The 57,671-nt window shown below is 45.8% G+C and carries 49 protein-coding genes, 1 tRNA gene and 2 other annotated features (1 of these 52 running past the window's edge); of the genes, 5 read left to right on the top strand and 45 right to left on the bottom strand.

All coding sequences use genetic code 11. The features are described from left to right. From CVD19_RS18455 to CVD19_RS18365, 19 genes are all read right to left on the bottom strand, one after another. Positions 1–912 carry the 5' portion of an MFS transporter gene (locus tag CVD19_RS18455; RefSeq protein WP_257985191.1) on the bottom strand. 81 nt of this gene lie to the left of the window's left edge, so the window shows 912 of its 993 coding nt (coding positions 1–912); the start codon lies at positions 910–912; its stop codon lies off the left edge, out of view. Between the two features lie 1,131 nt (positions 913–2,043). Then, the gene (minD, locus tag CVD19_RS18450) at positions 2,044–2,847 is read right to left on the bottom strand and encodes a septum site-determining protein MinD (RefSeq protein ID WP_101584281.1); all 804 of its coding nucleotides are present in this window, start codon (positions 2,845–2,847) and stop codon (positions 2,044–2,046) included. A 1-nt stretch (position 2,848) separates the two neighbouring features. Next, positions 2,849–3,529: a septum site-determining protein MinC gene (minC, locus tag CVD19_RS18445; protein ID WP_101584280.1), complete on the bottom strand. Its 681-nt coding sequence runs from the start codon at positions 3,527–3,529 to the stop codon at positions 2,849–2,851. 86 nt (positions 3,530–3,615) lie between these two features. Continuing rightward, a complete protein-coding gene (gene mreD / locus CVD19_RS18440) occupies positions 3,616–4,134 on the bottom strand; it encodes a rod shape-determining protein MreD (RefSeq protein WP_101584279.1) in 519 nt (172 codons plus the stop codon). After that, positions 4,131–5,012, bottom strand: coding sequence for a rod shape-determining protein MreC (mreC, locus tag CVD19_RS18435; RefSeq protein WP_101584278.1), 882 nt, complete (start codon positions 5,010–5,012; stop codon positions 4,131–4,133). Before mreC ends, mreD begins: the two co-directional genes overlap by 4 nt. A gap of 142 nt (positions 5,013–5,154) precedes the next feature. After that, positions 5,155–6,177 (bottom strand): rod shape-determining protein, encoded by a 1,023-nt coding sequence (locus CVD19_RS18430; protein WP_101584275.1) that lies wholly within the window; start codon positions 6,175–6,177, stop codon positions 5,155–5,157. Between the two features lie 161 nt (positions 6,178–6,338). Then, positions 6,339–7,028 (bottom strand): RadC family protein, encoded by a 690-nt coding sequence (gene radC / locus CVD19_RS18425; RefSeq protein ID WP_101584273.1) that lies wholly within the window; start codon positions 7,026–7,028, stop codon positions 6,339–6,341. Positions 7,029–7,093: 65 nt separating this feature from the next. Next, positions 7,094–7,666, bottom strand: coding sequence for a Maf family protein (locus CVD19_RS18420; RefSeq protein WP_101584271.1), 573 nt, complete (start codon positions 7,664–7,666; stop codon positions 7,094–7,096). Between the two features lie 199 nt (positions 7,667–7,865). Further along, on the bottom strand, positions 7,866–8,894 hold the full coding sequence (locus CVD19_RS18415) for an SPOR domain-containing protein (RefSeq protein ID WP_101584270.1): 1,029 nt from the start codon (positions 8,892–8,894) through the stop codon (positions 7,866–7,868). 118 nt (positions 8,895–9,012) lie between these two features. After that, positions 9,013–9,834 carry a hypothetical protein gene (locus tag CVD19_RS18410; protein WP_101584269.1) on the bottom strand — a complete coding sequence of 274 codons (822 nt, stop codon included), beginning with the start codon at positions 9,832–9,834 and terminating at the stop codon, positions 9,013–9,015. Then, positions 9,831–10,451: a PilN domain-containing protein gene (locus CVD19_RS18405; RefSeq protein WP_101584265.1), complete on the bottom strand. Its 621-nt coding sequence runs from the start codon at positions 10,449–10,451 to the stop codon at positions 9,831–9,833. The genes CVD19_RS18410 and CVD19_RS18405 overlap by 4 nt, the downstream gene beginning before the upstream one ends. A gap of 2 nt (positions 10,452–10,453) precedes the next feature. Next, complete coding sequence (gene pilM / locus CVD19_RS18400) at positions 10,454–11,440, bottom strand: type IV pilus biogenesis protein PilM (protein WP_101584258.1); 987 nt, start codon at positions 11,438–11,440, stop codon at positions 10,454–10,456. An 18-nt stretch (positions 11,441–11,458) separates the two neighbouring features. Beyond that, complete coding sequence (locus CVD19_RS18395; RefSeq protein ID WP_101584256.1) at positions 11,459–12,214, bottom strand: prepilin peptidase; 756 nt, start codon at positions 12,212–12,214, stop codon at positions 11,459–11,461. Between the two features lie 13 nt (positions 12,215–12,227). Beyond that, a complete protein-coding gene (locus tag CVD19_RS18390) occupies positions 12,228–12,695 on the bottom strand; it encodes a type IV pilin protein (protein WP_101584255.1) in 468 nt (155 codons plus the stop codon). Positions 12,696–12,820: 125 nt separating this feature from the next. Continuing rightward, entirely contained in the window at positions 12,821–14,026 is a 1,206-nt protein-coding gene (locus tag CVD19_RS18385) for a type II secretion system F family protein (RefSeq protein ID WP_101584249.1), read from the bottom strand. Then, entirely contained in the window at positions 14,026–15,066 is a 1,041-nt protein-coding gene (locus tag CVD19_RS18380) for a type IV pilus twitching motility protein PilT (RefSeq protein WP_101584247.1), read from the bottom strand. Before CVD19_RS18380 ends, CVD19_RS18385 begins: the two co-directional genes overlap by 1 nt. A gap of 13 nt (positions 15,067–15,079) precedes the next feature. Continuing rightward, on the bottom strand, positions 15,080–16,744 hold the full coding sequence (locus CVD19_RS18375; protein WP_101584245.1) for a GspE/PulE family protein: 1,665 nt from the start codon (positions 16,742–16,744) through the stop codon (positions 15,080–15,082). 24 nt (positions 16,745–16,768) lie between these two features. Next, positions 16,769–18,133: a G5 domain-containing protein gene (locus tag CVD19_RS18370; protein ID WP_101584244.1), complete on the bottom strand. Its 1,365-nt coding sequence runs from the start codon at positions 18,131–18,133 to the stop codon at positions 16,769–16,771. 39 nt (positions 18,134–18,172) lie between these two features. Next, positions 18,173–18,958 (bottom strand): hypothetical protein, encoded by a 786-nt coding sequence (locus CVD19_RS18365; protein ID WP_101584243.1) that lies wholly within the window; start codon positions 18,956–18,958, stop codon positions 18,173–18,175. A 192-nt stretch (positions 18,959–19,150) separates the two neighbouring features. Here CVD19_RS18365 and CVD19_RS18360 point away from each other — a divergent pair, with 192 nt between their 5' ends. From CVD19_RS18360 to CVD19_RS18350, 3 genes are read left to right on the top strand one after another with little or no spacing between them, the layout of a single operon-like run. Further along, positions 19,151–19,579 carry a prepilin-type N-terminal cleavage/methylation domain-containing protein gene (locus CVD19_RS18360; protein WP_180953697.1) on the top strand — a complete coding sequence of 143 codons (429 nt, stop codon included), beginning with the start codon at positions 19,151–19,153 and terminating at the stop codon, positions 19,577–19,579. Continuing rightward, complete coding sequence (locus tag CVD19_RS18355) at positions 19,563–20,045, top strand: PulJ/GspJ family protein (protein ID WP_101584240.1); 483 nt, start codon at positions 19,563–19,565, stop codon at positions 20,043–20,045. Before CVD19_RS18360 ends, CVD19_RS18355 begins: the two co-directional genes overlap by 17 nt. A gap of 9 nt (positions 20,046–20,054) precedes the next feature. Next, a complete protein-coding gene (locus tag CVD19_RS18350; protein ID WP_101584237.1) occupies positions 20,055–21,572 on the top strand; it encodes a hypothetical protein in 1,518 nt (505 codons plus the stop codon). Positions 21,573–21,624: 52 nt separating this feature from the next. Here the strand turns inward: CVD19_RS18350 and CVD19_RS18345 are convergent, their stop codons facing one another. From CVD19_RS18345 to CVD19_RS18335, 3 genes are all read right to left on the bottom strand, one after another. Beyond that, positions 21,625–23,340 (bottom strand): sensor domain-containing diguanylate cyclase, encoded by a 1,716-nt coding sequence (locus tag CVD19_RS18345; RefSeq protein WP_308314884.1) that lies wholly within the window; start codon positions 23,338–23,340, stop codon positions 21,625–21,627. A gap of 117 nt (positions 23,341–23,457) precedes the next feature. Further along, a complete protein-coding gene (locus CVD19_RS18340) occupies positions 23,458–24,774 on the bottom strand; it encodes a bifunctional folylpolyglutamate synthase/dihydrofolate synthase (RefSeq protein WP_101584235.1) in 1,317 nt (438 codons plus the stop codon). Positions 24,775–24,838: 64 nt separating this feature from the next. Next, positions 24,839–27,481 (bottom strand): valine--tRNA ligase, encoded by a 2,643-nt coding sequence (locus CVD19_RS18335; RefSeq protein WP_101584516.1) that lies wholly within the window; start codon positions 27,479–27,481, stop codon positions 24,839–24,841. 40 nt (positions 27,482–27,521) lie between these two features. Continuing rightward, positions 27,522–27,763 (bottom strand) — a binding site (T-box leader). 189 nt (positions 27,764–27,952) lie between these two features. On the opposite strand from CVD19_RS18335, the gene CVD19_RS18330 reads away from it, so the two are divergent. Next, positions 27,953–28,144: a hypothetical protein gene (locus CVD19_RS18330; protein WP_101584232.1), complete on the top strand. Its 192-nt coding sequence runs from the start codon at positions 27,953–27,955 to the stop codon at positions 28,142–28,144. 13 nt (positions 28,145–28,157) lie between these two features. Here the strand turns inward: CVD19_RS18330 and ysxE are convergent, their stop codons facing one another. From ysxE to hemA, 8 genes are all read right to left on the bottom strand, one after another. Beyond that, positions 28,158–29,195: a spore coat protein YsxE gene (gene ysxE / locus CVD19_RS18325; protein ID WP_101584230.1), complete on the bottom strand. Its 1,038-nt coding sequence runs from the start codon at positions 29,193–29,195 to the stop codon at positions 28,158–28,160. A 104-nt stretch (positions 29,196–29,299) separates the two neighbouring features. Further along, positions 29,300–30,784 (bottom strand): stage VI sporulation protein D, encoded by a 1,485-nt coding sequence (gene spoVID / locus CVD19_RS18320; RefSeq protein ID WP_101584228.1) that lies wholly within the window; start codon positions 30,782–30,784, stop codon positions 29,300–29,302. 416 nt (positions 30,785–31,200) lie between these two features. Beyond that, positions 31,201–32,499, bottom strand: coding sequence for a glutamate-1-semialdehyde 2,1-aminomutase (hemL, locus tag CVD19_RS18315; protein WP_101584225.1), 1,299 nt, complete (start codon positions 32,497–32,499; stop codon positions 31,201–31,203). 24 nt (positions 32,500–32,523) lie between these two features. Then, complete coding sequence (gene hemB, locus CVD19_RS18310) at positions 32,524–33,504, bottom strand: porphobilinogen synthase (protein WP_101584223.1); 981 nt, start codon at positions 33,502–33,504, stop codon at positions 32,524–32,526. A gap of 2 nt (positions 33,505–33,506) precedes the next feature. After that, entirely contained in the window at positions 33,507–34,286 is a 780-nt protein-coding gene (locus tag CVD19_RS18305) for a uroporphyrinogen-III synthase (RefSeq protein ID WP_101584221.1), read from the bottom strand. Beyond that, on the bottom strand, positions 34,283–35,218 hold the full coding sequence (hemC, locus tag CVD19_RS18300; RefSeq protein WP_101584218.1) for a hydroxymethylbilane synthase: 936 nt from the start codon (positions 35,216–35,218) through the stop codon (positions 34,283–34,285). Before hemC ends, CVD19_RS18305 begins: the two co-directional genes overlap by 4 nt. Positions 35,219–35,233: 15 nt before the next feature. Further along, positions 35,234–36,067: a cytochrome C assembly family protein gene (locus CVD19_RS18295; protein WP_101584215.1), complete on the bottom strand. Its 834-nt coding sequence runs from the start codon at positions 36,065–36,067 to the stop codon at positions 35,234–35,236. A 14-nt stretch (positions 36,068–36,081) separates the two neighbouring features. Beyond that, entirely contained in the window at positions 36,082–37,431 is a 1,350-nt protein-coding gene (hemA, locus tag CVD19_RS18290; RefSeq protein WP_101584212.1) for a glutamyl-tRNA reductase, read from the bottom strand. A 324-nt stretch (positions 37,432–37,755) separates the two neighbouring features. Here hemA and CVD19_RS18285 point away from each other — a divergent pair, with 324 nt between their 5' ends. Beyond that, complete coding sequence (locus CVD19_RS18285) at positions 37,756–38,241, top strand: LiaI-LiaF-like domain-containing protein (RefSeq protein ID WP_101584210.1); 486 nt, start codon at positions 37,756–37,758, stop codon at positions 38,239–38,241. 65 nt (positions 38,242–38,306) lie between these two features. On the opposite strand, the gene yihA is transcribed toward CVD19_RS18285, so the two are convergent. The 15 genes from yihA to CVD19_RS18210 all read right to left on the bottom strand — a co-directional run bounded on the left by yihA (position 38,307) and on the right by CVD19_RS18210 (position 57,562). Next, positions 38,307–38,891, bottom strand: a complete 585-nt coding sequence (gene yihA / locus CVD19_RS18280; RefSeq protein ID WP_101584208.1) for a ribosome biogenesis GTP-binding protein YihA/YsxC — start codon at positions 38,889–38,891, stop codon at positions 38,307–38,309. Continuing rightward, positions 38,888–41,215 carry an endopeptidase La gene (gene lon, locus CVD19_RS18275; protein WP_101584206.1) on the bottom strand — a complete coding sequence of 776 codons (2,328 nt, stop codon included), beginning with the start codon at positions 41,213–41,215 and terminating at the stop codon, positions 38,888–38,890. Before lon ends, yihA begins: the two co-directional genes overlap by 4 nt. Before the next feature lie 281 nt (positions 41,216–41,496). Beyond that, on the bottom strand, positions 41,497–43,164 hold the full coding sequence (gene lonB / locus CVD19_RS18270; protein ID WP_101584204.1) for an ATP-dependent protease LonB: 1,668 nt from the start codon (positions 43,162–43,164) through the stop codon (positions 41,497–41,499). A 172-nt stretch (positions 43,165–43,336) separates the two neighbouring features. Then, entirely contained in the window at positions 43,337–44,599 is a 1,263-nt protein-coding gene (gene clpX, locus CVD19_RS18265) for an ATP-dependent protease ATP-binding subunit ClpX (protein WP_101584203.1), read from the bottom strand. 367 nt (positions 44,600–44,966) lie between these two features. Continuing rightward, complete coding sequence (gene tig / locus CVD19_RS18260; protein ID WP_101584201.1) at positions 44,967–46,253, bottom strand: trigger factor; 1,287 nt, start codon at positions 46,251–46,253, stop codon at positions 44,967–44,969. 155 nt (positions 46,254–46,408) lie between these two features. Next, on the bottom strand, positions 46,409–47,431 hold the full coding sequence (locus tag CVD19_RS18255; RefSeq protein WP_101584200.1) for a tetratricopeptide repeat protein: 1,023 nt from the start codon (positions 47,429–47,431) through the stop codon (positions 46,409–46,411). Positions 47,432–47,702: 271 nt separating this feature from the next. Continuing rightward, complete coding sequence (gene leuD, locus CVD19_RS18250; protein ID WP_101584197.1) at positions 47,703–48,287, bottom strand: 3-isopropylmalate dehydratase small subunit; 585 nt, start codon at positions 48,285–48,287, stop codon at positions 47,703–47,705. Between the two features lie 14 nt (positions 48,288–48,301). After that, complete coding sequence (gene leuC, locus CVD19_RS18245) at positions 48,302–49,711, bottom strand: 3-isopropylmalate dehydratase large subunit (protein ID WP_101584195.1); 1,410 nt, start codon at positions 49,709–49,711, stop codon at positions 48,302–48,304. Between the two features lie 137 nt (positions 49,712–49,848). Beyond that, a complete protein-coding gene (gene leuB, locus CVD19_RS18240) occupies positions 49,849–50,961 on the bottom strand; it encodes a 3-isopropylmalate dehydrogenase (protein ID WP_101584193.1) in 1,113 nt (370 codons plus the stop codon). Positions 50,962–50,991: 30 nt separating this feature from the next. Next, the gene (locus tag CVD19_RS18235; RefSeq protein ID WP_101584190.1) at positions 50,992–52,530 is read right to left on the bottom strand and encodes a 2-isopropylmalate synthase; all 1,539 of its coding nucleotides are present in this window, start codon (positions 52,528–52,530) and stop codon (positions 50,992–50,994) included. Beyond that, entirely contained in the window at positions 52,517–53,539 is a 1,023-nt protein-coding gene (ilvC, locus tag CVD19_RS18230; protein WP_101584189.1) for a ketol-acid reductoisomerase, read from the bottom strand. The genes CVD19_RS18235 and ilvC overlap by 14 nt, the downstream gene beginning before the upstream one ends. A 30-nt stretch (positions 53,540–53,569) precedes the next feature. Continuing rightward, positions 53,570–54,088 (bottom strand): acetolactate synthase small subunit, encoded by a 519-nt coding sequence (gene ilvN / locus CVD19_RS18225; protein ID WP_101584186.1) that lies wholly within the window; start codon positions 54,086–54,088, stop codon positions 53,570–53,572. Beyond that, positions 54,085–55,800, bottom strand: coding sequence for an acetolactate synthase large subunit (ilvB, locus tag CVD19_RS18220; protein WP_101584184.1), 1,716 nt, complete (start codon positions 55,798–55,800; stop codon positions 54,085–54,087). Before ilvB ends, ilvN begins: the two co-directional genes overlap by 4 nt. A 73-nt stretch (positions 55,801–55,873) precedes the next feature. Then, positions 55,874–56,131: a binding site (T-box leader), on the bottom strand. A 51-nt stretch (positions 56,132–56,182) separates the two neighbouring features. Beyond that, positions 56,183–57,088 carry a branched-chain-amino-acid transaminase gene (gene ilvE / locus CVD19_RS18215; RefSeq protein ID WP_101584182.1) on the bottom strand — a complete coding sequence of 302 codons (906 nt, stop codon included), beginning with the start codon at positions 57,086–57,088 and terminating at the stop codon, positions 56,183–56,185. A gap of 397 nt (positions 57,089–57,485) precedes the next feature. Then, positions 57,486–57,562: transfer RNA gene (locus CVD19_RS18210), tRNA-Arg, on the bottom strand. Positions 57,563–57,671: the final 109 nt, after the last annotated feature.

Genomic DNA, 57,671 nt, shown 5'->3' with positions numbered 1-57,671 from the left:
AATTGTTGCCCGCATCGAAGAATCAATTCGATGATGCAAATATCCGGTTGCCAGAGGCTCAATCATGCCAGAAAATAAAAATATCAGGAGAATGGCCGCCAAACCGGTAAGGTCCCGCATGAAAAATAAATATAGGAATCCTGCAGCAAAAACAGCCGTGGCACCTGACAGCAATGCCCTGTGACTGAACCGTTTTTTCAAAGTGTGTGCAAGTATATTCCCCGGAAGTTTGAGCAACATAACTGCTGCTGAAAATAATCCGAAATTTACGACGGGAATATGCAGTCTGTTTAAATACAGCTGCCAAAACTCATCGATGAAGTTCAAAGCCGCACCTGTAACCATGCCGGAGAGCACCACGAGGGATACACCTGGGTTTTTCCGAAAAAAGTGCAGTGAAGCATTTACATACTCTTTGATTGCTATCGACTTATCGGCTGGATTGCCTCCAACCGGGGTTTCAAGCAGTGTTAACGAAATGCACAACGAAACAAACATGCCGGAAAAGGATATCCAGTAATTCAGCTCAAAACCAAACCTGCCGGCTAAAAGACTCCCACAGATCCCGGCAATTATGGCTGATGTGAAATCAAACGCATTCAGGCTGCCAAGATATTTTTCAAAGTCCTGCTCTTTGCCCTGAAGCAACAAGGAATCATAAAGCAGTGCATTTTCCGCCCCGCTGCATGCAGAACGTCCAATTCCCGCCAGGAAGACAGCACCCGCAAAGTGCCAGAACTCCGTTGCAAACAGTAAAATAAGGAACTCGCAGCAACCCAGCAAAGCCTTTAACACCATCATTTTCTTCCGGCCCCATTTATCGGCGATTATGCCTGTCGGAACCTCAAGCAAAACAATGGTCACCGCATAAATGATTTCTGTGTACACAACCATCTGGATCTGGATGGTCATGCCCCCGCTGCTCCCAAAACAGCCTTTCAACATATGCGGGAATCAGGTTGTGAAAAAACCGGTTGGCATATAGTTTCCAAACGTTTTCCCTGTACACCATGATCTGGCTCCTCTCAGTTTTGATTGAACTTTCGCCAATCAAAATATGGAGGTGCCCGTGGATGGCAGGGTGTTAAGGATTAACAAGGAGGCCTGGCGTATGTCATGTAGAACATCCCCTCTATTTTTAGTTAACCAAATCATAATATAGTGGAAAAAGTTGGTCGATGCGTAATTTTGACGCCATGATTAGTGGTCAGATAGCACAAAGAGCTGTGCCTCTGTTGTGGTTTAAATCTATTCCCATGATGAAGGACTGGTTTCGTCTTTAGCAGGAGTTTTTTCTTTTATAGCCGTTATGAAGGACTGATTTCGGCTCTCACCTGAGGATTCTGTCTTTCACAGGCGTTTTGAAGGACTGATTTTGCCTCTCACAGGGGGGATTGTCCTTCATTACCGTTATGAAGGACTGATTTGGCTCTCATTGGAGAGTATTGTCTTTCATCGCCGTTTTGAAGGACTGATTTTGGCTCTCACTGGAGGATTCTGTCTTTCATAGCTAATATAAAGTATTCTTTATGGGATCGTCATCTATAAGGTTATAGCTATGTCTAGGATTTATTAGCCCATCACCTAGAACCCGGCTAGGTGACCGAACTAGCTCGCCTCAACCTGTTTGTATCACCTAGAACCCATCTAGGTGACCGAACTAGCTCGCCTCAACTTGTTTACGTCACCTAGAACCCATCTAGGTGACCGAACTAGCTCGCCTCAACCTGTTTACGTCACCTAGAACCCGGCTAGATGACCAAAAGAGCTAGCCTCAACCTGTTTGCGTCACCTAAAACCAATCTAGGTGACCGAGCCAGCTTGCCGATACCTGTTTGCGTCACCTAGAATTTGGCTAGATGACCGTATCAGCATTCCTCCTCAAAATAGCGTTACTTAGGAACGGACCCTGATGGTTTGTCAACGAATTGACCTAATCATGGGTTAATAAAAATTCCAGTAACCGGTACTGTGGAATGACGAAAATTTTATACTTTCTATCTTATAAAAATACCCCGGCTGCCGCCAGGGTTCATTCAAAAATTACCGTACACCAAAGAATTTCTTCAGTTTTGAAAATACACCTTTGTTATCAGATTCTAAAGGCTGGAGGGGCACCGACTCGCCAAGGATTCTCCGGGCGATGTTCCGGTAGGCGATGGATGCTCTGCTGTTTGGATTCAGGGCAATCGGTTCGCCATGGTTGGATGCCTTGATGACTTCATCGTCGTCTGCGACTATGCCGATCAGGTCAATCGAGAGATGGGTGGTGATTTCGTCCACGTCCAGCATATCCCCGCTTTTCATCATATGGTTGCGGATCCGGTTTATGATCAGTTTGGGTGCTTCAACATTTTCCTCTTTCTCGAGCAGCCCGATGATCCGGTCAGCATCCCGTACGGCAGAAACCTCGGGGGTTGTCACCACTATTGCCTTATCCGCACCTGCCACGGCATTTTTATAGCCTTGTTCAATTCCAGCCGGACAATCGATTACGATGTAATCATAATCCTGCTTCAATTCAGTGATGAGCTTTTTCATTTGCTCCGGTTTGACAGCGGTTTTATCGCTTGTCTGGGCTGCCGGCAGCAAGTAAAGAAGGTCGTCGAAACGTTTATCCTTTACAAGGGCCTGGTGGATTTTACAACGGCCTTCTACCACGTCGACCAAGTCATAGATGATGCGATTCTCCAGCCCCATTACAACATCTAAATTACGCAGGCCAATATCCGTATCAACCAGGCATACCCTTTTGCCTTGAAGGGCAAGCGCTGTGCCGACATTGGCCGAAGTTGTCGTTTTCCCAACTCCGCCTTTTCCGGATGTGATTACTATCGCCTCTCCCATTTTAGCGTCCTCCTTCCAATCTCGTTAAATCAGGTCTTTGTTGTATCAAAACTTGTAATCTATCAACTACAATTTGCTGGTTTTTAGATATGTATGCACATTCCATCGAACGGCTGTCATCTGATGAATATTGGTCTGGTGCCCGGTTAATGCAATCACTGATCCTCAGCTGGGTAGGTTTCATGACAGATGCTGCAATAACGGCATTTTCGTTGCCATGGCTGCCGGCGTGGGCGGTCCCTTTCAGAGTTCCCATGATAAAGATGTTGCCGCCCGCCTTCACGGTCCCGCCTGGATTAACGTCCCCTATCAACAGCAAGTCTCCCGGGACCTCAAGAACCTGCCCTGACCGGACGATCCTGGCAACAGGCACAATTTCTTTTTCAAGCTGCAGCTTCTCTGCTTCTTTTTTTCTGATAACATCCATTTCAATCTCTTCGACAAAAAGGTTCTTTTTTTGTCGAATTAAATCTTTTATCTCTTCCTGCTGCTTTTCCGTGAGGTACCGGTTTCCGACCTTGACCTTCACTGAAAGGAGCTGGCGGTCTTCCTGGACGCGTAAAGAATTGGATAGCTTTTGGTTGAGCTCGTTTTTTAATTCTTCGTAAGAGCAAGAATCATCGAGATGGAGCGTTAAACCGTTCTTGGTGCCTTTTATTGTCACATTTTGTGTTTTTTTCATACGGATGTTCACCTCAATGGTAAAAGAAATTCGACAGTCCCTGCTGAAATTCCTTTATTGACTTTGCAACTAACACAGATATTTTATCAATCATTTCGCAATGCTTCCGCAAACTTTTCAAACTGCCTCTTTAACGGGAACACCGCGATGATGATAAATGCCAGGTTCAAAATTAATGTTGGGAACAGCCGAATTGTTGCAAAGGTTTTAAAATCCAAATCCGTCACATTGATCAGATAGTTCATTTCATATACTGCCACTTCAAGAAGGGCAATGACGAATAAGGAAATGACAGACACAATCAGGATGTTCACCTGGAGAATCTTCATGATCCTTGCAAAAATATAAGACATTAACGGAAAGACGAACAAGTAAATCCCGATTACTTCTGTATATACGATATCAAAAAGCAAGCCGAAGACAAAAGCATAGATGATTCCATGTTTAAAGCTGCCGTAGATGGTCAATAAAAGAAGCCCCGCCATCAAAAAATGCGGAACGAGGATCCGGTCGCTGTTAAATAGTTCTGCAGGGAGCAGTTCGACGAACAAGCTTTCCAGTATGAATAAGAAACCGAACAGGACTGGCAAAAGGAACCGGTTCACAGTCCCCCCTCCCCTGCGTTCTCTATGTTGGGACCCGGCATTTGCCTTTTCACTACCATTACATGCTCGATATCATAAAAATCGGCTCCAGGTTGCACGTAGGCTGTCTGGTTGAGCCCATATTCATCAGGTACCGTTTTGACTACTGTTCCTACCGGCAGGTCTTTCGGGAAAACGCCGCCAAGGCCTGATGTAACGACATTTTGGCCTTTTGTCACTTTTACGTCGTAAGGAATGCCTTTTAGCAGAAGCAATTCGTCATTTTTATCAAAGCCTTCGATCGTTCCGAAATGGCGCTCTTCAGGTGTTTCACCCTGAATCACTGCAGAAATCCTGTTTTTCGGATCCATCGAGCTTAACAATTGGACAGTGGCGGTGAAAGTCGTCGCACTTTTCACTTTTCCAATCAACCCCCCAGGGGTCATGACAGCCATATTTTGTTTAACGCCGTTAGACTTTCCTTTGTTAATGATAAGGAGCTCATGCCAATGGTCAGGGCTTCGGCCAATTACAGTTGCCTGTTTTGGCTCATAATCTGCCAGCGATTCTTTTACATCTAATATTTCCTGTAGTTCCTTGTTGTCTTTTTCTAAAGAATGGACCCTGGCTTCGAGTCTCGCGATATCGTCGAGACGTTTCTTCAATTCTTTGTTTTCGTCATATGTATTTTGCAAGTCTTGAAGGTTTTCAACAAAGCCGGCAATATAACGGGCAGGCCTGGAGACAAGGGATTGGACCCAGCCTGCAGTATCCTTCACAAACTGCTCCGGCCAGGTCAACTGCTCCCGCTCCCTTAATGAAAAACCAATCAATGCCACGAGGATAATAATGCTGACAAGCAAAATAATCAGGCGTTTATTAAGGAAAAACTGTGGCATGATTTACACCTCTGATTATTATTGATTTCCTATTTATTGCGGATCACTTTCCGCTGGTAAACGGCATCCTTTATTTCGGATCAATTCTTCCGCTTTTTTATTGGGATTCTTTTCGTTTATTTGCGGATTAGTTTCCGTTCATTTAACGGGATTCTTTTGCCTTGTTTTTGAATAAGTCAATATGCTCCAATGCTTTGCCTGTTCCGATCGCGACGCAGTCAAGCGGATCTTCAGCAATGAGCACAGGCATTTTCGTTTCATCGCTGATCACCTTGTCCAAATTCCGTAGAAGGGCGCCACCACCAGTCAGCACAATGCCCCGGTCCATAATATCGGACGCAAGCTCAGGCGGGGTTTTTTCCAGCGTCAGTTTGACAGCATCGACAATGGCATAAACAGTATCGTGCAACGCAGCGGCAATTTCCTCCGGAGTGATTTCAATCGTCTTCGGCAAGCCTGTAAGAAGGTCCCGTCCACGGATCTCCATGTTTTCGATGCCTTCAGGGTTGCCGGCAGAGCCGATCTCCACCTTTATGGATTCAGCTGTACGCTCACCGATCATCAGGTTGTAATTTTTCCGGATATAATTAATGATTGCGTCATCCATTTCATCACCGGCAATCCGGATAGACTGTGACGTTACAATCCCGCCAAGGGAAATGATCGCCACTTCAGTCGTGCCTCCGCCGATGTCAACAACCATGCTGCCAGTAGGCTCCCATACCGGGAGGTTCGCGCCGATCGCTGCGGCGAAAGGTTCTTCAATCGGGAAAGCATCCCTTGCACCTGCCTGGCGGGTAGCATCAATTACTGCCCGTTCTTCAACAGCTGTAATCCCCGATGGCACACAAACCATTACGTATGGCTTCCCCGAGAAGAAGCCTTTGTTTTTTGTGGCCTGTTTAATATAGTATTTCATCATTGTTGCCGTTGTCTCATAATCAGCGATGACCCCATCCCTCATGGGTCTCAAGGCTACAACATTGCCAGGTGTACGGCCAATCATATTCTTGGCGTCATTTCCCACTGCCACAATGTTTTTTGTATCTGTTTGCATTGCCACAACTGATGGCTCGCGCAAAACGATTCCTTTTCCTTTTACATATACAAGGGTATTAGCAGTCCCCAAATCGATTCCCAGGTCTCTTGTTCCAATTCCAAACATGATTGTATCTCCCTTTCATAACAAAAATGCAATTAAAGAACAGGCAATATATTTACAGTCAATTAATTGAGGTTTAGGTTAAATATATTTTGCGGATTGTTAGTCCATCCTCCAAAAACCATAAATTATATTATATCCCAACGTCAAATAAAATCCTAGTGTCATACATACCCTTTTTCCTTTAAACTAACAAATTTATTTTCTCCAATAATAAGATGGTCAAGCAATTCAATGCCAACAATTTTTCCGCACTCCGACAGCCTTTTTGTCACCTCGATATCTTCCCTGCTTGGAGTAGGGTCCCCGCTCGGATGATTATGGAGGCATATGACAGAAGCTGCTGACCGCCTCACTGCTTCCCTGAAAACTTCCCGTGGGTGGACAATCGACGCGTTCAGGCTCCCGATAAAGATTGTCTGGCGATGGAGCACCTGGTTTTTGGTGTTTAAGTACAGGCAGACAAAATGCTCCTGTGTCAGAAATCTCATTTCGTTCATCATATACTTGGCCCCGTCTTCAGGAGAGCGGATAACGTATCGTTCCTCAAGCGTATGCCCGGCAATCCTCCTGCCGATTTCGACGGCGGCCAGAATATGGACTGCTTTTGCAGTTCCAATTCCCTTTATGGCAATCAGTTCCTCCAGGGTCGCATCCTTTAACAGCCTCAAGCCTTCAAACTCGGTCAGAAGCCGGCTGGCAAGCTGGAGCACAGATTCCTGCTTTGTGCCCGTTCCAAGCAGGAGGGCAAGCAATTCCTGGTTGGACAGGCTTTGCGGCCCGTTTTGGACGAAACGTTCTCTCGGGCGCTCGGTTTGCGGATAATCGCGAATCATCAATGTTTCGGTTTTCAAAAACATTCCTCCCTATCATCTGGTGACGGGGAGCCAAAAGAGAAGCCGAAGCTGTCACGGTTTGGTCAATATGGAAGAGGGAGGCCTGCCCGGCGCAATTCCCGGACGGTCCTTGACACAGGGAGTCCGACAACCGTGAAGTAATCGCCGGATATTCGCTTGACGAGCATGCTGCCAAACCCCTGTATGCCATAACCCCCTGCCTTATCGAAAGGTTCACCGCTTTTTATGTACGTGTTGATCTCATCGTCAGTTAACTCCCAGAACGTCACTTCGGTTTTTTCGTAAAAATTGACTTTTTTCTCTGGGGCAACGATTGAAACTCCGGTGTAAACAGAATGTGTCTTACCTGAGAGCATTTTTAGCATTTCGAACGCTTCCTGACTGCCTGCCGGTTTTCCAAGTATGGTTCCCTCAATTACTACGACAGTGTCGGAACCGAGCACGTAGTCATCAGGGAAGTGTCGGGCCACTGAGCTCGCTTTTCTAAACGCCAGCGCCATTACCGCTTCCTCGGGGCTCAGGCCGGGATCGAAGCTCTCATCTGCATTGCTGCCGGAAATTTCAAACGTTAAGTGGAGGTTTTCAAGAAGTTCTTTTCGCCGTGGAGAAGAAGAGGCTAATATCAGGCGCTGCATAACATCACCTTTCTTTAATAAATTGCATCTAGGGAGATACAAACTAATCGTAACAAAATTCGGGCTTTCAAACAATTTTTAGCTGGAAATTATGCCGAAAAAAATCAGGGCCTGTCGAAAACTGCGACAGGCCCTGCTAATTTATGCTATATCCCAGAAAATATTCCTGCTACCGTGCGGCTTTTTTAGGTCCCACCTATTATTTCCCCAATGTCTGGTAAGATGCCAGCACAGACAGCAGTTCATTTTGCATCTCTGCGTTCTTCCCCTCGTCCTTTGTTTTCTGATAGGAAAGGAAAGAGGCTGAGGCTTGCTGGAGACTGGACTTAATTGTTTTTAATTCCTTGTGCGAAATATTTTTATCAGGAATCTTATTCAGATTGGCCTGCAGGTCAGCTACTTTTTTGCCAGCTTCTTCAGATCCTGCTCCTGACAGGAGAGCAAACATTTCAGGGGTGGTTTCGACTATCTTTTGCTCGTCCTTTTTTAGCCCGGAAAGACTGGCACTTCCTATTTCCAGCGGCTTCGCAAATACATCGATTCCTTTGCTTTTCAGGTCGGTTGAAAGCTGTTTCGCTCGTTGAAGTGAATCAGCGGCAGCCAACAAAAGGGCAAACTTGCCATTAGAAGGGAACACCTTTACTGGAATCCCTTTTGCTTCTATCGTTTTGGCGATATCATTCGCTCCGTCTTCTGTCGTATAGACTCCGCCCTGTACGACATAGGTGGAGATTGGCTTTAGGGGCGCAGTCCCCGTTACCGCCGCAGTGTTTCCGCCAGCTTCTTCTTCAGTCTTCTCCAGGACTGGCGTTTCCGGCTTGTTCTGGACTTCAGGCGCTGCCTCGGAAGTCACCAGCTTCAGTATGATAAACCCGATGCTTGTCCCTAATATTACTGCAAAAAGAACGGTCAGGAAGATCCTTGAAAATACCTCATTTTGCTTGCTGCTTTTATTCAGGGCGGGCAGACGGACACCATTCTTTTGATGTTTTTTCGGTTCAACAGCGGCCTTGGTTTCTTTCAAGCCATCTGAAGGCACAATATCCGGCAGGATCCAGTCAAAGCTCTCCTCCTCCTGTGCGGCTGCAGTTTGCCAAGATGCAACCCGTTGCTCAGGCAGGCGCTGCTGCTTCTTTTTCCGGGGCTTTTTATTTTCCTGCTGGACATTTTTAAAATGATGGTCCTTTCCATTGATCTTTATCGTAACCGTTTTTCCGGGCTTGTCCAATGTCAGTCCCCCTTTCATTTGGGCATCAAGTTTGTTTCATCCTATCATAGGGGCAAAAAAAAATAACAAGACTTTTGTCGTCTTGTTATTGGAGACTTTCAACAAATTTTTTAGTAGATTACTGCGGGTTTTCCTGTTCTGCGAGTTCTTCAACAGGATCAATAAATGATCCGAACGGGTTTAATTTATTTGCAGGTTCAGGACCTTCCAGTGTAGGCTTGCTGCTTTCCAAGCCGTCAAGCTCGGGCATATAATACGCTGATACTGTCAGCTTAAACGTAACCGGCTGTTCGTCTTCCGCAAGGGCTGTGACTTCATCCGGACCATTAAATTCAATCGATTCTACCGTCACTATCCGTTTCAGGTTTTCGAGCATTTCGATGAACTGTTCAACATCTGCATAGTTTTCCGACCTGACTGTAAGCAATACAGATGTCTTCTTTACGCCTTCAGGCATCTTCAAACCATTGTCATTCTGTTCAGCTATTTCGCTGCTCCCATTATTTTGTTCAGGCTGGGTATTTTCACCGCTTGGGTTGGCAGTCTGGGTTCCTGCCGATTCCGTTTCCTGAGAATCTGAATCAGGCTGCGTGCTTTCTTCCACTAATTCTCCCTCTCCGAACTCCATCGAGGAAATGAAGCTGCCTGACACCACCTCAGCCTTTTCCAGATCGAGGACCAGCTGTTCAACCATGGGATCAACAGGAAGAATCTTTTGCAGTTCCGCTGTGCTGCTCAGTTCTGTTTCTTTTTTTGGCGATAACTGTTTGCCTACTGATGCGAGCAGCTTCGACTCCATCTTTAGCTGGCTTTCTTTTTGCTCGATGCTCTGTTTCGCTGGTTTTATATAAAAAAACTGGGCAGCAGCATAGACGAGCAACGCAAGCAGGACGGACACAGCTAATATGATAATTTCTTTCTTTTCTAAACGGAGGTTCATGATCCTTCCCCTCCTTTTGCGATGTTCCCATTGTTAGTAAAATACCCAGGAGCCAGATCGATTACATATTCAGCTGTATATCGAGGCAAAAATGTCCCGTCTGACTCGCCATTTTTCTCAGTTTCAGCCTTCTCTTCTTCACCCTGTGCTGTGATTGAAAGAAGATCGGCATTTTCCACCCATTCGGACTCTTTAAGAGAATTTAAGTAATAGGCCGCATCACGTGTAGTGTCAAACTGGAGTCTAATATTCACAGTCCCGGGATTTGCGTATTGAAAGAATTGAATGAACCCGCGTTCTGGGAGCAGTGAGATAATATTGCGCAATATTGGTACAGTTTCGACCGGATACTGCTGTGCCCATTCTGCTGCTTTTTGCAATTCGGCAGCAGAGCTTAATGATTCATTATCTGCCAGTTTTTTCTGTTGGGCCATGTTGAGCTTTTGTACAGTGGCAAGCTCCTTGTCAACCGCTCCGATCTGTTTTTCATAGGTATTTGCCTGCCAATATATAAGTGCGGCTAAAGCCGCAAAAACTATAAATATAATAATGCTGATCAATAACACAGAGGAGTGTTTTGGTTCTTTTTTAGGCAATAGATTAATTTCAACCAGCATGATTACACCTCTTTCAAACCAAGTCCCAGTGGCAGATGGAATGCTCTCGGCAGCTCCACACCGCTCCCCGTTGGCATGCTGGTTTCCAGCATATCGACCGGGAGGTCAAAACGCTCGTTCATTTCCCCAAAAATCCTGTCCAGCATCGGATGGTCCCCATTCAGTAAAATCCTTGTTACTTCCTTTTTCCCCTGGGTCAGGGTATAACGGTAGAAATCCATTAATTTGTTGATTTCCTTGTAGATATCCTCAAAGTGGAATATTAATTCATTCATTTCCCCGTAAAAAGTGAGCTCCTGAGTTCCTGACGTGCCAAGGCTTACATCCCAGTCTTTGCTTAATTCAACCGGAATATGGCGCATGAAGACGGGGATGTTGCCTTCAAAAATGCACATGCTTACGAGCCGGAGGTCGAATTGGATCGACAACAGCCGCTCATTCGGTTTTGCCATGCCGCTTTGGTGATAGAGACGGTAGATCGCCAGCGGTGAAATGTCAGCCGCCAACGGCTTAAGCCTCACCGTTTTAAACAGGTCGGAATACTCCATCACATACTTCTCAGGAGCAGCGAACAGCAGTATTTCTTTCTTACCGTTTCCCAGGCTAAGTGACACCGTATCAAAGACAGGCTCATCAAATGGCAGATGAATGCTTGAACCCAGTTCCAGGTATAGATAACCATGTATTTCATCCTCTTTCACATCTTCAGGTATCGATACCTTCCGGATGATTACGAGCGAATCTGGAACAGTAAAGCGTACCTCTCTTTTAGCGATCTTCCAGTCATCAATGCACTCGTCAAGAATATTGGCTAAAGTATCAAAATCCTGGATTTTTCCGTCAGAGATGATGCCAGCGGGCAGGAACCGCTCCCCAAAATGAAGCGGGACCGGAGGGTTCTTTTGCTTCATTTCGACATACCGGATGGAGTGGTCATTGATTACTATATTAATAACTCTGCTTCTTCCGGAAAAGAGAGATAACGCCATTTTAAAAACCCCTTCAAATCAAAATCCGAATGATAATAAATTCAGGTATGCTTCAACAATATCATGTCCAAAGAAATAGGCGGTTAACGTGCCGAGTGCAATGAATGGCCCAAACGGCATCGGCTCCTTCCTTTTCACGAAACCAAGCATGAGGCCAATAATCCCGAAAAAGGCGCCGTAAAACGTAGAAAAAAAGAATGAGAGAAGCATCGTTTTGAGTCCCAAAGCAAAGCCAATGACAGCGAACATCTTGATATCGCCCCCACCCATGCCGCCGCGGCTGATGATGCTAATCAATAAAAGGAGGAAAAATCCCGCCGCAGCACCGGTGAGGGAATCCCACCACGGCGAAAGAGGAATGAAAATCCGCTCTACTAGAAATATCCCCGCAAACACGACCAGAACTTTATCAGGGATAATCATATAAGCAAAATCTGAAACCGTAATAATCATGAAAAGCGAAATTAGCGTTAGGGCGATAATGAGCTCATTGTTCCAGCCCACTAAAAACGGTGCTGCTGCAAACAGTATTCCGGTCAACAGCTCAAAAATAGGATAAACGGGCGAAATGCGCGCCTGGCAGCTGCGGCATTTCCCCCTTTGGATGAAATATGATAAAACTGGTATCAGCTCTATAGCTGTCAATTGGTGCCCGCAGTTTGGACAAGACGAACGGGGAGCCACAATTGATTTGCCTTCCGGAACACGGAGGCCGACTACGTTGAAGAAGGAGCCGAAGATTAGACCATAAAGAAACAATAGTGTGTAAACCAAATTCTACCTCGAATTAATTGTTTGTATTTTCTTCTTCATCTTCTTCTGGGGCAGGTTTAGGGATAATCGGTTCACCTTCATTAGCTGGGTTGTTTATGTCTTCTTTTGTTGCGTTCTGAAAGTCGATTGCCTCTCCACCTTTTGAATTTGAGCCCTCCCCATCCAATTGCATTACATTATCGGTGTTTAGTGTCACAGTGTACGTTCCAAAAGAAGAAACACTATCAATGTAATCTGGTTCTAAATGAGTATCAGTAATACCACCTGTAGGCATTTCATTTTCTATTAAATACAACCTAGCTGCATCTAGTATTTGAAGTGCATCAGCTTTTATAGCATCCTCTCTTGATTTAGCAATCACATTACCAATACTCGGCACCGCAATCGCCGCAATAATCCCCAAAATAACAATGACAGCCAACAACTCAACAAGCGTCAAACCTCTTTGATCTTTTAACTTTTTCTTCAGTGCTTTAAACATTTTTCCTCTCTCCTTTTTAGTAAATTTTACCCAAGACAAAAGAAATATGTATCCACAAATATTATAATTGATAGATACATAAAATAGTATCAGATTTTATAAGACTTTGTAACTTTTTGTAAAAACTAGTTTACATGCTTGAAAATTTCAAACATCGGTACCATGATGGAGGTGACGATTGTTCCGACCAGGCCGGCGAGAAACACGATCATGAGTGGTTCTATCAGGGATTTCAGCTGGTCGGTGCTGTTTTCGACTTCTTTTTCATAGAAATCAGCAACTTTTCCGAGCATTGCATCCAGTGATCCTGTCTCTTCGCCAATGGCAATCATTTGGGTCACGAGCGGCGGAAACGCCCAGTGCTGGCGCATTGGGCATGTCAAAGATTGTCCTTTTTCAAGGGCATCGCGCGAATCGCGGAGAACCCTTGCAATCACTTCGTTTTCAACAACATTTTCGACGATTGACAATGCCTGCAGAATCGGGACGGAACTTGTGAATAAAGAACTCAGAGTCCTGGTCATCCGGGCGAGGACTGCTTTTTGCAGCAGTTTCCCGAAAATCGGCATGCGAAGGGTGGCGACATCCAGGTAGTACTTTGCCTGTTTGTTTTTTCTCAGTGCAAGTATGCTTGCGATTAATCCAAATATGACGAGGACAACGAGCCACCAGAATGATTGCATAAATTCACTCGCGCCAAGTACAAATTTTGTAATCCCCGGCAGCTCGCCCCCAAAATCGGCAAACATATCTACAAAGGTTGGCACGACGGACACGAGCAGGAAAATCACGACGCAAATAGCGATGACACCGATTACGGCAGGGTAGCTTAACGCAGCTATCACTTTTTGCCGGGTGTTGTGCTGCTTTTCAAAATGCTCGGCAAGCCGTTCAAGTGTCTCGTCCATATTTCCGCCGGCTTCCCCTGCCCTGACCATGTTGATATACATGGAAGAAAAAATCTTTTTATGCTTTAAAGCTGCCTCAGAAAGCGGATTTCCTTCACGGAGCTCCTGCTCGATATCCAGCAGGGCTTTGCGGAGCGGCTTGCTGTCAGTCTGGGCGGCAAGTATCCTTGTTGAGTCAACAACCGAAACCCCAGCCTTCAGCAGCGTCGCAAATTGCCGCAAATAGATGACAAGATGCTGGAGCTTGACTGGATTGCCAAATGAAATTTCCCTGGTCAACAAGGTTTCTGGAAGTTCACTGATCTCTGTCGTCCTGACGCCTTCTTCACGCAGCTTTTCAAGAGCTTCCCGCTTTGATGACGCGGTTATGATCCCTGACTTTTTTCCTTTACGGTCTCTCCCTGAATACTTGAATCGCGCCATTAGCCCAGCTTCTCCTGCATATAGGGTTCAGCCGCTTCTTTCGGTATGATGCCTTGCTGGACCAGTTCTTTAATGTTCATCTCGAGAGTGTGCATTCCGGATGATCTTGACGTTTGCATGATGCTGACAATCTGGTGGATTTTTTCATTGCGGATCAGGTTGGCAACGGCTGAATTGTTGATCAGGATTTCTGTTGCAGCCGTCCGCCCTGTTTTATCTAAGGTTGGGAATAGCCGCTGAGAAATGACAGAGACAAGGACCGACGCAAGCTGGATCCGGATCTGTGCCTGCTGGGCAGGCTGGAATACGTCAATGATCCTGTTGATCGTTGCCGGGGCGCTTGCGGTGTGAAGCGTCCCGAAGACAAGATGCCCGGTTTCTGCCGCTGTTATCGCTGTCTGGATCGTTTCATGGTCACGCATTTCCCCGACAAGGATGACGTCAGGGTCCTGGCGGAGAGCCGCGCGCAGGCCATTCGCAAAATTGTTCGTATCAAACCCGACTTCCCGTTGGTCAATGATTGAGTTGCCATGCTTGTGAAGGTATTCAATCGGATCTTCAAGCGTGATGATATGTTTTCTCATCGTCTCGTTCATGTATTGGATCATGGCTGCCAGTGTTGTAGACTTTCCGCTTCCGGTCGGTCCAGTGACAAGGACAAGACCCTGGGGCTTTTCAGCAATCTTTTTCAGTGACTCGGGCAGTTCAAGCTCTTCTATTGATGGAATTCTTGTCGGAACGATCCGGAAGGCCATCGATATACAGCCTCTCTGATGGTATGTATTGACCCTGAACCTTGAAATGCCCGGCAGTCCGTACGAAAAATCGAGTTCACCATTGTCCTTGAAGCGTTCCCACATGTTTTCGGGGATGATTGCCCTGGCCATGCCTTCTGTATCTTCTGGTTTAATCGGGTCTTTTCCATATCTCTTCAGCTCCCCGTTTATCCTCATCACAGGCGGAACCCCTACCGTGATATGGATATCTGATGCTTTCAGTTCGAATCCGGCGCGCAATAAATGCTCAATTTTCTCTTTCACTTTCCCGCCCCACCTATTCTGTAATGGCCACTCTCAACACTTCTTCCGTTGTGGTCATACCTTGTTTAACTTTTAACAAACCATCATCAATCAGGAAAATCGTCTTATTTTTTACGGCAATTTCACGAAGTCGTGCCACCGATTCTTCGTTCATGATGGCACGCCGCAGTTCCTCATTGACTGAGAGCACCTCGTGGATCGCAATCCTGCCCCGGTAGCCTGACATATTGCACGATGCGCAGCCTCTTCCGCGCCACACCTGCTCCACCTGCATTCCTCTTTTAGCAAAAATATCGATTTCCCGTTTTGTCGGTGAATGTGATTCGGCACAGTCTCGGCATACTTTCCTGACAAGCCGCTGGGCAACAACTCCGCTTAACGATGAAGCTACAAGGAATGGTTCGACCCCCATGTCAATCATCCTTGTAACAGAGCTGAGGGCATCGTTTGTATGCAGGGTGCTCAACACAAGATGTCCGGTTAGAGAAGCCCTGACTGCGACTTCAACTGTTTCCCGGTCGCGGACTTCCCCAACCATGATGATGTTTGGGTCCTGGCGGAGGATGGACCGGAGACCTGCCGCAAATGTCATGCCAACATTCGGATTAACCTGGATCTGGTTGATGCCTTCAAGCTGGTACTCAACCGGGTCTTCTATTGTGATGATGTTGACTTCCTCATTGTTGAGCTTGTTCAAGGCCGCGTAAAGGGTGGACGACTTCCCTGAACCCGTAGGGCCCGTAATAAAAACGATACCGTTTGGCTTGGAAATCATATGCGTGAATCTTGCCAAGTTCAGCTTATTCAACCCAAGCTTATTGATGTCATTCAAGGTGCTGCCCATATCGAGGATCCGCATAACGATTTTTTCCCCAAACACTGTCGGCAGTGTCGATACCCGCAGGTCCACTGGATGGAAATCAAGATTCGCTTTAAAACGGCCGTCCTGAGGCATGCGATTTTCGGTTATGTCCAGATTAGCCATGATTTTTATCCTGGCCGTAAGAACACTCTGCATATGTTTGGGCAGAATCCTCTCCACCCGGAGTATGCCATCTATCCGGTAGCGGATGACGACTTTTGTTTCCTGCGGGTCGATATGGATATCACTTGCCTTTGCTGTTGCAGCATTTGACAGAAGCTGGTTGACGAGCCGCACAATCGGTGAATCAGCCTCAGTAATTTTTTCTTCTATCACCGGTTCCAGCCCTGGAAGATCGGCACCGATCAGCTCCTCAAAGCCTTCATCGATATCGTAATACTTATTGATCGCCCTGATAATGTCATCTTTGGTGGCGATAGCCGTTTCAATCAAAAATCCGGTAGAAAGGCGAAGGTCGTCAACCGTGAAAAAGTCCATCGGGTCAGCCATGGCGACAAACAGCCTGTCCCCTTCCTTTTTCAACGGAATGACGAGATTGCGCTTTGCGGTTTCTTTCGGCACAAGCGAAAACAAAGATGTATCAAACGGGTATCGGTAAAGGCTGATATGAGGGATGCCGAGCTGGAATTCCAGAACCTCAATCAGCTGCTGCTCAGTAATGAGGCCCCGCTGCAAAAGTGCATCGCCCAGCTTTTGGGATGCTGACTTTTCTTTTAATGTGGCCTGCAGCTGATCTTCAGTGATCAGTCCGGCGCCTACCAATAAATCCCCAAGGCGTTGCCGAGTGTGTTTCATTTTTCATCACCGCCATTTTTTATATCACTTTGGCTGTTCATTTGGTTTACCCCAAAACCTGTCTTCCTGGTATGTCCCAGGGACATTGGGAGCTGGATCCGTCGAGGCCGGAATGCCTGAGCTGCCTTGTGCTGGAACAACCGGAGCTGTATCCCCGACTTGTCCTGTAGATGGCAAACTTTTTTGTCCGGCTTCCGGGATCGTTATGGCTGTCCCGCTTCCAGGAACAGCCGGCTCGTTTGAAACCGGGTCAAGCGGGTGGATTTCAACGCGATGGACCGGTGGATAGAAATCCTCAGACACAGTCTGGGTCTCAATCAGCACTTCTTTTTCATCATAAATATCCCGCTTAACTTTGATAAGCAAGCCTGCCTTACCTTCTTCTTTCACAGTCTTTTGGCCAGCGGTCAGCCGGGGGTTGTATTGTTTTATCGTTTTCGGTGAAAACTCCTGTTTTTCAACATGATCGACACTGTATTTATGCAGGAATGGTTCACCTTTTAAAATTACATGCAACTCAGGTTTTTCCCATTTAAAATCAATCACATAACTTGATTGATTTGGGTTAAAAAAGACGAAGTCCAGCTCTCTGCCTATATCCACCCTGACTTCGAAACCGGCTTCTGCATATCCGGGAAGTTCACTGCTTATATGCCTTTCGACCACCGTAAAATTGGTTGGAAGGATGGTCTTATAAATTCCGGAGGCGAGTGCGCCAAGAACATTGGGGGACAGATTTAATCCAGCTTCCTTGATCATATTTTGAACTGAAAACTGGGAAAATGGTTCGATCTTCACCGACGGAAAGGAACTTGCAAACTCCTCTGCACCATAATCCTCTTCGGAAAGTTGCATTGCCGCAGATGCCAGGGCTCTCTGTCCTTCAGAGGAAATAACCTTGTCTAGGTTATATACTGTTTTGCCGGGTTCAAGTTTTAATGCTTTCTGCAACATGTCTTCGGCAAGCTTACCTTCATCCAGCCGCTTTTCAACTAGATTTGGGGAGAGTTCCCCCAATATTTCATCAAGTGACCCTGGTACCAATTTCACGTCAAGCGGATTGTTATTTCCTGAATGAGCTGAGGCAACCGAATGATCAATATTAAATACAAAGTTTGCCAGATTAAAAACTATGCTTTTTTCCTTATAAACCAATTCATAACTAGAATTGGACCGCCATGTTTCTGTTTTTTCCGTAAGGAGTCTTTTTGCTTCACTTTCAGTTTTACCCGCTACGTCGACAGTGCCAATAAAGGTGTTCTCAGGAAATGTATCAGCTTTCAAAGACAGGGAGCCATAAGCCATGGAACCAAAATGCGAGAAACTAAAAATGAATACTGAAGCGATCATCAATACTAGCGATACTCGAAACCCTTGCCTTTTGCCCACTATTGCACCCCCCTTGCCCTTTACGTTTATACGAATCTGTTACGACACAACTTCTTTAGGAAACTCTTCCTTTTGCTCAACAGCTTCTAAATCGACAAAGGACAGTTCTTCAATTTCGGCTTCATCCATCCACTCGATAATCCCATTTGGATGAGGAATGTCAGCTTTCGGAAAAGCCATTTCCGGTATTTCCGTGTCTCCAAACCCTTCCCCGACTGTTTGTCCACTGACGACGGTCATGGTGTCCACGCCAATTTGCATTTCCTCATCAATCAGCATTTCTAAATCACTCAAATACGGAATCTCGCCTAAATGAATACCGCTCTCATTTCCGTCAACCAACGCTTCATTGTTAAGTTCATTCCGACTATCGAGGAAGGAGACATCATAATCACTACTTAAAGCCATAAAATCAGTTTCATCCGAAAGTGTATGTATGCTTTGAACAGGTTCTAAATTATGCTGGGCACTATCTGTCGGTATATCCAGTTTGAGCGGTTCTGCAGCTGATAGAGTGAGACTATCGTTTAATTCTTCTTCGTGAGCAAGTAATGGTTCAGAGTGGTAACTTATTTTCGAGGAGTCCAAAATAACGTTGGCAATACGCCGTTCAAGTATGTATCCTATCGAAACTGCAAGAAGGCTGACGGCCAAAATAGTCTGCCACACGGGCAGTACAGCATTTGCAGCGGTACCAATCAAAGCGATCACAAGAGATACCAAAATTAGTACTAACTTCCCATTCCTCGTCAGGTGAAGCGGCAAAAAAACGATTGCAGGAATGACGACAACCAGAGACAGGATAGCGAATACAAGAGCTTCCATTTCTCCCACCCACTTTTTTTCAATTATTCTAGCAATTCCTATTTATTTCTAGAAAAAAAGACATTAATCGACTTTCTCATATTGTATAATAAAGTAGGATAATTTAAAAGAAGCCAAGGAATATTTACCAATTTTTTCATTCCTTTAATTTTTCCGTGTTACTTTATAACCATGAATAAAGTAGGTGATCATTTGAATAATCATCTTAACCAAAAAGGTATATCATTGGTAGAAGTTTTGGCTTCTATAGTGATCATCTCAATCCTCTTCTCTATTATTAGTTCATACATAGTTAGCAGCTACAAACATTCTAGTTCGATATCCAATAAATACTCCTCAGTTCAAATAGCTGAGAGCATTTTGGAGGTATATAAAGCGAAAGATTATAGTGAATTACGGGATCTTGTAGACAATGGTATTGAAACTATCGATATAATAGAGGTTTTGGAGTTGGATGTAAATACAGATATAGGATCGCTCATAGCCACAGTTAACATTGAACAAAGTATAGAACAACCAGATAGATTGCTAGTTGTTCAGGTTACAGTAATTTCAACGGAGAATGATGTTCAAAAAGAAACTGAATTGAAAGGGTTCAAAAGAAATGAAGGGATTGAATGAAAAAGGAATAACTCTAATAGAATTGTTAATGGTTCTCGCGATCTCTTCAATTATTATTACTCTTGGATATTCGATACTATTTTCAACAATGAAAACTACGGATAAATCAATGAACGAGACAGAGCTAAGGAATGAGGCAGTCTTAATTACGCAGCAATTTGACAGGACTCTTTTAAATATTGATGAAATAGATCCCATTAACGGAGATGAAACAGGATCTTTTACCACATTCAATGCTTCTGATTTTAATCCGGATGGCACCCACAAAGAAAATTCTCCGGTTAACATAAAAATTGATAATGAAAATTTACTGGCAGGCGGTAAACAAATCAATTCAGATCAATTTTCTTTAGAAAACACAACCTTCAAATTTCAGAATGACCAATTGACTGTTCATTTTGTTATAAAAAATACTAGTACAGGAAAAGAGTTTGAGTTGTATAAAAAATATGGTTTGGCAAAGTGAGTGATGTCAATGAAAAAAGTGCTAAAACAATGCGATGGCTATTCCCTGCTCACTGTCCTTATGATTCTTACTGTAATCAGTATTATGGGTTTAATATTGATGGGGTTTACTATTAATTCTTCAAGACATGTATCAGTAAATGAAAATAATATCCAAAATAAAGTGTCAGCTGATAACACTATTGAGTTGGCAATGGCACAAATTGAAAGCACAATTGAGAATATTAACAGCTTGGGAATTAAGAGTGAAACCGCTTTAAAAGAGGAATTGCGAGAGCAATTAGAAGGCTTGCAGCACAATAGATGCTCGAGTGAAAATCCTTGTACGATTGAATTTGATACTGTAGACAACGGTATGAATGTGAGCATTAAAGCTCCAATAGGGGAAAATGGAAGAAATGTAACCAAAACAATTAAAATTTCTTATTCAACTGTGGAAGAAGTTTTTCAATATGCCGTAGTTTCTAATGGTCTATCCACTGTTGAAGATGATGACAAAGGCAACCTGCGGTTAAATGGCGCTTCCTATATAGAAGGAGATGTATTCGTTCGAAAAGATATTGAAAGTAGCAACTATGGAAAATTTGACTACTGGATTGGGGAAGAATACATTAAGACTTCATATCCGTCCATAAAAGGCAACTTAACTGTTTTAGGAAAATATAAACAAGGGCGCAAAGATTCGTTTACAACCTTTAAGCCAGATCCTGTCTCCTTACAAACGTATTTTGCCGTCCCTCCGTATATTAGGGAAACATCACAGGAAGTAAAATCTATTGATGTGATAGGATTAATATACAAAAAGAATGTTGATTTAAGTTCTAAAACTACTTTAAAGAATTTAACTGTCACTAGAAAGACCCCGGTTACCTTAATTGGAAATCATGTCATAACCAATGATCTAACAATGGAAGCTGGAAGTCGATTAATCATCAGAGATGGATCGCTGAAGGTAAATGGATCCGCAGATATGAGCGGAAGCATAGAGTTGGAGAACTCAATGGCGTTCCAAAATCCTGCAGAAGAAAAATATGTCTTTATTAATGGATATTCAGTAATAAATGATTTAAATTTTAATGGCCAAATGTTCATTAATAATTCTGCATATGTCACCAACAATATGAATGTTAATGGAACGATATATGTAAGAAACAACGCTTGGGTTTCCAGTTTTTCAGATAATACAGACGGGGGAACGATGGTTTTGGTTGCAGAAGGCAATATCAATCTGTTCTTAAACCTTTCATTTGATGAACCAAAACGTTTAAATGCTTTCTTTTATTCTAATGAAGATTTAGAGATATCCGGAATAATTTCCAACCTGAAAATAATTGGGGGAATTTATGGTGAATCTATTACCTTGAACGCAATTAAAACCGGAGAGCGGGGACAATCCCAGGAAACAATTCCTCCTGAAAACTCAAGGCTATCCATTATTTACAATGACGACTTAATCCTAAACCCTCCTCAAGGCATCCCTTCCGTTGATAAATTATCGATAGAAGAGATTGATCTTGTATACGATTAATAGAAAATAAGCAGGCTGCCTCAAACAGGCAGCCTGCTTATTTTCTATTAATCTATTTCACATACTCCGCAACCCTATTACGCCCTGACCTCTTGGCCCCGACATACAGTGCACGGTCGGCGTGCCTGATGAGGGCGAGGGAGTCTTCGGCATCGTGGGGTGCAGTCGCCACGCCGATTGATGCGGTGATGCCTACAAGCAGCTCTTTGCGGTCGAGCTCCAGGTTATGGTTCAGGAGAAACGGGCGGTTTGCGATCATGAGCCTGATTTGTTCTGCCAGCTTGAATGCTTCTGCTTTTTCCATTTCCGGGAGCAGGACGACAAATTCCTCTCCTCCATATCGTGCAACCGTTCCTGTGCACCCGATTATTCCTGCGAGACGGTTCGCCAGCTCTGACAATATTTCATTGCCGCTCTGGTGCCCATATGTATCGTTAACCATCTTGAAATGGTCAATATCCAAAAGGATGAGTGACAAACGATTGCGTTCCTGGTTTTGAAGTTTTTCAAATTCGCTGCTGAGCAGGTTCTCAAAGTAGCGGTAGTTATACAGGCCGGTAAGCGCACAGCGTTCACTGTATTCCTTTGTCTTTTCGTAATGTTTCGCATTTTCAACCGCAATCGCGAAATGGGAACAGAGCACATCGACAATCATGAGCTGGGACTTTTCAAATGCCCTGGTTCTGTTGGAGGCGAGAACAAGCACACCTACAACCTGGTTGCTGCGCATGATTGGCACGCCAAGGATGCTTTCGACCTTTTCGGGAATGTCACCGGCGTTGATATTTGCCCAGTCCTTCTTTGAATGGAACAGGACTGGTTTCTTTGTGGCCCAGACAAGTCCGCTGACACCATCTTTATTCGCGATTGAGCCTTCATCGACACGTGTCACTTGCCCTTCTTCCATCTGGATGATTAATTCCAATTCGTTAGCGTCGACAACCTCAAGAAGATAGGCATAATCAACAGGAAGCATGTCCATCAGTTTTTGGGCGAAAAGATCCATCACCTGGTTGACCTCGAGCCTTTCGGCGAGCTGGTGGCCAATTTCCGCAGCTTTCTGCAGATAAATGTTAATCTTTTCACTAGAATAATAGAGGTTCAATATGATTGACAGGCTAGCGAAAGGAACCCCGATAAACAAGACTGACAATATGCCAACTTCAAAGTACAGGATATACAATACAAAGCCTACTGGGAATGTGAGAATCGTTACAACGGCTTCCCAGACAAAGTCCTCCCCAAAAAACGGCCCTTTCTCCTTATACACCAATATAATTACCATCGTCAGCATTACATGGTTCAAAGCAAAAGAAACAAACTCATAAAGAGCGGCCAGCAACATGCTCGATTGATGTTCCATGAGGCTTGTCCCATGAACGCCGCCCAGCGCATAAAAAATGATTCCGCTTAGAAGTGAAACCATAAAAAACATCAGGGAATTCAACGGCAAGCGAAACCAGTCATTTTTTTGAAGCCTCAGGCGCACCATAAGAACTGCGATCGCAACCTGGGCTAGCACCATTTCCACGAACAAGCCGAACGTCAGGAACACGGCCAGAGAAACCCACTGGATCAGGAAAACCGATGTTTTGTTGATGACCATCGGCATGCTGGCAACTATTGACATTAAAAAAAGAAAAGCGAAAACATCTAATTTATCCCCTGAAACAGAAGGTGGATAAAAAACGTATGCAGCCCACATACCTGGCGGCACTACTAGAAGCCACACAACCCAGATTGCTTTTTTCATTTGAGGCTTTACCACACTTTATCCACCTCCCTTCATTGATTCAAGAAAACAGTTTCAAATTTTACAAATATTGGACGAATTAGGAAAATAGTCGTGCTTTACAAATATTTTACCAAATAGTGCCTGATATTGTCACAGCTTATTTTTGAGAATTTTGTGTAAATGCGGTTTTACTTCAGAAATAAAATAAAGCGAGCCTGTAACAACCAACAGCTCTCCAGGCTTCAAATGAACTATTTTTTCATCCAGGAACGCCTTCCAATCTTCTGTTTTTTCCTTTGCAGATGCACTGCTTAAATAAAACAGCTCCTCGGCCATCGCTGCCCTTGGAAAATCGAATTGAGTAAAGGTTATGGAATTGGCCACTGTATCAAGGCTTGAAACCATATTCACCAATTTTTTATCCTTCAATGCAGCGAATAAAATATCAATCCGTTTATCATTGAAGCGTGTTTTTAGTTCATTTACCAGCGCTATGATTCCTTCCTCATTATGGGCACCGTCGATAATGACATGAGGTTTTTCTGAGAGCACTTCGAAACGGCCTGGCCAGTAGGCTTTTGCCAGACCTCCACGTATATCGGTTTCGCTAATCTGGAAGGAAAAATAATGGCACAATACTTGAGAAGCCATGATTGCCAGGGACGCGTTTTCAGTCTGGTGTTTGCCGATCAAGCCGACTTCGAGTCCGTCATAGACTCCAAACGGGCTGGAAACTGAAAACCTTTCACCCTTCGGCAAGGAGGATTGTTCAGTGATGAAAAATTGTTCCGCTGCTCCATAGAAAGGGGCGTCCATTTCATGGGCCGTGTTTTTGATGACTGCAAGGGCTTCAGGCTGTTTTACCCCGCTGATGGCGCTGACCCCGTTCTTAATAATACCGGCCTTTTCCATGGCAATTTCCTGGTAAGTGTGGCCTAGTATATTGGTGTGGTCCAAGCCAATGCTCGTAATTACAGATAAGAGAGGATGAATGACGTTTGTCGAATCAAACCTGCCACCGAGCCCTACCTCGAAAATGACTACATCGACTTGCGTATCAATTTTGCCGAAAAAATAGATGGACATGGCCGTTATGATTTCAAATTCTGTCGGTCCCCCAAGCTCCGTCTGTTCAAGTTCATCTGCGAGAGGCTTGATTATATTGGCGAGCTTGACAATGTCTTCATCGCTGATTGGTTCTCCGTTGATGCTGATGCGCTCATTGAATTGCTCGAAATAAGGGGAGGTAAATGTGCCCACCCGGTATCCGGCTTCCTCAAGGATGCAGCGCAAAAACGTCACGGTTGAACCTTTGCCGTTTGTTCCGCCGATATGGATTGTTTTGATTTTTCGTTCGGGATTTCCGAGCCTGTCAAGCATCCAATTCATCCTCGCGAGTCCAGGCTTAATTCCCAGCCTTAATCGTGAATGGATCCAATCCAGCGCCTGTGCATATGTATTAAACATTTCTTCTCTCCTCCAAAAACTACAGAGGAAGACGAACCACATAACTGGTTCGTCTTCTGTAAACTTATCCTCGTAATTCGTTAATGCGCGCTTCAACGGCTTCCCGTTTTTCAATATAGTCCTTTTCTTTGGCGCGTTCTTCTTCAATGACTTTCTCTGGGGCTTTTTTCACGAATCCTTCATTGGCCAGTTTTTTCTGGACGCGTTCGACTTCCTTGTCGAGACGCTCTTTTTCTTTTACAAGCCGGGCAATCTCTTCGTCAAGATTGATCAAGCCCTCGAGTGGCAGGATAATTTCCATTCCCGTCACAACTGCTGTCATCGCTTTTTCAGGTGCTTCCACGCCGGTCCCAATTTCGAGCTGTTCAGTATTGCAGAATCGCTCAATATAAGCCCTGTTTTTATCAGCTATGTTTCGAATTTTTTCATCCTTGGCCTTCAGGAACATGTTGACTTTCTTGCTCATCGGTGTGTTAACCTCAGCGCGGATGTTCCTGACTGCCCGAATGATTTCGACAAGCAGCTTCATCTCCTCTGAAGCCTCTGGGTCAGAGACCTCCTTCCTTGCGGTCGGCCATGCGGCAACAGTGATGGATTCCCCGGAATGCGGGAGGTTCTGCCATATTTCTTCGGTGATGAACGGCATGAACGGATGCAGCAGGCGCATTGTGTTATCCAGTACATAAGCAAGCACGGAGCGGGTGGTTTTCTTTGCCGCTTCATTTTCGCCGTATAACGGAAGCTTCGCCATTTCAATATACCAGTCGCAGAAATCATCCCAGATGAAGTTGTATAAAACTCGGCCGACTTCACCAAACTCGTAGCGGTCCGAAAGCCGGGTCACTGTATCGATAGTTTCATTCAATCTAGTCAAAATCCATTTGTCGGCAACAGACTTATCGCCTGACAGGTCGATTTCCTCATACTTCAGGCCGTTCATATTCATGAGTGCGAACCTTGAGGCGTTCCAGATTTTATTGGCAAAGTTCCAGGTCGCCTCTACTTTCTCAACACTGAAACGCAGGTCCTGGCCTGGTGAGCTTCCGGTGGAAAGGAAGAAACGGAGTGAATCTGCGCCGTACTGGTCAATGACGTCCATCGGGTCGACACCATTGCCTAATGATTTACTCATCTTCCGGCCCTCTGCATCCCGGACCAGGCCATGGATCAGAACGTCTTTAAACGGGCGTTCACCTGTAAATTCAAGTCCCTGGAAAATCATCCGTGAAACCCAGAAGAAGATAATGTCATATCCTGTTACGAGGCAGTCTGTCGGATAATAGCGCTTATAGTCAGATGCTTCGGGATCAGGCCAGCCCATCGTGGAGAACGGCCAAAGTGCCGAACTGAACCAAGTATCCAGTACATCGTTGTCCTGTTCCCAGTTTTCAGAATCACTAGGCGGCTCATGGTCAACATAAATCTCCCCAGTTTTTTTATGGTACCAGGCCGGAATCCGGTGGCCCCACCAGAGCTGCCTTGAAATGCACCAATCACGGATATTTTCCATCCAATGCATGTACGTTTTTTCAAAACGCTCCGGCACAAAGTTTACTTTTTCATCAGTCTGCTGCAAGGAAACTGAAGCTTCGGCGAGCGGCTGCATTTTTACAAACCACTGGGTAGACAGGTATGGCTCTACGACAGCTCCGCTTCGTTCTGAATGGCCGACAGAGTGTGTGTGGTCCTCGATTTTGAAGAGGACACCTTGATCCTGAAGGTCCTTGACAATTTGCTTGCGGCATTTGAAACGGTCCATGCCCTCGTATTTTCCGGCTTTTTGATTCATGGAGCCATCTTCATTCATGACCAGGATCCGTTCAAGATTGTGGCGGTTCCCGATTTCAAAGTCATTAGGGTCATGAGCCGGCGTGATTTTGACTGCCCCTGAACCAAATTCCATATCTACATAATCATCGCCGACAATCGGTATCTCCCGGCCGACGATCGGCAGGATCACCGTTTTTCCGATCAGATGCTTATAGCGCGCGTCCTCTGGATGGACGGCCACCGCGGTATCGCCAAGCATCGTTTCCGGCCTGGTAGTCGCAATTTCAATGTGGCCGCTGCCATCTGCAAGCGGATAGCGCATGTGATAAAATGCGCCCTGTACGTCCTTGTAAATAACTTCAATATCTGAGAGGGCAGTTTTTGTGGACGGGTCCCAGTTAATGATGTACTCTCCGCGGTAAATCAAGCCTTTCCGGTAAAGGCTGACAAATACTTCTCTTACTGCTTTGGAAAGCCCCTCATCAAGGGTAAAGCGTTCCCGGCTGTAATCGAGGCCAAGCCCAAGTTTGGCCCACTGCTCACGGATATGCTGGGCGTACTCGCCCTTCCATTTCCATGTTTCTTCCACAAACTTTTCACGTCCCAGGCCATACCGGCTTTTCCCTTCGTTTCTTAGCTTCTCCTCCACTTTCGCCTGCGTCGCGATTCCGGCGTGGTCCATCCCGGGCAGCCATAAAACATCATATCCCTGCATCCGCTTCATCCTTGTTAAAATGTCCTGCAGGGTTGTGTCCCACGCATGCCCCAGGTGCAGTTTTCCGGTAACATTTGGCGGCGGGATGACGATCGTGTAAGGCTCTTTTTCCTGATCCTTGCCGGCCTGGAAAAAGCCGCCATGAAGCCACCAGTCATAACGTCCCTTTTCAATCGATGCCGGCTCATATTTCGTTGGCATTGACAAATTGTTGTCTTCCATCGCTTTTCCTCCTTTGAAAAATAAAAAACTCCATTCGCCATAAAAGGACGAATGGAGCATTGTTCGCGGTACCACCTTTTTTCCAACAGGCCACAATTTGCCGGCCTGAAGGCTCTTGGTTTGATAACGGATTGGATCCGGCACCTGTTACTAAGATAGTTCCGTTGGCAGGTACAGCTCAAGGGCGACCTTCCAATGTTCCAGCTTAGAAAACCTTGCAGCAAATGGTTTTCCTCTCTAAAAGCCGGCTTCCACTGTACTCTTCCCTGTCTCTGCTTTTTTATTAGTATGAATATATAACTATACTACCGAAAATAATGGTTTGACGTCAATAATGATCCCCATTTTTAAATTATTTTATACATTTGCCAAGGTATGTTCCTGTTTTTCGGGAACTTCTGGTGCCCATGGTCATAGGATAGAAGAAAGGCCTTTATAATTCGAAGGCAACCGGCATGGGGGGCGGAATCAATGAGCAGAAGGTATAATCCTTATAAACTTCCGCGTTGGCTGAGGACAGTAAGGGGCATTTGCGCGCAATTTATCATTCCTTTTTGTGTATTTCAAGGCATCAGGACAATTCTGATACCGACCACTTTTGATGTTCTCCTGCTCAGCATTTTCATTCTGATCGCATTGGCGTTTCATTTCGAAATCATTTAATAGCCCAGGGCTGTCATTCCTGGGCTCCTTCCTGCTGGGCCATTTTTTTTTGCGCTTCAATCTCTTCGGTTTTCATCACCACGTATTCGGTGTTTTTGAGGGTCCAAAACTCCCTCTGCAGCTTTTGGACAAGCTTTTGTTCATCTTTGCCGGACTGTTTTTGATGGTACATTTCCGCTATCTTCAAAATGCTTGTTGGGTGGGCCAGATAGCTTAGAAAAAGGCTCCGTTCTTCTTCCTTTAAAGGGAAGTATTTAAAATAAGTGCTGATCCATTCAACACAATCATAAGCTCTTTTCGGGAGGGTGTTCAAAGACCGGACCAAAAACGGCAGCAGATCATGGATTGGTGAACCAAGGCGCGCCTCCTCGAAATTAATGAAAAAACCATACCCTTTCTCATCATAAACAAAATGCTCGGTCGAGACTTTGCCGTGGACCACCACCATTCTTGATTTTTGTTGGTCCTTTGTTTTTTCATGCCAGTTCTCCAGCTTCTGTTTTGAAAAATCCATCGCCTGGCGGATATTGTTATAGTATTGGCAAAACAACAACTCAAACGGGGACATGTACCAATTATTTTCACATGATTCAATAAAGCCTTCCAAAAACTCTTCTTCTTTTTCCCAGTGCCGCAATGTTTTTTCATAATGTTCGAGCCTGTCTTCTTTATTTATTTCTATTTCCCTGGCCGACAGGGTATGCAGCCTTGCAAGCTCACGGAACATCTGCCTGTGGCGTTCCATCCTGTTTTCTTTTTCCTCATTGGACAGCCAGGGCATCAAATAGAAAAGGGACTGATTTTCAAGGACTGCATAACGGCCATCGCTTGTGGGGAAAACGGGAACAATCCTGTTGTAGCCTTTCTGATATAAAAATTGGATATGTCGCATAAAGTCAGTGCCCTTATTCGGCTGGATCTTTTTAAGCGCGTATATCCCTGTATCTGCGTACACCTTATTAATTTTTCCAACAGCCTCGATATAGCGCGGTTTTATCCCATAGCTCCTTAATATCCCTACAGTCTCTTTGTTTTGCTTTAGGTCTTCCATCCAATTCCCTCTCTCTTCCGGGCCACTCCAGTTATCAGCTTCGCGTCACAATAAAGCAGGCTGAGCAGGTCCAGAACCTGCCCAGCAACCCATCTTCCCCGAGTTTAATGCTTGTGTGCTATCTCACGCGGGATATACAGCACTTGGCCTTCATGTGCATCCTCATCCAGCCCGAGGTGATTGACCTTTAGCAGTTGCTGAAGTGATACATCATAGCGGTCCGCAATTTTTTGAAGGGAATCCCCTTGCTGGACTATGCAAACGCGAAGCTTCACTGCAACTTCTCTGTCCTCTCTTCGCGCTAAAAACTCGGAGATCGATAAGCCTGTTTTCTTTTTGGACTTTTTCTGTATGGGCTCCTCATCCGAAGAAGATGAGCTCTCCTCATCCATGTCCCCGACAGGTGCTTCAAGGTCTTCAGGCGAAAGTTCCGGCGTTGCGTGTTCGTTTACAGCAACTAAAGGAGCAGCCTCCGTTTGTGTGAATGTTTCCTCAGGTGCTTCGGTTAATTCAGCAGCCTCAGGAGCCGGTTTTTCACTCCTCATTGCAGAAAAAATGATTTCTGGGACAGGGTCTGCCTCTGTATTGTCATCAGGGTTATGCGGGGGCTTCAGGTTAGGCCTGCCTGCTTTTTCCGTTTCCGGTTCTTTTCGTGCTTCTGCTTTAAAAGGTGCATACAAACCTTCGCCATCCTCATGGTCTTCCGACAATCCCGGCTGCTGTCCAATCTGGCCCAGCTGGTAATCTGTAAAGTCAAAGTCGCCATCAATTCCACGATGCAGTGCTGGATCAAAACTATCTGTTTGCAGCTCGGCAAACACAGTAAAATCTTTTTGAAGCTGTGCCGGGACGGCAATGCCTATCTGCCCTGCAGCTGGTTTGTCAACATCAGCCTTCTGAGCCGGGACCTCGATGTCCTCACCGGCCGAATTGTCTGCCTGGTGCCGCACCAGTCCGGAAATTTCTATTTCCGTCTCAGGCCCGGCTGCTTCTGCACCTTTATGCGGCTCGAGGAATTCTGGCTGGTGGCTATCCGGTTGAAATTCGTCGACTTGCTGGCCGGGGTCAAAAATGTGTGTGCCCCGATTTGATTCTCCGGCCTGATCAAATAAAGGCACTATCGCTTCCGGCTTTTCCTCTGCGTCTTCACCGCCATGCTGCTGTTCTCCGTACAGTCCGGTTATCGCGAGGTCAGCCGTAAGCTTGAGGCAGTCCCTTTCAGGAAATAAGTAATCAAATGATTCGACGGTAATATCAATATCATAGATGCTTTCAATCCTGTTGTTCGGGATTGTGACATCTACGGGAAAGCGATGAAGAAACTCCCTTAACCCTTCATCCTTCTCAATTACTGAATGAATAAATTTTGGTGTGTTGAAAAAATTGTCCGCCTTTTCTGGTTCACCAAAGCTTTTATATTCCCCGGTCAATTCCAGTGAACCGCGGATCGTAACGTACTGGTCATTTTCCTGGATGGTGATGTTCGGGTCAAGTGATATAGAAATCAGTTCTGCGACTTCCTGTCCTTTTTGAAACCACACCGATTCTTCTAGAGAAAACCTAAGGCACGATTGATTTCCTTGAGACAAAGCGACTCCTCCTTTCGTTTCCTTCGTGTAAAATCACTATGTCATTTACACTTTATGAATCTGTCGTTTCTTTTATGATTTCTGCGTGAAGAAAACACGCCGGTTGACGAGGGAATAAAAAGCGGTGATTTTCAACTTGTTTTTGCTTCGGTAACCTACTAAATGGTTACGTTGCTTCAGAGTTTTTCCAAATTGATGCTTTTTGGCTTCAGTAAAATGGAAAATAAACCCACTTTCGCTACATAAATACATCTCCTGGGAATATAATCAAAGTTACCAGGATTATATTTTGAGTCACCGGGATTAAAAATGAATTTACCGGGAATATGTATTCTTTTTTCAATCATTGATTACCTTTTAAGTATCACACATTTAAAAAACACACCCTTCTGCATTAGAAGAGTGTGCCGTTTGCATTATGCTGTTAATTTTGGAAGGGTAGAGAAGGCTTTTTCAGCTGCTTCAATCGTTTTTTGCAGATCCTCATCGGTATGGGCTGTAGACAGGAACAATCCTTCGAACTGGGATGGCGGAAGGAAGATGCCCTGGTTGGCCATTTCGCGGAAATATGCTGCAAAGTACTCCAGATTGGACGTTTTTGCTTTTTCGTAGTTGGTGACTTCCTCATTCGTAAAGAAGAACCCGATCATCGATCCTGCCCGGTTGATGGTATGGGGAATGCCATGTTTTTCGGCAGCGGAGCGCAAGCCTATTTCAAGGACATCTGCCTTGCGGATAAATTCGTCATACGTTTCTGGAGTCAGCTGGCTTAAGGTTTCATATCCGGCAGTCATTGCCAGAGGATTGCCTGACAGCGTTCCTGCCTGATAAATCGGACCGCTTGGAGCGATCTGTGCCATGATTTCGGCTTTACCGCCGTATGCACCTACAGGAAGCCCTCCCCCGATTACCTTGCCAAGGCAGGTAATGTCCGGGGTGACATTGTAGTAACCTTGGGCACAATTGTACCCGACCCTGAAACCGGTCATAACCTCATCGAAGATCAATAGTGCGCCATATTCGCTTGTGACCTCACGCAGCCCCTCCAAAAAGCCTGGCAGCGGAGGAACAACGCCCATATTGCCTGCTACTGGCTCAACAATGACACCGGCAATGTCCTGGCCAAATTGTTCAAAAGCATACCGGACACTCTCCAGATCATTGTAAGGAATTGTGATCGTGTTTTTCGCAACACCTTCAGGCACGCCGGGGCTGTCCGGCAATCCGAGGGTAGCGACGCCGGAGCCCGCTTTGATCAGCAGAGAATCACCATGCCCGTGATAGCACCCTTCAAATTTAAGTATTTTATTGCGTCCTGTATATCCACGTGCAAGCCTCAATGCACTCATGGTTGCTTCTGTGCCGGATGAAACCATTCTTACGACTTCAATGGAAGGGACCCGTTCGATGACGAGCCTGGCCAGCTTGTTTTCTGCCAATGTCGGTGCACCATAACTGGTCCCAAGCTCGGCTGTTTTTTTTATGGCTTCCACAACCCTGTCATCGGTATGGCCAAGAATGAGCGGTCCCCAGGAAAGCACGTAGTCAATATATTCATTTCCGTCAATATCATAGATTTTGGAGCCTTTCCCTCTTTCAATGAAAATAGGATCCATATCGACTGACTTAAAAGCGCGGACGGGGCTGTTGACACCACCTGGCATTAATGTTTTTGCTTCTTTAAAAGCACCAATTGATTTTTCATAAGAACGCATGACAATCCCTCTTTCTATTGGAGATTACAATTCTTTCAGCCAGCGTGCGGCATCTTTTGCATGGTAAGTGATGATCAAATCCGACCCGGCGCGTTTCATCCCGGTCAGCATTTCCATCACAATGCTCTTCTCGTCGATCCAGCCGTTTTGCGCCGCAGCCTTCACCATGGAATACTCGCCGCTTACATTATAAATCACGACAGGAAGGTTAAAGTTATTTTTAACGTCCCTCACAATATCCAGATATGGCAGTCCCGGCTTGACGATGAGGAAATCAGCACCTTCTATGACATCAGACTCTGCTTCCCGCATCGCTTCAAGGCGGTTTGCCGGGTCCATCTGGTACGCTTTCCGGTCGCCAAACTGCGGAGTGCTTTCGGCTGCCTCACGGAATGGGCCGTAAAAGGCAGATGAATATTTGACAGCGTAAGACATGATCGGGATTTCTTCAAAGCCTGCTTCATCGAGGCCGGCACGGATTGCCGCAACAAAACCGTCCATCATATTGGAAGGGGCAATGATGTCCGCGCCCGCTTTCGCCTGGCTGACAGCCGTTTTAACAAGCAGTTCAAGCGATGCGTCATTCAGCACTTTGCCATTTTCCACAACTCCGCAATGTCCGTGGCTGGTGTATTCGCAAAGGCAAGTATCGGCAACGACAATGATTTCCGGGTAATGCTGCTTTATATGGCGGGTCGCTTCCTGCACGATGCCATGGTCATGATAACCCTGCGTTCCGCATTCATCCTTTTCATTTGGGATCCCAAACAACAGGACAGACTTGATTCCAAGCGAAACGACTTCATCCATCTCTGCGTTCAACAGGTCCAGTGACAATTGGTACACGCCTGGCATGGATGAAATTTCATTTTTTTTATTCTCGCCTTCCACAACGAACAACGGATAAATCAAATCATCTGTACGAAGATGGTTTTCACGGACGAGCGCCCGCATATTCGCGCTCTGGCGCAGGCGGCGGTGGCGGGAAAATTGAATGTCTTTCATTTCTAAATACCCTCCTGGTCTCTCAAATAGTCAATTACGCTGTTCAACATTTCTTCTACAGTATATTTTTTCGGGCATGCATGCACCGGGAGCCCGGCTTTCAGCGCCCTTTCATTTGTCACTGGCCCAAGGCAGGCAATGATGCAATCTTTAATGGCAGCGTGAAGGCTGTTGCCATCCACAATCTCCATAAAATGGCCTACGGTCGACGGGCTCGTAAAAGCGAGGATGTCCAGTTGTTTTGCGGACAACAATTCGGCCAATTTTGTCTTGCTCTCATCAGGCAAATAGGTTTCATAAATGACGATTTCGTCAACGATTGCTCCCGCTGCTTTTAAGGACGAGGCAATATGCCCCCTCGCAAGGCTGCCTTTTGGAATCAGAACCTTCATGCCGCCGGAAACGAAAGGCAAAAACTCTCGGACAAACGCTTCAGCCACATATTCCCCGGGTGTAAACTCTGCCGTGACTCCCGTTTTTTCCAGCGTTTTTTTTGTTTTTTCTCCGATTGCAGCTACCTTTGGAAAAACTTCCCCTGGCTCATGATGGGAAAAAAACGTCTCCACTGTTACTTGGCTTGTAAAAATGATCCAGTCATAAGTATATAAATCATTAAGGAACTTAGCCAGTTCTTCTGTTGCAGGTACAGGCCGAAATGCGATCAGAGGGATTTCAACAGGTATCCCTCCATACCTTTCGACCAATTCCGAAAAGGACTTAGCCTGTTTTTTCCCTCTTGGGATCATTATCTGTTTATTGTGCAGCGGAAGAGAAGCAATCATTCCTGGCCGAGCTCCTGTTTCACCCGGTCAATCAGCTTTTTGCCGCCATTGGCGATTAGCTTGTCGGCAACAAGGCTGCCAAGCTCTTCGGGGTCCGTTCCGCGCAGCTGCTGTTTTATGATCGTTTTTCCGTCTGGTGAGCCAACGAGTCCGGTAAGGACAAGCTCATCCTCTTCATTTACAAATGCATATCCGGCAATAGGTACCTGGCAGCCGCCTTCCATCTTATGAAGGAAAGCCCGTTCTGCCCGGACAGCTCTGTCGGTATTTGGGCACGAGAACTTATTGAGGAACGCCAGAAGCTCATCGTCATCTGAACGGCATTCAAGTGAAAGGGAGCCCTGGCCCACTGCAGGAAGGCACAATTCCGGTTCAAGGAATTCAGTCACTACATCAGATGCCCATCCAAGCCGTTTCAACCCGGCTGCGGCAAGAATAATCGCATCATATTCATCGTTTTCAAGCTTCGCTACCCTTGTATCGATGTTGCCGCGAATCCATTTGATCTCCAGGTCTGGGCGGACCGCCAGAAGCTGGGCGCTGCGGCGGAGGCTGCTCGTCCCGATGATGGATCCGCTCTTTAAATCTTGAAACCTTACATGCCCTTTTGAGATCAGGACATCACGATGGTCTTCACGGACAGGGATGCAGCCGACCATTAGGCCGTCAGGAAGTACTGCAGGCATATCCTTCATGCTGTGGACAGCCAGGTCAATTTCTTTATCGAGCATGGCCTGCTCTATCTCTTTTACAAACAAGCCCTTCCCGCCTACCTTTGACAGCGTGACATCCAATATTTTGTCACCTTTTGTGACTATTTCCTTTACTTCAAATTCAAAAGGAGCTCCAAGCTGTTTAAGCTGCTCAATGACCCAATTTGTTTGCGTTAAAGCCAGCTTGCTCCTTCTTGAACCGACGATGATTTTTCGCATGACTTGCCTCCTCGTTTACTCGTACCAGAAATGGAAACTTGACAATTTTCCAAAAAGGAAAAAATTGATCAACACAATCAAAAATGCCGCCACGTTCCACAATGCCAACGATTTTCCGAACATCTCCCTGCCTACCCTCATATACAGATAGATGCTGTAGGCGGCAAGGACAACGAAAGAACCGATAATTTTTATATCGTACCATGGCATTTCAGGAACTTTGATCCATGCCCATTGCAGTCCTAATATAAGGCTTAAAATGAGCATCGGTACACCGATGGCATTTAATACATATGACATTTGCTCTAATTTTGACAGGTCAGTGATCCGCCACACCATCGTCCCTACCTTCTTCCTTTTCAGCAAATCATACTGAATCAAATAAAGGAGGGAAAAAACAAACGATATTGAAAAGGCTCCATAGGACAGGATCGCCATCGTGATATGGATAAGCAACAGTTCAGAAACAAGCTGTTCAGACATGACATTGGACTGAAAGTCGTCAGGCGCAAAAGTATGTACTGCCATTATGATGAACCCGAGTACATTGGTGAAAAACACGATAAAATCGACCTTCAGGATCCGGTTTATACCGAGCGACAGTGTAACCAATACCCATGCATAAAAGTAGAGCCCCTCAAACAGGGTCAGCACCGGAAACCTGCCAGTGTCGACCATATAAAAGAACAGAAATGCTGTTTGTAAAACCCATACAAATGCAAGTAACCAGAAGGCAATTTGGTTTACCTTCCGGTTACTGTTAAGGAAGTCAATGAAATATAAAAGCACGCTGGCGGCATAAACGACAATTGTAAGCTCATGCAGCCGTGCCACATATAGCTCAAACATAGACGGAACCACTCCTATCGCTGAAAAGTAGCATGAGGCGAAGGAACAATCCCCTGTTCAGATTCTGCTGCTGCTTTCAAGCGCTGCTGCTCGGCCACCTGCTTTTCGATGTTGAAAATCTTCACGAAGAGTTCGAGCGCCTCATCAGCATTTGGCTGTCCCGCAAGTTCTTTTGCCTGCAGGATCGGATCTTTCAGCAGCTGGTTAATGATACTTTTCGTATGCTTGTTGAGCACTTTTATATCCCTGTCGGACAGGTGGGACAGCTTGCGCTCAATGCTTCCCATTGTCTCTTCCTGTATCTCGAGCGCTTTTACCCTTAACGCTGAAATGACGGGGACAACGCCCAGTGTGTTAAGCCATTGCTTAAACTGGACAATTTCACTTTCAATCATGATCATGATTTTCTCAGCAGCTTTTTTCCGTTCTTGAAGATTTGCCTGTACGATTCCTTCAAGATCATCAATGTCATACAAAAACACATTTTCAATCCCCGAAATTTCAGGATCAATATCACGCGGAACTGCAATATCCACCATGAACAGAGGCTTGCCTTTACGCATTTTTCCGACGCTCGCCATCATTTCTTTAGTGACGACCACATGCGGTGCTCCGGTTGAGCTGATTAAAATATCGGCATCAATCAGGGCACACTGGAGCTCCTGCAAGGTCTTCGCCATGCCTGCAAAACGGTTGGCGAGATCCTCCGCCTTCTTATAGGTCCGGTTTATCACCGTCACTTTTGTTGCTCCGTTCGCATGGAGATTCTGGATGGCCAGCTCTCCCATCTTTCCTGCACCGAGGATGAGGACATGCTTATTCTGGAGCGTACCGAAAATCTTCTTGGCCAGTTCTACCGCCGCATAGCTGACAGAAACGGCATTTGCACCAATATCAGTTTCGGAATGGCCGCGTTTTGCCAGTGTAACAACCTGCTTAAAAAGCTGGTTAAACACAGTGCCAGTAGTCTTTTCACCCTGTGCCAGCAGAAAGCTTGAACGAACCTGGCCTAAAATTTGTGTTTCGCCAAGGACCATTGAATTAAGTCCGCTGGCCACTTTGAACAGGTGCTCAATCGCGCCGTCATGTTCGTATACAAATAAAAACGGTGAAAACTCTTCCTGTTCAATTCCGAACCATTCTGACAGAAACTCCTTTATATAATACCTGCCTGTGTGGAGCTGGTCCACGACAGCGTATATTTCAGTCCGGTTACATGTGGAAAGGATGACATTTTCAAGGATGCTCTTTTTCTCTTTAAGTGTTTTCATGGCATCGCTTAAATCTGCTTCGTTAAACGTTAGCCTTTCACGTATTTCAACAGGGGCAGTTTTATAGTTAAGCCCAACGACTAAAACATGCATTTTTGATTGACACCCCCCAAACAGACATAGCATAATTAGCTAGAATAATTATATCATCTGCCTTTTTTCTTCTTTTTTATCAAATGTGAACATAATGCGAAACCTTCTAGTACATCCGTTCCTGAAAGTTCGAACTGGTTTTGGAATGGATTCACGCTTTGGCCAACAGTTTCCAAGAACTTGTCCGACAAATCGCATTTATCATTTATATAAAAATTTACCACTCAGGCAGCAAAAAATACATATCAATCGACATACTTTCTTATGTACATTAACAAAAACTGACTTTAATTTCAAGTAAGCCTTATTGGAAGTGGGGATACCGTGAAAAATCAAAGAATCATGCCTGGAATTATTTTAATCGGATTTGGGATCTATTTTTATTTACAGCAATCAAATATCGCCCCGTTCCAGGAATTTTACACATGGCCGACGTTGATGATCATTGTCGGGACTGCATTTTTAGGCCAGGGTTACTGGGGAAAGGATTATGAAGCAATCCTGCCCGGGGTGATCCTAGTGGGGTTTGGTGTCCACTTTCATGTAGTTAACCGCCTTGAAATCTGGCCTGATCATATGGGGACCTTTACTCTGATCATCGCCCTTGGATTTTTGCTTCGCTATCAAAAGGCTGGTACCGGACTGTTCCATGGCATACTTTTTCTTGTTCTGGCAGGCCTCCTGCTTTTTTACGATAGAATTGCCGGTTATCTGGGCCTGCTGGAAAACGGCATGGCAGCCGCATGGAAGTTTTGGCCGGCTGCCCTCGTGCTTATTGGAATTTACTTGCTGTTTATAAAAAAGAAATGACAACCCGACTGGCCATCCAAATAAAGAAGGACAGGAACCATTTGGTTTCCTGTCCTTTCTTGTTTTCACCGCATGAAGCTTTCCAAGGCTGCCCATGCTTTGTCCTTTCCCTCACCTGTTTCTGAAGAGAACAGGATCATTGTGTCATCCGGGTCCAAATTAAGAGTTTCCCTCGTTATTTTTAAATGTTTTTGCCACTTTGACTTCGGGATTTTATCTGCCTTTGTTGCAATGATGATTACGGGGAGCTCATAATGCTTGAAAAAATCGTACATCATCACATCATCTGCTGTTGGCGGATGGCGCAAATCGACGATCAGAAGGGCAGCCCTTAACTGTTCCCTCGAGGTAAAGTACGTTTCAATCATTTTTCCCCAAGCTGCCCGTTCTGTTTTTGAAACCTTTGCGTAGCCGTAGCCGGGCACATCAACAAAGTGCAGCATTTCGTTTATTAAGTAAAAGTTAAGCGTCTGCGTTTTTCCCGGTTTGGACGATGTCCTGGCGAGATTTTTCCGGTTCAGCATCTTATTGATGAAGGAAGATTTCCCGACATTCGAGCGTCCAGCAAGCGCAAATTCGGGCAGGTCTCCCTCCGGATACTGGCTGGGCCTTACCGCGCTGATCACAATCTCAGCTGTGTTTACCTTCATCGGGAGGCACCATCGGCCAGGGCATGTTTTAACACTTCATCGACATGTGATACAAGCACAAAATCAAGTTCTTTTCGGACACTTTCAGGAATGTCGTCGATGTCCTTTTCATTTTCTTTAGGCAAAATGATTTTTGTCAGGCCTGCCCTGTGTGCGCTCAGCGTTTTTTCTTTCACGCCTCCGATTGGAAGCACACGGCCGCGCAGCGTAATCTCACCCGTCATTCCAACTTCCCTGCGGATTGGCGTGCCGCTAAGGGCCGATACAAGCGCAGTGGCAATGGTGATGCCCGCAGATGGCCCATCTTTCGGAACTGCGCCCTCAGGAACATGGATATGGATATCATGCTTCTCATGGAAATCTTCAGCAATGCCAAGCTCTTTCGTCTTTGACCTGATGTAGCTGAAAGCTGCCTGGGCGGATTCCTTCATTACATCCCCAAGTTTTCCTGTTAACACGAGCTTGCCTTTTCCAGGAGAGAGGGAAACTTCAATTTGAAGCGTATCCCCGCCGACGGTAGTGTAGGCAAGGCCTGTTGCAACCCCGACCTGGTCCTCAAGCTCCGCCTGGCCATATCTGAACTTTGGTTTGCCCAAAAATTCCTCTACACTCTTTTCATTCACGACAACCCGCTTTTTCTCACCGGCCACAACGATTTTTGCTGTTTTCCGGCAAATGCCGGCAAGCTGCCGTTCAAGAGAACGGACTCCCGCTTCCCTCGTGTAATAGCGGATGATCCTCATCATTGCTTCATCCCTAATTTGGAGCTGGCTTTTTGATAGGCCATTCTCCTTGATTTGCCTTGGGAGCAGATGGTCCTTGGCAATATGAAGCTTTTCAAGCTCTGTATATCCGGCAATTGAAATGATTTCCATCCTGTCCAGCAATGGTCCGGGCACTGTGGCCAGGTTGTTTGCCGTCGCAATAAACATCACCTTTGATAAATCGTAAGGCTCTTCAATGTAATGGTCGCTGAAATTGTGGTTCTGTTCCGGATCCAACACCTCCAGCATTGCAGCTGAAGGGTCGCCCCTGAAATCACTGGACATCTTGTCAATTTCGTCGAGCAGGAACACTGGGTTGATCGTGCCGGATTTTTTCATCCCTTGGATGATCCTGCCGGGCATCGCACCGACATATGTACGACGATGACCACGGATTTCGGACTCATCACGGACACCGCCCAGTGAGATACGGACGAAATTCCTGTTTAACGATTTTGCGATTGATTTGGCCAGGCTCGTTTTTCCGACTCCCGGAGGTCCGGCGAGGCACAGGATCGGCCCCTTCAGCGAGTTTGTGAGTTTTTGGACTGCGAGGTATTCCAGCACACGTTCCTTCACCTTTTCAAGGCCATAATGGTCGTTATGCAATATCCGCTCGGCTTTTTGAATGTCCAGATCATCCTCGGTCGCCTTTGTCCATGGAAGTGAAACAAGCCACTCAATATAATTGCGGATGACCGCACTTTCCGCTGAGGTGGTCGGTACCTTTTCATATCGGTCCAGCTCTTTTAAGGCTGTTTCTTTCACGTGCTCCGGCATGCCGGACAGTTCAATCTTGTCTGAAAGCTCTGAGACTTCGCCAGTTTTTCCTTCTTTTTCACCAAGTTCTTTTTGAATCGCTTTCAGCTGTTCACGCAAATAATATTCTTTTTGTGTCCTCTCCATAGATCTTTTGACACGCTGGCCAATTTTCTTCTCCAGATTGAGCACTTCTTTTTCATTGTGAATAATTTCGACCACGCGGTTCATTCTTTCCTTGACATCCGCTGTTTCAAGGATTTCCTGCTTTTCCTTAAGCTTCAGCGGCAGATGTGAAGCAATGATGTCTGCCATTCGGCCTGGCTCTTCAATATCTGAAACGGATGCATATGTTTCCGCTGATATCTTTTTAGACATTTTTATGTATTGCTCAAAGTATTCAAGCATTGTCCTCATCAATGCTTCATCTTCAACATCTTTTGTTTCCCGGTCCTCAAATATCTCCAGCCGTGCTGCAAAATAATCCTTTTCATCAAAAAAGGTTGTGATTTCTGCCCTTTTTAGGCCTTCTACAAGGACACGGATTGTGCCGTTCGGAAGCTTCAGCATTTGCTTTACTTTCGTTAAAGTTCCCATCCGGTATAAATCTTCTTCTGATGGCTCATCTATAGAAATATCTTTTTGGGTCGTGAGAAAAATCAAGTGGTCATCCACCATAGCTTTTTCGAGAGCCTGTACAGATTTTTCCCGTCCAACATCAAGGTGTAGAACCATTGTTGGATACACTAAAAGCCCCCGTAGCGGCAGGAGCGGAACGGTAAGCTCTTCTTTATTCGCCATGACATTGCACCTCCAACATGCAGCTTACTTTAAAACATCTTAATGCTTTGTTCAATTCTATCGTATTTAGTATAAAGTGTCTAATAATCAGGAGCCACGCCAATTCGGCCGGGGATATCAAGGCAGCAATTAACAGTAGTATCGTGAAATTCAAAACAAAATATGCCTTCGAGGCAAGCAAAAGCTTCGGTTCTTGTTCCGTTGAACCGAAGCTCTGATCCGTACCTTTAGTGCGGCACCCCTTTTTTATCACAACTGCTGATGTAAAATGGGCTTTCCGGTCAGCTAGTCTCTTTTTTTGTCAGTTCTACTGCGGCCGAAATGATCTGTTCCCTTGGGTATTCCTTCAATAGTGCAATTTCGAAAACTTGATCGAGATGGGTCACAGGGATAATTTCGATTCCAGTGATCTCGTGGAGGATTGTCTGCATATTTTCCTTTGGAATGATGACTTTTTTTGCACCTGCCTGTTTGGCTGCCTTTACCTTGGGGTACACGCCACCAATCGGCTTGACAAAGCCATGGATGCTGATTTCACCGGTCATCGCCACAGTATGGTCCATTGGGATTTTATAAATCGCGGAATAGATGCCTGTCGCCATTGCAATCCCTGCAGATGGCCCGTCTATCGGTATGCCGCCCGGGAAGTTGACATGGATATCAAACTCATCAGCAGGGACGCCCATCGAACGGAGGACAGTGATCACGTTTTCGATTGAGCCCCGTGCCATGCTTTTTCTCCGGATTGACTTTCCCTGCCCGCCGATGCTTTCTTCTTCGACAATGCCGGTAATATTGATACTGCCTTTTTCTTTCGCCTGAATGACGGTTACTTCAATCTCAAGCAGGGATCCCATATTCGGACCATACACGGCAAGCCCATTTACAAGGCCGACAGCTGATTTCTCATTGATTTTCCTTTCCAACCTTGGTGTCAGCTGGCTGGAATGGATCACCCACTCAATCTCTTCTTCTTTTATGAACGAACGCTCGTCCGAAATCGCCAGGCCTGCAGCAATCTGCACCATATTTACAGCTTCACGGCCGTTGCGCGCATAATTTGATAATGTGTCTATTGCGGATTCGCTCATTGAAAGGTTCACTTTTTTTGCGGCTTTTCTCGCGACTGCCTCAATTTCATCCTTGCTCAATTCCCTGAAGAATACCTCCATGCATCTTGACCGGATTGCCGGTGGAATTTCATTAGGCGTTCTTGTCGTAGCTCCAACAAGCCGAAAATCAGCTGGAAGCCCGTTTTTAAAAATATCATGGATATGGCTGGGGATTTGGGCATTTTCTTCACTATAATAAGCACTTTCAAGAAAAACTTTGCGATCCTCGAGCACCTTCAGCAGTTTGTTCATCTGGATCGGGTGGAGCTCTCCAATTTCATCAATGAATAAAACCCCGCCATGGGCGTTTGTAACCGCTCCCTGTTTTGGCTGTGGAATACCAGCCTGTCCCATGGCACCAGCACCCTGATAAATCGGGTCATGGACAGATCCGATCAGGGGATCCGCAATTCCTCTTTCATCGAAGCGGGCGGTTGTAGCATCAAGCTCCACGAATACAGAAGAATTTTGAAAAGGGGATTTGGCGTTTTGCTTCGCTTCCTCAAGCACAAGGCGCGCAGCCGCGGTTTTTCCCACTCCCGGGGGGCCGTATATGATGACATGCTGAGGGTTGGGTCCGCACAGCGCTGCTTTTAATGCCTTTATTCCGTCTTCCTGGCCGACAATATCCTTAAAGCTGGAAGGTCTGACTTTCTCCGACAAAGGCTCACTCAGGGAGATCGATCTCATCTTCTTCAACTGTTCCATTTCTTTCCTTGATTCCCTGTCAATTGAAATCTTTTGGCTCCGTTGATTTCTTAACAAATTCCAGAAATACAGCCCGATCACAATACCGAAAAAAAGCTGTATAAATAAGGCTATCCCCGTCCAACTCAATGGTATTCCCTCCTGAATATTTTGTTCTATTCGCTTTACCCTAGTATCCCCTTCACAGAGTTCGAATAAACAGGATTTCCAGGTAATTTTCAAAAGTTGAAAACCGGGCCATCAAGGAATTTATACTGAAAAAATAAAAAAGGCCAGGCGCAACGCCGGGCCTTTTTCGCCATTAAGCTGATGTTCTTTCTTCGTCGATGACTGTGCCGTCATTGAGAACCAATTTTGGAACGCTATGTTCTGTAACGGTCTCTTCCGTGATGATACATTTAACAATATCATCGCGGGATGGGAGGTCGAACATGACGTCCAGCATGATTCCTTCAATGATGGAACGGAGTCCGCGTGCCCCTGTCTTGCGCTCGATCGCTCTCTTCGCGATTTCGGAGAGGGCTCCTTCTTCAAACTCGAGCTCTACATCGTCAAGCTCAAGCATTTTTTGATACTGCTTCACAAGTGCATTTTTAGGCTTCGTCAAGATTTGGACCAGTGCATCCTCATCAAGCTGGGCAAGGCTTGCAATGACCGGAAGACGTCCGATGAATTCTGGTATCAAGCCAAATTTCAGAAGGTCTTCAGGAAGTACCTTGGATAGCAATTCCTTGTCATCGAGGTCCTGCCCCTTTTGATCGGAACCAAAACCGATTACTTTCTGTCCCAACCGGCGTTTAATGATGGATTCAATCCCGTCAAACGCACCGCCGCAAATGAACAAGATATTCGTTGTGTCAATCTGGATGAATTCCTGGTGGGGATGCTTGCGCCCGCCCTGTGGAGGAACGCTGGCAACTGTGCCTTCCAGGATTTTCAGCAATGCCTGCTGTACGCCTTCACCCGAAACATCCCTTGTAATTGAAGGGTTTTCTGATTTTCTGGCGATTTTATCAATTTCGTCAATATAAATGATGCCTTTTTCAGCCTTCTCCACATCATAGTCGGCCGCCTGGATAAGTTTAAGAAGGATATTTTCTACATCCTCCCCGACATAACCAGCTTCTGTAAGAGAAGTGGCATCAGCAATCGCGAAAGGAACATTCAAAATCCGTGCCAGGGTCTGGGCAAGAAGCGTCTTTCCGCTTCCTGTAGGACCAATCATGGCGATATTGCTTTTGGATAGTTCAACATCATCGATTTTGCTGTTTGAATTAATACGTTTGTAATGATTGTACACGGCAACAGACAAGTTCTTTTTCGCCTGTTCCTGCCCGATTACATATTCATCAAGGATATCGCGGATTTCCCTTGGCTTTGGAACATCTTTGAACTCAACTTCTTCTTCTGTCCCGAGCTCTTCCTCTACGATCTCCGTACATAATTCAATACATTCATCACATATATATACACCTGGTCCGGCAACCAGCTTGCGGACCTGGTCCTGTGTCTTTCCGCAAAAAGAACACTTCAGCTGCCCTTTTTCATCATTAAATTTGAACAATGACTTCACCCCTTGAAAACTTCTAAGCAAATATATAAAGCTGCGGATCAGAAGCAAAAACAATCAATATTTCACGTCTAACAACAGAATTCTTCAACAGTTATGTATTGCATTGTATCACATTTTACCAGGATACAGGAAATAATAACTCTTGGCGCGAAAAATTTTTACCTGACCTGAGCCGCTTTTAAAAATGATGTTATGTATTAATTAATCTTGTCCATAAATCGGCATCTTCAATCGACGGTTTATAAATTGCATAAATTTTGATGTATGTATGTACACTGAAACGAAGGATTAACTATGTATTGTACAAAACAAGGCACGATTTCATCGCGCCTTGTTTATATTCAAGTGTATATAATTATTATGCTACAGTCTTGCTGTTTTCCACAAGAAATTCGATTGCTTTTCTAAGCTGAAGATCACCTTTCAGGCCTTCAACGTTTCCGATTGCAGCCTTGATGTTTTCAACAGTCATGTTGTACTGTTCTGCCATTTTTTCCAGCTCGGCATTTACTTCTTCCTCAGTAACTTCAAGGTTCTCTTGCTTGGCTATCGCTTCAAGGGTAAGGTTTACGCGCACACGATTCGCTGCTTCTTCCTTCATTTGTTCACGAAGGGCATTTTCATCCTGGCCGGAAAATTGGTAGTAAAGCTCCATGTTCATGCCCTGCATTTGAAGGCGTTGCTCAAACTCGCTTACCATGCGGTCGATCTCAGTGTTTACCATGGCTTCCGGAATGTCGATTTCTGCGTTTGAAGCAGCTTTTTCAACTACAGCGTCACGGACATGGTGTTCAGCCTGATGTTGTTTGTCATGCTCAAGACGATTTTTGATCTTTTCCTTCAATTCGTCCAAAGTTTCAACTTCGTCATCTACATCTTTAGCAAATTCATCATCCAGCTCAGGAAATTCCTTGCCCTTGATTTCGTGTACTTTCACTTTAAACACAGCTAGTTTGCCGGCAAGCTCTGCAGCGTGGTACTCTTCAGGGAAAGTAACTTCTACTTCCTTCTCTTCACCAGCAGCAAGTCCAACAAGCTGTTCTTCGAAACCAGGGATGAATGAACCAGAACCCAGCTCCAATGAATAGTTGTCAGCCTGGCCGCCTTCAAAAGCTTCACCATCGACAAAACCTTCGAAGTCAATTACTACTGTGTCCCCATTTTCAGCCTGTCCTTCTTCTTTTACAACAAGCTCAGCCTGGCGCTCCTGCATTGCCTTGATTTCCTTTTCGACATCCTCATCAGTAACAGTGGCATCAAAAGCTTCTACTTCAAGGCCTTTGTAATCGCCCAGCTTTACTTCCGGCTTGACTGTTACAGTTGCCTTCACGACCATCGGCTCGCCTTTTTCAAACTTTTCGATATCAATTTCAGGGCGGTCAACTGGCTCGATACCAGTTTCTTCGATAGCATTTGCATATGCTTCTGGAAGCAGGATATCGATTGCATCCTGGTAAAGAGCTTCAACTCCAAAGCGCTTTTCAAACAGGGCGCGCGGCATTTTACCTTTACGGAATCCAGGAACATTTACTTGCTTGACAACCTTTTTGAATGCTTCGTTCAAGCCCTCATTAACCTTCTCCGCATCCAGTTCAATTGTAAGTACACCCTGATTGCCTTCTAACTTTTCCCATTTTGCAGACATACATTTCCCTCCAACAATCTATTATCATTTCATTGATTGGTCGATGAATACTTCTTTTCACACAAGTAACATCCATTTTTTAATGTAAAATATATATTTTTACACAATGCAACCACTACATTATAACACAGCTTTAAAACCTTTCAACAGCGAAGCTATATTCCCGGATAAGAAATTTCTTCTATTGATTTAATAAAAAGGACGGCCTGTTCGGCATCACTGGCAGAAACACCATATATGCCTGCGGCTTCTTCCACGCTTTCTTCCGAACCGTAGTACTCTCTCGCAGTATGGTAATAGGCAGCTGCCCAGACAGCAGGGCCTAGCGGCTCGGGTTCAAAAGGATACAGCAGGAAGTTATGCCTTTCTATCAGGCTCTTTATATTTTCGAACAGGACAGGGTCTCTGTTTTCAAGCTCGTCCCGCAAAATGGCGACCGTCGGCTGCATCCCTTCCATATCCTGCAGTTCAGGAAGATTGGAAGGGATGACTGTTTTCCTTCTTGCAAACTTGGTAATGTCAATTTCCCGGTCGTATTCCTGCTCTCTTAAAATATTGAGGAGCATTGTTTTCTGGAAGGGATGGCCTTCATCTGATGCGAGATAACTCTTAATTTCTTCCAGGTACGGACGGATGTTTTCCTTGGAGAGCCTGGCAGCAAGGAGCACCTGGTCTTTAGGGTCCTGATATGTAAATAGGCTCAGTCTTTCATCCTCATATTCACTTTCCAGCGATTCCTGTGTAGCTTCATTCCCTTTACCCTGAGCCATCCTCCTGCTGAAATGCAGCATTCTTGAAAAATGCTCGAGTTTTTCTTTAGGAATTTCCCGTTCCTCCAGCAATGCCTCTATCGTGGACACGATTTCATCGTATTCATTTAACTGGACAAGTATCATGATATACAAATCAATGATCTCGATATAATCGCCGATTCCTTTACGGAGCATTTCTGCAGCAAGCTCCTTAGCTTCCTTCAAATGCCCGGACTCGAAATTTGCCAGGACCAGGCCGATGTAAATATCACCATTTACCGGATCCAGCTTAAGCGCCTGTTCAAAGAAATGGGTGGCATCCCGGTATTTTTTTTGCTGAAGATGCTCAAGTCCTTTTTCCATCAAACGCCTGTCAAGGCCGGGAAATAGAATGATATTATCCTTATGTGAATCCCGTTTCGTCATGCCTTAAACCTGCCTTAATCAATTAGTTGAAGTTAGTTTAGCATGAATGCATCAAAAAACAAAAAGATTCACAGGAGGACTGTGAATCTTGTGCAAATGAACACGGTTTGAGCTGTTCATCCATGTAAAAGTGCAGAGAATTCACCAGAAGGAAAATTCTCTGCCTTTTTTAAACCAATTTCATTTTCCTGGTAAGTACATTTTTATTCCCGGTAAGTATAATCCATGTAGCTGTATTATAATGTAAAAAACGAGAATTATGTCCTAATATTTAACCCCTCGCTGTTTCATACGCACTGATTTTATCTTCCAGTTGCAAGGTTAGCCCGATTTCGTCCAACCCATTCATCAGCATTGTTTTCCAATACGGGTGGATGTCGAATTTCGCCCGGAATCCTTCTGGGCCCTCGACAACCTGATCCCTGAGCGAAACTGTCAAATCGACGGGGTTGTTGCGCGACAGTTCCAATAAGCGGCCTGTTTCCTCATCTGCAAGCACAACTGGAAGGATGCCGTTCTTCAGGCAATTTTGATAGAAAATATCAGCAAAAGACGGCGCAATGATCACTTTAAAACCATAATCCAACAGGGCCCATGGCGCATGCTCCCTGGATGAGCCGCAGCCGAAATTCTCGTTGGCTATTAAAATCGTTGCCCCCTGGTTTCCAGGCCTGTTCAGTTCGAAATCAGGATTTAATACTCCGTCAGAAATATAGCGCCAGTCGTAAAACAGAAACTCCCCGAAGCCCGTCTTTTCAATTCTTTTTAAAAATTGTTTCGGGATGATCTGGTCTGTATCAACATTTGCCCTGTCCAGTCCGGCAGCCTTCCCTTGATAGACATTAATACCCGACATGTTTTTTCCCTCCCTTAAACTTTGACTGCGGACATGTTTCGGATATCAGCAAACCGTCCATGCACGGCCGCAGCGGCTGCCATCGCCGGGCTGACCAGATGGGTTCTTGCCCCGGCTCCCTGCCGCCCTTCAAAATTCCGGTTTGACGTCGAAGCACAATGCTCCCCGGCAGGGACAAAGTCAGCATTCATGCTGAGGCACATGCTGCAGCCTGATTCCCGCCATTCGAACCCAGCCTCCTTGAAGATGGCATCCAATCCTTCTGCTTCGGCAAGCAGCTTAACATGCGCGGAACCCGGCACAACAATGGCCGTAACATCCTTATGCACCTTTTGGCCCCGCAATACTTCCGCAGCAGCCCGTAAATCTTCCAGCCGGGAGTTGGTGCAGGAGCCAATGAAAACCTTTTGGATTTTAATATCTTCGATTCTTTGGCCTTCAGACAGCCCCATATAGGCAAGCGCCCTATCAACAGCCTTCCTCTCAATCTCATTTCGGCATTCCTGCAAAAATGGTACGCGTCCTGTTACTGGTGCAGTCATCGAGGGGTTTGTGCCCCAGCTGACCATCGGGGCGATTTCACTGCCATCGATGGTGAGAATTTTATCGTAACTGGCATCCGGATCTGAGTCCAGTCCCTTCCATTCTTCTATTAATGAGAGGAGCTGCTCATCGGATGGCGCATATTTCCTTCCCTTTAAATAGATGAAAGTTTTTTCGTCCGGTGCAACGAGGCCGGCTTTTGCCCCTCCCTCTATCGACATATTGCAAACTGTCATCCTTTCCTCCATCGACATATTCCGGATCACATCACCGCAATATTCGATTACATGCCCAGTGCCGAATTTCACTCCATATTTGGACAAAATATAAAGAATGACATCCTTGGCACTGACACCAGGTCCAAGCTCGCCGTTTATTTGGAGTTTCAATGTTTTCGGCTTTGTTTGCCAAAGTGTCTGCGTCGCAAGCACATGTTCGACTTCACTCGTGCCGATGCCGAAAGCGAGAGCACCAAATGCCCCGTGGGTGGAGGTATGGCTGTCTCCGCAAACAATCGTCATCCCCGGTTTTGTCAACCCGAGCTGCGGTCCGATTACATGGACAATGCCCTGGTCGGGGCTATCCATATCGGCTAATGGGATGCCAAACTCGCGGCAATTTTCCCGCAGCGTATCCATTTGGTTTTTCGCGACCGGATCGTCAACCCGAAAACGGTTGACGGTCGGCACATTATGGTCCATCGTCGCAAACGTCAGGTCCGGCTTTCTTACCGCCCTGTTTTTCATTCGGAGCCCAGAAAAAGCTTGAGGTGATGTGACCTCATGGACTAAATGAAGATCAATATAGAGCAGGTCAGGTTTTCCTTCCTCCATGTGTACGACATGTTTTTCCCAGATTTTATCAATAATCGATTTCCCCATCGCTCACCCCTCCACGGACCCGATTTACAGCTGAAGCTACAATACTTTCGGTTCTCATCAAGATTCATCATTTTTTCATTGTTCAAACCAGGGTTTTATTTCTCTTCAAGTGGTTGATTAACAGATTGTGTAAAAAATTAAGCGTATGCACTCATGATGTTCAATATCGCTTCATTGTCGAGAATCGTTGCCTTTATTTCCTCAATCATTTCTTCAGTGCTAAAAGTTTGTTGCCCTGCCACGGCAATGTCGCTCGTCCGATAGCCTGCATCAAGCACCTGGCTGACTGCATTTTCTACTGCTGCCGCTTCTTCCTCCAACCCGAACGAATTCCTAAGCATCATTGCAGCTGAAAGGATCATGGCGATCGGATTGGCGACGTTCTTGCCTTTAATGTCCGGAGCGGAGCCGTGGATGGGTTCGTATAAATACGGGCCGCCTTGCGATACGCTTGCTGAAGGAAGCATTCCAAGTGAACCGGTCAGAACAGATGCTTCATCACTTAAAATGTCGCCGAACATATTTTCAGTGACGATGACATCAAACCGGCGCGGGTTTTTTATCATTTGCATTGCCGCATTGTCGACGAGCATATGTTCAAGGGTGACTTCCGGATATTCCTTTGCGATTGTTTCAGCTGTTTCCCTCCACATCCTGCTTGATTCCAAAACGTTGGCTTTATCGACCGAGGTCACTTTTTTGTTTCTGTTTTTAGCCAGTTCAAAAGCAAGCCGGATGACCCTGTCTATTTCTTTCCTCTGGTAAAAAAGAGTATCGACTACCGCGTCTTCCCCGTTTTGTGTTGTCCTTTCACTCGGCTTCCCGAAATAAAGCCCCCCGGTCAGCTCACGGACCATCAACAAATCCACGCCTTCGATTACCTCTGGCCGGAGCGGGGAAGAAGCCGACAGACTGGCATAATAGCGTGTCGGCCTGAGGTTGGCATAAAGCCCGAGTTCTTTCCTGATTTTCAACAGCCCTCTTTCAGGACGCAGGTGGCCAGGAAGTCCATCCCATTCAGGGCCCCCGACCGCCCCGAGCAGCACGGCATCGCTGCGTTTGCATATTTCAACGGTTTCATCAGGAAGAGGGGTACGACAGGAGTTAATCGCTTCTCCGCCAATACTGGCGTAGACAAACTGAAATTGATGCCCAAAACGTTCACCGACAGCCTGTAAAATGGTGACAGCTCCCCTTGTTACTTCCTTTCCAATTCCATCACCAGGCAGTACTGCGATTGTCTTTTTCATGTTATCCCTCCTGATATGATTTGTTTTTTTCTATCCAAGCACCGCTGTTTTTGAGCTTTCCTCAATAAAGAGCACCCGGTTCACAGCGTTCAAATATGCTTTTGCCGAGGCTTCCAGAACATCCTGCGCGAGTCCCCTGCCACTTGTTTCCTTGCCGGCATAATGCATTTTGACAAAAACCTGGGCAAGGGCGTCCCGTCCGGCACCGACAGATTGAATACGGTAATCAAGCAGGTGGATTGTTTCCTTCATGCATTTCTCAAGGGTGTTATAAAGGGCCTCAATGCTGCCCGAACCAGTAGCTGCCTCCTGGATTACTTCATTTTCACATCCAGAAAGCGTTACTGTTGCAGTTGGAACCTGGGTGGTACCATACTGCACCTGAATCGATACCAATTCATAAAATTGCTGGTCCTTGGAGAGCTTCTGCTCGAGAACAATTGCGGCCAGGTCATCGTCAGTCATCACTTTCTTGCGGTCAGCAAGATCCTTAAAGACAGCAAACAACCGGTTAATATCTTCGTCAGGAACGGCAAGCCCCAGTTCGGCCAGCCGGCTGCGGAACGCGTGGCGTCCTGAGTGCTTGCCAAGTACCATTGCGTTTGACTGGTATCCTACCAATTCCGGAGATATAATCTCATAAGTCGTCTTTTCTTTCAGGACGCCATCCTGGTGGATGCCGGACTCATGGGCGAACGCATTCCTCCCGACGACCGCTTTATTTGGAGGAACTTCTATTCCGGTCAGCTTGCTGACGAGGCTGCTTGTTCTGCTGATTTCTTTTAAATTCAGCCTTGTATCGGCCTGGTAATGGTCATTTCGTATGTTAAGCGCTACCGCAAATTCCTCAAGCGCTGTGTTGCCAGCCCGTTCCCCTATTCCATTAATGGTTCCCTCGACCTGGGTCACACCATTTCTTACTGCAGCAAGAGAATTCGAAACTGCCATCCCTAAATCGTCATGACAATGGGCCGACAGCTGTACCTTTCCAATAGAGGGAACATTAGCCAGCAAATATTGAAAAATGGCTCCGTATTCCTCTGGTGTTGTATAGCCTACAGTGTCGGGAATATTAATGACATGGGCCCCTGCCTGGATGACCTCTTCAACGATTTCAGCGAGAAATGGAAGGTCAGTCCTGGTTGCGTCCTCAGCGGACCACTGAATGACCGGGAACCTTTCTGCAGCGTACTTAACTGTAGTTATCGCTGTTTCCTTGACCTGTTCAGGTGTCTGTTTCAATTTGTACTTCATATGAATGGGAGAAGTGGCAATAAACAAGTGAAGCCGTGGTGCTGTACCTTCTCTCAACGCCTCCCATGCGGCATCGATATCAGAAAACACGGAACGGGCTAAGCCGGTTACAGAACATCCTTTTATGGTCCTGGCGATTTCACGGACCGAGGAAAGGTCACCCTTAGATGCTGCCGGAAAACCGGCTTCGATGATGTCCACATTCAACCTTTCCAGTTGCCTGGCGATTTCCAACTTTTCTGAAATATTAAGGTTGACCCCTGCTGACTGTTCCCCATCCCGCAATGTCGTGTCAAAAATATTAACCTTTTGCACCGGTGACCACTTCTCTCTGCTTTTCTTTGTTCACGAAAGGCATCATCTTCCTGAGTTCTTTGCCTACCACCTCAATCTGGTGGCTGTTTTCTCTTTCATTCACTGCGTTAAAGACCGGCCTGTTTGCCTGGTTTTCCAAGATCCATCCCTTTGCAAACTTGCCTTCCTGAATATCCTTAAGAACCGCTTTCATCTCATCCTTTACCCGTCCGTCGATGATCCGCGGCCCGCTGACAAAGTCACCCCATTGTGCAGTATCGGAGATCGAATAGCGCATTCCGGCAAGCCCTCCTTCATACATCAGGTCAACGATCAATTTCAGCTCATGGAGGCATTCAAAGTATGCCAGCTCCGGTTGGTACCCTGCTTCTGTCAGTGTTTCGAATCCCGCTTTTACGAGTGATGTAAGCCCGCCGCACAGTACTGCCTGTTCCCCAAATAAATCGGTTTCAGTTTCTTCTTTAAAGGTCGTTTCCAGTGCACCTGCACGAAGCGAGCCGATGCCTTTTGCATATGCCAGCGCAAGCTCCCTCGCTTCACCGGTCACGTCCTGATAAACGGCAAACAGTGCCGGGACGCCAGCGCCTTCCTGGTAAGTCCTCCTGACAAGATGTCCCGGTCCCTTCGGAGCGACAAGCAATACGTCAGAAGATTTCCGCGGTACGATCTGGTGAAAATGAATATTGAAACCGTGAGCGAACAACAGCGCCTGGTTAGTCAAATTCGGTTCAATTTCTTTTTTATAAACAGACGGCTGCATCTCATCAGGAAGCAAAATCATTACAACATCTGCCGCTGCGGTCGCCTTGCCGACACTGTACACTTTAAAGCCGTCGTTTTCTGCTTTCTCCCATGACTTGCCTTCCCTTAGGCCAATGACCACTTCCGTTCCGCTGTCACGCAGGTTCTGGGCATGTGCATGCCCCTGTGAGCCGTACCCGATGACCGCTACTGTTTTTCCCTTTAGATATGTTTCATTTGCATCGCCGTTATAGTACATTTTCGCCATTTTTCGTCTCCCTCTCTATTCATCTAATATTTAAACAATGGAATATGTCCTGGATTGGCCTCCTGGCCGCTGAGTCCCGCGCGGGAATGCAGTTGTACCGGTCCTCGCCATCTCTTTGATCCCATAAGGCTTAATCAGTTCGATAAAAGCCTCGACCTTCTCTGTTTCACCTGTAATCTGGATGGTCAGGCTGTCCTTGCTGACGTCAATCACTGATGCACGAAACGGCTCGATCAGCGAATAAAGTTCATTCCGGGCATTGGCCGGGGCAAGAACTTTGATCAATGCCAGCTCCCTCGCGACAATTGACTGGTCGCTGATATCGGCAACTTTAAGGACATCAATCTGTTTATTTAGCTGTTTTATAATTTGCTCGCCAATACGGTCATTCTCTACATCGACAACACATGTCATCCTGGATACACCTTCTTGTTCGGTGGGACCCACTGAAATACTTTCGATATTATAATTCCGTTTTGAAAATAAATTGGTTATCCGGTTTAAAACACCCGGCCTGTTGAGAACCGTCAACGTGATGATTCGTTTCATTTCTTTACACCCACCATCTCATGGAGCCCTTTTCCCGGGGCGATCATCGGAAATACATTTTCATCTGGCTCAATCCTGAAATCAAGCAGGACTGGTTCATTATCGGCCATAACCTGATTTAGGATTTGTTCGGCTTCTTCCTCTGTATTAATTTCGAAGCCTTTGATCCCATAAGCATCCGCTAATTTAACGAATGACGGCTGTGAAGTCATTTTGCTGTGCGAGAAGCGCGACTCGTAAAAAATTTCCTGCCATTGCCTAACCATGCCAAGCGCCTGGTTGTTAAAGATGGCTATTTTGATGGGAAGATTCATTTCTGCGATTACCGCGAGCTCCTGGGTCGACATTTGGAAACCACCGTCACCGAGAACTGCAACTACACATGCCGACGGATCCGCGAGCTGGGCCCCTATGCTTGCCGGAAGGCCGAATCCCATTGTGCCCAAACCTCCAGAGGTTACCCAGCGGTCAGCCTGGCTGAACTGGTAATATTGTGCGGCCCACATTTGATGCTGGCCCACATCGGTGACAACAATTGCTTCGCCGTTTGTTTTTTCATAGATCATTTCCATCACCCGCTGCGGCTTGAGGCTGGATGACTCATCATAAAAGTATGGATATTCTTTTTTCCACCCGTCCAGCGTTTCCATCCATTCGGAATGCTGCGGCCGTTTCCCTTGCTGCTTGATAAGGAGTTCCAAGGCGAACTTCGCATCCCCGACAATCGGAATTTGGGTTGGAATATTTTTGCCAATCTCCGCCGGGTCGATATCAATATGTGCTACAGTCGCTTTTGGAGCGAAGTGATTAAGATTTCCAGTCAAGCGGTCATCAAACCTGGCCCCGATGTTAATCAGCAAATCACATTCATACAATGCCATGTTTGCGGTATAGCAGCCGTGCATGCCGCCCAATCCGGCGAAAAGCGGATGGCCGGCCGGGAAACCGCCAAGTCCCAGAAGAGTATGGACAACAGGCAACTGCTGCTGTTCTGCATATTCTTTCAACAGCCCTGATGCTTTCGCGTGTAAAACTCCAGCCCCCGCAAGAATGACCGGCCGCTTCGCCCTGCTTACAGCCTCTGTCAGCTTCCTGATTTGCAGGTAGTTTGGTTCCAGTGTCGGCTGATAGCCAGGAAGCGAGATTTCCGGCTCCGGTGGCGCTTCTGCCACCCCCGCCGCTATATCCTTTGGAAAATCTATCAAAACCGGCCCTGGCCTGCCGCTTCTTGCGATGTAGAAAGCCTCCTTGATGATTCTCGGAATATCCTCTATGCTGCGGACCTGGTAATTGTATTTCGTAATAGGCGTTGTAATGCCCAGAATGTCGGCTTCCTGAAAAGCATCGGTCCCAATCACCCCTGTTGCCACCTGGCCGGTGAAAACGACCAGTGGCAGTGAATCCATCATGGCATCTGCAAGGCCCGTCACAATATTCGTTGCCCCCGGACCGGAGGTTGCTATCACCACACCTGGTTTGCCGCTGATCCTGGCATAGCCTTCAGCAGCATGGATGCCGCCTTGCTCATGCCTTGGAAGGATGTGGAGGATCCCTGAATCATATAATTTGTCATAGATCGGAAGCACCGCACCCCCCGGATACCCAAAAATCACTTCCACTTGTTCCTTCTCCAGTGATTCCAGTAATAGGTCTGCCCCACTTATAGGCCTGGCATCTGCTTTTGCTTGCTTGTAAGCAGCCTCCTGCAACATGTGTTTGATCCTCCCATCATTTTTTTGAAAAAATAAAAAGCCTTCTCATCTCCATATGCCTGCTGTTCGCAAGGCAAGGGATGAAAAGGCTTTGTTCACCTATTCCACGGTACCACCCTTATTCACGCATGTTTCGCGTGCACTTTTGGACAGTGTGCCCACTGCCCGTTTTGGTAACGGGTGCCAAACACCCGGCCGGCTTTACTGGACTGGCTTTCAAACCGGCGCTCCGAGGTGAGTTCATTCCGGGCTGGCATCGCCGGCTTTCAGCACCACCGGCTCTCTGTAGATCCCTGTACCCAAAATTACTTGTCCTCATCTTTGCTTTTCGATTATTTAACGCATGGGGACGGTTCTCTTGCTTCCTTTTAGCATCTCAAGACTAGCTTACATGCGGAGCCGCCTTTTGCGGGTAGACTTGAATTCCTTCAGAAACCACCCGTTCCCTGAATTTTTCTAAAATTCTGTTCGTGTGTACCCCTGGCATTCCGTCACCTATCGTTCTGCCGTCCACTTTTACGACAGCAATCACTTCAGCAGCTGTGCCTGTTAAAAATACTTCGTCAGCTGTATAAACATCGTGGCGTGTAAAAGGTTCTTCCTTCACTTCATAGCCAAGATCCTTTGCAATTTCCATGACTGCACTTCTTGTAATTCCTTCAAGAGCGCCTATATATCCAGGAGGTGTGTAAAAGCATCCTCCTTTTATAATGAAAATGTTATCTGCCGACCCTTCGGCAACATATCCCTGGTCGTTCAGCATCAGCGCTTCACTGACGTTCGCGAGATGGGCCTCAATGCGGACAAGTACATTGTTCAGGTAGTTCAATGACTTCACCTTCGGGCTCAGCACATCCGGCCTGTTTCTGCGTGTAGCGACAGTAATGATTTCAAGCCCTGTCTCGTAAAGTTCTTTAGGGAAGATCGAAAGCGGCTCAACGATGATGACCACGTTGGCTTTGGGGCATTTGAACGGATCCAGCCCCAGGTCCCCTATCCCGCGGGAAACCACTACACGGATATATGCATCTTCGAGACCGTTTTTCTCGACAGTCTGGACAATAAGCTCAGTCAATTCATCCTCTGAGTGGGGTATTTGAAGCATGATTGATTTAGCAGACCTGTATAGCCGGTCCATATGTTCTTCCATGCGGAAAATATTCCCGCTGTAAACCCGGATCCCTTCAAATATGCCGTCACCATATAAAAAACCATGGTCATAAACGGAAATTTTCGCGTTTTCTTTGGTGACAAATTCTCCGTTTAAATAAATCCATTGCTCGGGCACAAAAAACACTCCTTTTTAATGATTAGCCGCTTTAAACCGATAAAATTACAGGTACAAGTGAGCCCTATAAATGGCTTTGGCAAAAATTGTGCATGCACCATTGGTGTCAGTTTAAAAATCTAAGTTAAACTTGTTTTTTTTATTTGAGGACTATCTTACCCCCATTTTTCACATGCGTCAACAGGTTTTTTTGGAATTGTTTGATTATTTAAATTAGTCGGTAAATATGTATCCGCTTACAATGTTGATTTATTCACATTTAACGTCCTACATAATTTTTTATTTTTTTTTGAACCGTAACAACAACTTTACGTATTTAATGAGGAACCTGAATATGTAAAAAACACAAAAAAACCCATCTTGTGCAGATGGGTTTGGATTACGCTATGTAATGTAATGGCGTCCCAGGAGAGATTCGAACTCCCGACCGACAGCTTAGAAGGCTGTTGCTCTATCCTACTGAGCTACTGGGACATATTAATATTATATTATTTAGTTTTGAACACACATTGAATTCGTTCCGTCCTGATCTCAGAAAGATCATTCAAGAAGCGGCTCGATCAGTACGCTGAAGCTATTCCTT

Source organism: Bacillus sp. T33-2, from assembly GCF_002860205.1.
Classification (GTDB): domain Bacteria; phylum Bacillota; class Bacilli; order Bacillales; family Cytobacillaceae; genus T33-2.
This window is presented reverse-complemented; position numbering and strand designations above follow the sequence as displayed.

Bases quoted from the DNA above. Each gene is read 5' to 3' on its own strand.
- minD (WP_101584281.1), bottom strand. From the start codon at position 2,847: ATGGGAGAGGCGATAGTAATCACATCCGGAAAAGGCGGAGTTGGGAAA.
- minC (WP_101584280.1), bottom strand. From the start codon at position 3,529: ATGAAAAAAACACAAAATGTGACAATAAAAGGCACCAAGAACGGTTTA.
- mreC (WP_101584278.1), bottom strand. From the start codon at position 5,012: ATGCCACAGTTTTTCCTTAATAAACGCCTGATTATTTTGCTTGTCAGC.
- CVD19_RS18430 (WP_101584275.1), bottom strand. From the start codon at position 6,177: ATGTTTGGAATTGGAACAAGAGACCTGGGAATCGATTTGGGGACTGCT.
- CVD19_RS18420 (WP_101584271.1), bottom strand. From the start codon at position 7,666: ATGCAGCGCCTGATATTAGCCTCTTCTTCTCCACGGCGAAAAGAACTT.
- CVD19_RS18410 (WP_101584269.1), bottom strand. From the start codon at position 9,834: ATGAACCTCCGTTTAGAAAAGAAAGAAATTATCATATTAGCTGTGTCC.
- CVD19_RS18405 (WP_101584265.1), bottom strand. From the start codon at position 10,451: ATGCTGGTTGAAATTAATCTATTGCCTAAAAAAGAACCAAAACACTCC.
- pilM (WP_101584258.1), bottom strand. From the start codon at position 11,440: ATGGCGTTATCTCTCTTTTCCGGAAGAAGCAGAGTTATTAATATAGTA.
- CVD19_RS18390 (WP_101584255.1), bottom strand. From the start codon at position 12,695: ATGTTTAAAGCACTGAAGAAAAAGTTAAAAGATCAAAGAGGTTTGACG.
- CVD19_RS18385 (WP_101584249.1), bottom strand. From the start codon at position 14,026: ATGGCGCGATTCAAGTATTCAGGGAGAGACCGTAAAGGAAAAAAGTCA.
- CVD19_RS18375 (WP_101584245.1), bottom strand. From the start codon at position 16,744: ATGAAACACACTCGGCAACGCCTTGGGGATTTATTGGTAGGCGCCGGA.
- CVD19_RS18365 (WP_101584243.1), bottom strand. From the start codon at position 18,958: ATGGAAGCTCTTGTATTCGCTATCCTGTCTCTGGTTGTCGTCATTCCT.
- CVD19_RS18355 (WP_101584240.1), top strand. From the start codon at position 19,563: ATGAAGGGATTGAATGAAAAAGGAATAACTCTAATAGAATTGTTAATG.
- CVD19_RS18350 (WP_101584237.1), top strand. From the start codon at position 20,055: ATGAAAAAAGTGCTAAAACAATGCGATGGCTATTCCCTGCTCACTGTC.
- CVD19_RS18340 (WP_101584235.1), bottom strand. From the start codon at position 24,774: ATGTTTAATACATATGCACAGGCGCTGGATTGGATCCATTCACGATTA.
- CVD19_RS18335 (WP_101584516.1), bottom strand. From the start codon at position 27,481: ATGGAAGACAACAATTTGTCAATGCCAACGAAATATGAGCCGGCATCG.
- CVD19_RS18330 (WP_101584232.1), top strand. From the start codon at position 27,953: ATGAGCAGAAGGTATAATCCTTATAAACTTCCGCGTTGGCTGAGGACA.
- ysxE (WP_101584230.1), bottom strand. From the start codon at position 29,195: ATGGAAGACCTAAAGCAAAACAAAGAGACTGTAGGGATATTAAGGAGC.
- hemL (WP_101584225.1), bottom strand. From the start codon at position 32,499: ATGCGTTCTTATGAAAAATCAATTGGTGCTTTTAAAGAAGCAAAAACA.
- hemB (WP_101584223.1), bottom strand. From the start codon at position 33,504: ATGAAAGACATTCAATTTTCCCGCCACCGCCGCCTGCGCCAGAGCGCG.
- CVD19_RS18305 (WP_101584221.1), bottom strand. From the start codon at position 34,286: ATGATTGCTTCTCTTCCGCTGCACAATAAACAGATAATGATCCCAAGA.
- hemC (WP_101584218.1), bottom strand. From the start codon at position 35,218: ATGCGAAAAATCATCGTCGGTTCAAGAAGGAGCAAGCTGGCTTTAACG.
- CVD19_RS18295 (WP_101584215.1), bottom strand. From the start codon at position 36,067: ATGTTTGAGCTATATGTGGCACGGCTGCATGAGCTTACAATTGTCGTT.
- hemA (WP_101584212.1), bottom strand. From the start codon at position 37,431: ATGCATGTTTTAGTCGTTGGGCTTAACTATAAAACTGCCCCTGTTGAA.
- yihA (WP_101584208.1), bottom strand. From the start codon at position 38,891: ATGAAGGTAAACACAGCTGAGATTGTGATCAGCGCGGTAAGGCCCAGC.
- lon (WP_101584206.1), bottom strand. From the start codon at position 41,215: ATGGCGAATAAAGAAGAGCTTACCGTTCCGCTCCTGCCGCTACGGGGG.
- tig (WP_101584201.1), bottom strand. From the start codon at position 46,253: ATGTCTGCAAAATGGGAAAAGTTAGAAGGCAATCAGGGTGTACTTACA.
- CVD19_RS18255 (WP_101584200.1), bottom strand. From the start codon at position 47,431: ATGACGAAACGGGATTCACATAAGGATAATATCATTCTATTTCCCGGC.
- leuD (WP_101584197.1), bottom strand. From the start codon at position 48,287: ATGTCGGGTATTAATGTCTATCAAGGGAAGGCTGCCGGACTGGACAGG.
- leuC (WP_101584195.1), bottom strand. From the start codon at position 49,711: ATGGGGAAATCGATTATTGATAAAATCTGGGAAAAACATGTCGTACAC.
- leuB (WP_101584193.1), bottom strand. From the start codon at position 50,961: ATGAAAAAGACAATCGCAGTACTGCCTGGTGATGGAATTGGAAAGGAA.
- ilvC (WP_101584189.1), bottom strand. From the start codon at position 53,539: ATGGCGAAAATGTACTATAACGGCGATGCAAATGAAACATATCTAAAG.
- ilvN (WP_101584186.1), bottom strand. From the start codon at position 54,088: ATGAAACGAATCATCACGTTGACGGTTCTCAACAGGCCGGGTGTTTTA.
- ilvB (WP_101584184.1), bottom strand. From the start codon at position 55,800: ATGTTGCAGGAGGCTGCTTACAAGCAAGCAAAAGCAGATGCCAGGCCT.